This window comes from Alkalimonas amylolytica, assembly GCF_900107845.1.
Taxonomy (GTDB): Bacteria; Pseudomonadota; Gammaproteobacteria; order Enterobacterales; family Alteromonadaceae; genus Alkalimonas; species Alkalimonas amylolytica.
The window spans coordinates 304,156-361,826 of the sequence record NZ_FNRM01000004.1; the positions used below are offsets into that span (position 1 = coordinate 304,156).

Consider the following 57,671-nt stretch of genomic DNA (forward strand, 5'->3'; position numbering starts at 1 on the left):
AGGTTGGTCAGGTAAAGTAAAAATGCCCCCCAGAACACGGTAAAGTCCGCCCAGCCCAGCCCAATGCCTGCCACCGCCAGCGGCGGTACCAGTGCAACGGCGATTGCCACCCCGGCCAAACTTTTCGCCACTTCGGCCCGGGCATGCGCATAGGCACCGGCAATGCCTGAGACAACAGCAACGCCCAGATCCAGCAAGGTTGGGCTGATGCGGGCGGCAATCTCGCTGTTGATGGTATTCAACGGGATCAACCAGGTAGCGATGACTGCGCAGCTAATCGCTACCGCAGTCCCTACGCCTATGCTACGGGCACTGGTCAACATCAGGCCTTCGTCCTGTCGCAGCGTACCTAGTGCCATCGAAATAATTGGCCCCATCAATGGAGCCAGGATCATGGCGCCGATAATGACTGGCGTGGAGTTGGCAAAAAGGCCAAAAGTTGCCAACAAGGTGGCCAACACCATCAGCATCAAATACGACGGCGTAGCTTTGGCACTTTCCCTAAGCGCCAGGAATAAATCCTTAAATTCTTCGGTAGCAGCGTGATGGATCCAGGGCAATGGATAGGTGACCAACTCGGTTTTGGCTTTACCAGCTGGCAAGGGCTGGGTTTTAAACACTTCTTTCTGCTCAGGCAACTTATCTTCAACAGCCAGATAGCGGCCAGGCACCATGTTCAGACAGCGAGGTTCTACCCGTAACACCAGATCTTTGGTTTTTTCAATCAAGCCGTCGTGGGTATAGCTGATGGTTTTTGGGCTTTGAATGCGTAAACTGCTGGTTTTCAAGTGACCAACAAAAGAAGGGGTGCCTTTATTCCAGTAATCGCGTAAAAACAGCGCAGCAAATAAAAAGCGCAGCATTTCAAACACACTACGCGGTACCAGTACCAACGCATGCAGCATGCCATCGTTGGCGCTGGAGTCGGCGACCAACCGGCGCGACAGCACCGAGCTGCGGCCATGTTCCACCGCCACTATACCAAGGGCCGCAGTGTCTAATTCTTTGCCTTTGTGGGTAGTGAGTTTAAAAGCGCTGAAGGTGACCTGCCCCACTTTACTGAGCAAACGGAAAAAACGCTTTAACCGTAGCGCAAAACGCTCGGCCAAGGCCTCACCGGGGATAAGCGAAAAGGTATCGCCTACCACCACCGAGTTAAACACCGGTGTCTCGTTGCACAGCATCAAATCCAACGGCTCAGCCTCGCGGAAAATAGCATCCTCCAGCGCCGAGGTCATATCACCGCTGATGCCAAAACCATAACGGGCATGCCGCATCTCCGGGTGAGGCAGCAGGGCCAGCTGCCAACCGTTTTGCTGCGCCTGCTGCACCAGTTCACGCAAGGCTTCATCAGGCAAATAACACAGCAAACGTTGTTCCGCGCTAAACAAATGGCTGAGCTTACCTGACCAGAGCAGTAACTCGACTTGCTGGCCGTGCTCAGCCAGCAGCGGTAAAATGTGCTGACAGACAAACTGCTCATCCATCGGTTGGCACAACAGCACCAGTTGACGCGTGACCGGCTGCTCACTCATCATCGCTGCAACCATTGACGATCTCGGCAATGTCGGCCAGACGCTTCAGTACCATGGCGTTCAGAGTTTTCTTCGGATAATCACCTCGCCGCGTCTGTTCACCAGGCTCGATGCCGGTCAGCAAAAACAGCGCTTCATCGACATTCTTCACCACATAAATGTGAAACTCACCACGACTGACTGCCTGCCGCACTTCTTCGTTCAGCACCAAATTCAGTTGATTGCTGGCCGGGATCACCACGCCCTGGCCGCCGGTCAGGCCACGCAGCTGGCAAAGCCGGAAAAATCCTTCTATTTTTTCATTCACACCACCGATGGCCTGGACTTCACCATGCTGGTTGATGGAGCCGGTAACCGCCAGGCTTTGCTTGATTGGCACCTGGGTAATGGCCGAAATCAACGCACAAATCTCCGCCAATGACGCACTGTCACCATCAATATGGCCATAGGATTGCTCCATGGCAATGTTAGCCGAGAGGGTTAGCGGAAAATCACGGGCATAGCGCGCCCCTAAAAAGCCATTTAAAATCAATACACCTTTCGAGTGAATGGCTTTGCCAAGCTCTACTTCCCGTTCGATATCCACCACACCAGAGGCACCGGCAAACACCGTCGCGCTGATGCGGGCAGGGGTGCCGAACGTAGTATCGCCAATTTCCAGCACTGTCAAGCCATTGACCTTACCAACCGCCAGTCCGTCACTGTCGATCAAAATCTGTCCCTGCTGAATGTCTTCCAAAAAGCTTTCGCTGATGCGGCCGGTGCGATACTGCTTGCCAGCCAGAGCCTGACGAACATGCTCGGAGGTTACACTTTCACTGCCCGCCTGAGTCGCGTAATAACAAGCTTCTCGCACCAGTTCCAACACATCAGCAAAACGAGCCGACAACTTATGCTGATGCTCAGCCTGACGAAAACTAAATTGCAGCAAACGCTCAAAACCACACTCGGATAACTGCTCCAGCCCCAGCTCACGCATTTGCAGACGAATTTGCCGTACCATGTAATTCAGGGTTTGTTGCTGATACGGCAGGTAGTGCTCAAAATCGGCCAGCACTCGAAATAGCTCGTTAAATTCGTCATCCAACTCCTGGATCAGATAATACAAATCACGTGAGCCCATCAGGATCACTTTGACCTGCAATGGAATGGCTTTGGGGGTGATGATGGTAGAATTGGTCACCGCATGCTCACTGAGGGTATCAATCAGCAATTCGCTGCTTTTCAGCGCTTGCTTCAGTGCTTCCCACACTTGTGCCTGCGGCAGAAGTTTATCGGCATCCAGGATCAAATAGCCGCCATTGGCACGATGCAAAGCACCTGGGCGGATCATGCGATGATTGGTGTACAAAGAGCCGCCACTGGTGGCGTACTCAACCCTGCCAAATAAATTACCATAGGTTGGCAAAGGCTCAAATACCACAGGCGCACCATCCATAGCCGCATGATGCACCAGCACATTGGGCACAAATTCCTCGATAAACAAGGTACGAATATCCAGCTCTTCGGCTTTTTCCGGTTCGGTTTCTTCCGGCAACAGCTCCAGCACCAGCTTGACCAGGTGTGGCCGCATATCACGCAGATAACGCAGCACACCAAGCTCGGCCACGTAATGGTGTTCAAGCGCTTTAAACAAGGGTTTAAACACCTGCTCGATGGTGGCTTTTCGTAGCTCACGCAACTGCTCGGAGACATCCCGCTTCCACTGCGGCAGTTCTATCAACTGCTCGTTCAAAATGGTTTCCAGCTCACCGACCAGATCGTAAAAGTACTGCCGCTCTTCATCACTCAGCTTGTTAAATTCGCTATCATCCAGGGGTTTGCCATCAATCAGCGGCGCAAAAGTGACCGTACCGCTGTCTTCGTACAGCACCACTTTTTTCTCCAGCGCTTTTTGTTCGACTGCTTCTAAAGCCGCTTCGTAGCGGGTATCGAAGGTACGCTGAATGGCTTTTTTCTGCCGCTGATAGCCTGGGTTATCAAACGCTGCAGGAAAGGTATCCAGCACTTCATCCACCAGCTCTTCGATTCGCTTTACCAGCGCCCGGCCTTCACCAGGCAGCAGACGCAAGGTGGTTGGCATGCGTTCATCGTCAAAGTTTCTCAGGTAACACCATTCATCCGGTGTGGCTTTCTCAGCCGCTGCATGCTGCAAAATATCCTGCACCAGGGTAAAACGCCCCAGCGCAGGCTCGCCCATTACATAAAGGTTGTACCCTGGCATATCCATGCCAATGGCAAACTGCAAAGCAGCTTTCGCCCGCTCCTGGCCGATAAAGGCCGGAGTCAACTCAGTTTGTAAGATGCTGTGTTTAAGCCAGTCATTGCGCAGTTGCGGAGCCAGCTGATGCGGGGCGAGCGCCAGCGTATCGGGGGTTTGAGTCATGAAAATCCTTGCAATCCATGAGGTTCATGCGTGATGGCGTTATTATACGCACAGCGTCAAGATGGCGACCAGTGAATTTCTGGTCGCAGCGGTCTGTTCCTGGTGGATTAATCGAGTGGCACGCCTTCCCGGTTGAAACTCACCCCACCACAATTGGTACAGGCTAACAATTCCGATGGATGGTAATAATTGTGGCGCTCACCGCAGTTGTCGCAGCGATAGCACCCCATACCAACCCGCTCCCCCTGAAAATACACACCCTTATGACGAAAATCCTCCAGAATTTCCTGCCACTCTACCTGGCTACGATCGGTGATTTGCGCCAGCTCATACCACAGTGCTTCAGGCCACAAGGATGGCTGCTCATCCGCTTCTGCATCAGTATCCTGCCACTGGCGCTTTAAGGTTTCGACAAAAAGACGGGTTTCATGGGCCGTTAAATCTTTGCCGGCTTGAAAATAAGCGCGGATTTGCTTATTCAACTCCATCAGTTGATCGACCGACTCTTTCTCTGCACTGCTGACCATATCCGCCAACTGCGTTAACCAGGCCTGGTATTTCTTTTTCAGTTCCATCCGGACTCCTACTGACTGCATTTGTCTTTAGTATAGCAAAGACTTAGCACTCAGCTTTATCCCTGCTCACGCTCCAAAGCCTCACGCTGGCGCCGGGCTTCCTGCCGCTCGGCTTCACGCTGAAAGCGCTGCACCCTCGCTTCTTCGCGCTGAATACGCTGTTCAAGCATCTGTTCTACCTGAAACGACTCCTCCCAATAGCCACGCCGCACAAGACGGCGCACATCGCTGTCATGGCACAACACCGGATCTTTGACCCAGGCACTGTAAGTGACCCGCGCAAACAACAGTGCGGTATCTGGACAACGCTGGTAGCCGTTAGCCGTCATCTGCTGACGATAGTAGCTGTTAAGTACGAAGTGAAAAACAAACATTAGAACAAATGAAATTACAAAAGGAATTATAAAATATTTATTAGTAAAGCTTTTCTGCTTCTTGGTAAGCTCTTTCCCTCTAACCACTGTAGGCATCACATAAATTAGCATGGAAAGGAAAAGCAAAAGACATAAAACAATGCCCAAAAAATATCCGTGTGAAGAACTATGAATAATCAGCTGACGCTCGCTGTTAATCGCTTCAATCTGGCTTTTGATATTTTCAGGTTCCAGCCAAAACAGTACAACCAATATGGCTAAACACAGAGCAATGAGAAAAAAGCCTGCCACTGACTTTTTGAAAGGATTATTTAATTCCATAAGCGAGGGGTAAACCTGATAAGTTCATTAATTTTGCGTGTTGCCGCTTGGCTTAACTGGCGTCTGGCTGTCTGCGCCACTGATCTCATTACATAATAAACACCATCATAGAACTTATTGGATGCATTAAGCTTCACCTCTGCTTCTTTTACCTCCAGGTAGTGTGCTAATCGCTGAGTAATTTGGTAATGCTCGTCAATAGCAGTAAGCGTCCGCCCAATTGCTATAGCAACTACTACTCCTACTACCAAGGGGGCTACCGCAATCACACCGGCACTAAATACTCCAGCAACAAATGCACTTGCCAAATACCCCGCAGCACCTGCAATAGCGATTTTCACCAAATCGGTTGAAATCCCAGCCAGCCAATTGGTCCAGCGGTATTCGTCTTCAAACAACCATTGCAAGCTGTGCAACGATAACGAAAAAATCACCAAAACCAGAAAGCCGCTTTTTGCCGATTGCTTTAACCCTTCCTTGCCCACCGCCATCTTCACCAGCCCGGTATTGCTAGCAAGATAGCGAGTGCCTTTAATGACCTGACGGGTTCGGTTATTGCTGTTGTCATGAACCTTGCTTATTCACTTCAGCCTCACGCTGGCGCCGGGCTTCCTGCCGCTCAGCTTCACGCTGCTGACGCTGAGCCCTGACTTCTTCGCGCTGAATACGCTGCTCAAGCATCTGTTCTACCTGAAACGACTCCTCCCAATAGCCACGCCGCACAAGACGGCGCACATCGCTGTCATGGCACAACACCGGATCTTTGACCCAGGCACTGTAAGTGACCCGCGCAAACAACAGTGCGGTATCTGGACAACGCTGATAGCCAAGGGAGGACATATGGTGCCGATAATAACTATTGATGGCAAAGTGACCGACAAAAGTAAGAATAAATGCAACTACCATAGGAACATAAAATATTTTGGCGAAAATATTATGATGATTTTTAGTAACTTCTATTTTCCGAAACTCGAAAAAAGTTAAAGTAAATATGTATACACCGGCAATGAGAAGAAACAGAATTGCCCCAGGCATAAACCCTTCATAAGAGCTATGAATGATTAATTGCCGGCCACTGTCAAAGGCCTCCCATTGGTCATGTAGCGCCCTCATCAATAGCCATATGGTAACTAATGGCAAACACATAATGAAAATATTTGCAAAAAGCAGTATGCCAATCCTTTTGAGCATTCGACTTAATTCCATATTCTTGGTCTGATACCTGTAAGCTCTTGAATTCGTCTCATAGCGGCCCGACTCATCTGTCTTTTTTTGGCTTGTACAGTCGAGGAAATAAGATAATAAATACCATCGTAAATACGTTGCTTCACTGGTTCCATGTGCTTAACTTCTTGCTGTTCTAAGTAGTAAGCCAGCCTCGTTGTGAGATGCAACCGCCGGTCAAGCTCGTTCAATAAATAACCAGCTGTTAAAGCGGCAATTATGCCCAGACCAAGTGGCAAAATAGCCATCACTGCGCCTTTGGCTAGAACAATCGGAACCATCCCAACTAAATACCCCGCGGCACCTGCAATAGCGATTTTCACCAAATCGGTTGAAATACCAGCCAGCCAGTTGGTCCAGCGGTATTCGTCTTCAAACAACCATTGCAAGCTGTGCAGCGATAACGAAAAAATCACCGAAACCAGAAAGCCGCTTTTTGCCGATTGCTTTAAGCCTTCCTTGCCCACCGCCATCTTCACCAGCCCGGTATTGCTAGCAAGATAGCGAGTGCCTTTAATGACCTGACGGGCACGATGATTGCCTTTAAAAATAATGTACTGGCGGCCATTTTGGGTCACAGTCCGGTAGGTTGAGAAAAAACGGCCACCGCGCTGTAAATCGGTCGCCAACACAGCGAGAACCCGCGCATCGTTGGTAGCCGAACCAAAATCGCGGCCATACTGCGATAAGGCAGTGGCCAGCGCTAGCCCGGTGAGCTGTTCGAACAGCGCTGCACTTTGCGCTTCGGTTTTGCCTTCCTGGCGCTGCACCGTTAACCAGAAATCAGTGAGCTCCCGGGTATTCAGTACATAGATATCCACTTGATTCTCAGCAAGTTGCTGCTGCAGTTGTTGTTGACGCAACTGCTGGCTGGCATGGTGCTGGGCAATAAAGGCAGTCATAAGGCAACATCCTGTAAAGTAATTAACGGTGATTTGTTCAATTAATGTTTCATCAATTCTAGCATGTTAATCTTTTGAGTAAATATAAAATGTACCTATGGTCGGCAGTACTTTATTAGCCAAACCCTGACACAGACACCTAGCCCTACGCTACTGAAGATGGATTCAAGTTGTTGTAAGCCAGAGGCTGCGGTATCCTATAGCGAATTTTCCGCGCCCTCGAAAAGCTGTACTGATTGCAGCTGAGAGCCCTTCGTTGATGCTTAGTTTGGAAGACCTTAATGCACGAACAGTACAATCCGCAACAGATAGAAACTGCCTTGCAGCAGCAGTGGGACAACGACCAGGTTTTTAAAGTTGTTGAAGACGACAGTAAAGAAAAATTCTACTGTCTCTCCATGTTTCCTTATCCAAGCGGACGTCTGCATATGGGCCATGTCCGCAATTACACCATTGGTGATGTCATCAGCCGTTTTCAGCGCATGCAGGGCAAAAATGTGATGCAGCCGATGGGGTGGGATGCCTTTGGTTTACCGGCCGAAAATGCCGCCATCAACCACAAAACAGCCCCCGCCAAGTGGACCTACGAAAACATCGACTACATGCGCACCCAGTTAAAGCGCCTTGGCTTTGGTTACGACTGGTCACGCGAGCTGGCTACCTGCAAGCCCGAGTATTACCGCTGGGAGCAATGGTTCTTTACCAAGCTGTACGAAAAAGGCCTGGTATACAAGAAAATGTCGACGGTGAACTGGGATCCGATCGATCAGTGCGTCCTGGCCAATGAACAAGTGATTGACGGCCGCGGCTGGCGCTCTGGTGCCCTGGTCGAACAGCGCGAACTGGCGCAGTGGTTTATTAAAATCACCGATTACGCCGAAGAGTTGCTGGCCGACCTGGATCAACTGGACGAATGGCCAGAGCAAGTGCGTACCATGCAGAAAAACTGGATTGGCCGCTCGGAAGGGGTGGAAATCACCTTTGATGTAGCCGACTCCGATCAGCAGGTCTCGGTGTTCACTACCCGCCCTGATACGCTGTATGGTGTCACCTACATGGCAGTGGCAGCCCAACATCCGCTGGCGTTGCAGGCCGCAGCCACCAACCCGGTCCTGGCTGCCTTTATAGAGGAATGCAAAGGCGGCAAGGTGGCCGAAGCAGAGCTTGCCACCATGGAGAAAAAAGGCATGGCAACGGGCATCTACGCGGTGCATCCACTGACCGGCGCCAAGTTGCCTATTTGGGTGGCGAACTTTGTATTGATGGATTACGGCTCAGGTGCTGTCATGTCGGTACCGGCCCATGATCAGCGTGATTATGAGTTTGCCGGCAAATACCAGCTGCCTATTCAGCAGGTTATTGCTCCGCTGGATGACAGCACAGCACTGGATTTAACCAAAGCCGCTTATACTGAAAAAGGCAAACTGGTGAACTCAGCCGAGTTCAACGGTCTGGATTTTGCTGCTGCCTTTACCGCCATTGCCGATAAACTGGCATCACTTGGCCGAGGCGAGGTACGGGTGAACTACCGGCTGCGTGATTGGGGTGTATCCCGCCAGCGCTATTGGGGTACCCCTATCCCGATGTTAACTCTGGAAGATGGTTCTCAGGTGCCGGTGCCGGCTGAGCAATTGCCGGTACGATTGCCGGAAGATGTGGTGATGGATGGGGTGCAATCGCCGATCAAAGCCGACCCGGAGTGGGCCAAGACCAGTTATCAGGGCCAGCCAGCTTTTCATGAAACCGATACCTTCGATACCTTTATGGAATCGTCCTGGTACTATGCCCGCTACACCTGCCCGAACAACGATCAGGCCATGCTGGATCCGGCCAAAGCCAATTACTGGCTGCCGGTCGATCAGTACATTGGGGGCATTGAACACGCTATTTTGCACCTGCTGTATTCCCGTTTCTTCCATAAGCTATTGCGTGATGTGGGCCTGGTGCAATCGGATGAACCTTTCAAGCGCTTGCTATGCCAGGGCATGGTGCTGGCCGAAACCTTCTACCGTGAACACGACAATGGCAGCAAGAGCTGGTACTCGCCGCAGGACGTCAGCGTTGAGCGCGATGAAAAAGGTCGTATTTTGAGTGCTACCTTGAACAACGACGGTCTGCCAGTGCTGTCCGCTGGTATGAGCAAGATGTCGAAATCAAAAAATAACGGCATCGATCCGCAAAAGGTCATTGAGCAGTTCGGTGCCGATACCGTGCGGCTTTTTATGATGTTTACGGCGCCGCCCGAGCAAACGCTGGAGTGGTCAGACTCGGCCGTAGAAGGTGCCCATCGTTTCCTGAAACGAATTTATGCACTGGTGCAACAGTTTAGTCAGCATCAACCAAGCGCAGCTCTGGATAAGGCCGCCCTGAACAATGAGCAAAAAGTGCTGCGGCGCGAACTGCACAAAACCATTGCCAAAGTGACCGACGATCTGGCGCGGCGTTATACCTTCAATACCGCCATTGCCGCCATTATGGAGCTGAGCAACAAGTTGCAAAAAGCGCCGTTGGAAACCGAGCAGGATAAAGCCGTGATGCAAGAGGCGGTGCTGGCCTTGCTGCAAATGCTGAACCCGATCACGCCGCATCTTTGTCAATTCCTATGGCGTGAGCTTGGCCAGCAAACCGCGCTGGAAGACGGCAACTGGCCACACGTGGACAGTAGCGCCCTGGTTGAAGACGAAAAGCTGATAGTGGTGCAGGTCAATGGTAAGGTGCGCGCCAAACTGACGGTGGCAGCCGATGCCAGTCAGGAGCAGGTGCTGGAACAGGCCAAAGCCGATGACAATGTGCAGCGCTATCTGGAAGGTGTCAGCATTCGCAAGGCCATTTATGTACCAGGCAAACTGCTGAACCTGGTGGTGGCTTAAGTGACGGCTGCCAAGGCGCTACGACTACTGCTGTTCGTGGTGTTAGCCTGGCAACTGACCGGCTGTGGTTTTCAGCTGCGCGGCCAGTTGCCACTGCAGTTGTTTGATGGTGTTTATTTGCAGGCAGAGCGCCATTCCGAACTGGCGGCCATTTTGCGCCAGCGCCTGCAGAGCCACCAAATTGTATTGCTGAACCAACCCGAACAAGACAGCCCCAGCGTGTACTTACTGCACGATTCGCTGGAGCGTCGTACCTTATCCCTCTTTCCAAACGGGCAAGTAGCGGAATACGAGCTGATTTATCAGGTCCGCTACAGCATCCAGACACCGGGCACGAAAGCGCAGGTGTTCGAGTTTGAATTGTTCCGTGATTATCAGGACGATCCGAACCGGGCACTGGCCAAAGCACGCGAACTGGAGCTGATGCTGGCAGAGCTACGCGAGCAAGCCGCCCAGCGGATCCTGCGCCAGTTAGGGCGTATCAGCGCATGAATAAGCTGTATGCCAGTCAGCTGTCGCAGCACCTGCAACAGCAGCTGGTAGGTTGTTACCTGGTGTTTGGTGAGGAGCCTCTGCAAAAGCAGGATGGCCTGGATCAAATTCGTACCAAAGCACGACAGCAAGGCTTTGACGAGCGCCAGCAGTTTCGGCTGGAAGCCCAGTTTGACTGGGAGCCTGTATTTAGCGCCATGCAAAGCCTGTCCTTGTTCAGCAACCGTCAAATCATCGAGCTGGATCTGCAAAACCAGAAACTAACAGCGGCTACCGGCAAAGAATTAAAGCAACTCTTTGAGCTGCTGCACCCGGATGTCTTACTTATTTTGCATGGCGAACGCAGCCCGGCGGAAATCAGCAAACTGAGTTGGGTAAAAAATCTGCCCAAAGACACCGTGCTGCTCAGTATTTATCCGCTGGATGATCAGCAATTCCAGAAATGGTTGCAACAGCAGTTACGACAATCCGGTATCCAACTCAGCCCGGATGCCAGCCAGCTGTTTTTGCATCACTGCAGTGGCAACTTGCTGGCGGCCCGCCAGAATATCGATAAGCTGTTGCTGACCTTTGGTCCATGCAGTCTTGATGAACCTGCCCTAGCTGATTTTTTAGCCGATCAATCCAGTTTTTCTGTTTTCCAGCTCAGCGATGCCTTACTGGCCGGCCAGCAACAACAGGCTTTTCACCGCTTGCAGCGACTGCTGGGCCAGGATGAAGAACCCACCCTGCTGTGCTGGCAACTGCATCGTGAAGTACAAAACCTGCTGCAGCTGCAGCAAGGCAGTATGGTTGAGCGGGCCGGGCTTTTTAAGCAACTGGGGATCTGGCCCAAGCGACAGCCGCTCTATCAGCAAGCACTGCAGCGCCTGCCTCTGAACTGGCTGCATTACATTCTGCAAGAGCTGGCCAGTTTCGATCGTCAGTTTAAAGGTGGTCAGCTTACTCAGTTGCCACTGGCATTAACGCACCTGTGCAGCCTCTTTCTGGCCCCAGTGCCAAAAGCATTCTCCTTGCAGCGCCATGAACAACACTAAACCGATACTAGGGATCTTTGGCGGAACCTTCGATCCTATTCACTACGGTCATCTGCGCTGTGCTTTGCATGTGCAGCAGGCTTGTCACCTGGAGCAAGTTCGGCTAATGCCTTGTCATTTGCCAGCGCATCGAGCCAGCCCTGGCGTCAGTGCTGAGCAACGTGCCGACATGGTCCGGCTAGCCATTGCCGATTACCCGCAATTGGCACTGGAACTGCTGGAGCTGCAGCAGCACCGCCCTTCGTACAGTGCGATTAGTCTGGCGCAGTTAGCCTTGCAGTACCCCGAGCATCAGCTGGCTTTTATTCTGGGTATGGATGCCTTTAACCAGTTCACTCGCTGGCATCGCTGGCAGCAGATTTTACAGCTGGCCGATCTGATTGTCTGCCAGCGGCCGGAGTATCAAACGCTTTCTGCTGAAAGCCAGGCGCTTTTGTTGCACCGTCAGGTGCAGCAAGCCGTCGATTTGCAGCAGCCGGGTAAAGGGCGGATCCTGGTGCTGGACAACCCACTGCACCCCATCTCGGCTACCGAGCTAAGGCACAGCTTGCCAGAGCTAAATGCCTGCCCGGCCTGGTTACCTCCAGCCGTATGGAACTATATTCGTTTGCACAAACTCTATAGCTAAAGATAGCGCGAAAGATATGACATAAAGAGTCGGCTAAAGAGGGTACAACCCGCGTTAAAAAGTGATAAAATTTAGTTTTTAGCCCGTGATAAAGGAAAACAGGTGCAAAGTAGCGAATTACTCAGTTTTGTGCAGCAGAAAGTCGAAGATATGAAAGGCCGCGATATCGTCATTTTGGATGTGCGTGGCAAGTCCAGCATTACCGATTTTATGGTCATTTGCTCTGGCACCTCCAACCGTCATACCAAGTCCATTGCCGATCATGTGGCGCAGGAAAGTAAGCAAGCTGGCATCAGCATTATGGGCATTGAAGGTGACAAAGCCGGCGAGTGGGTACTGCTCGATCTGGGCGATGTGGTGGTGCATGTGATGCTGGACGATACCCGCAGTTTTTACCAGCTGGAAAAGCTCTGGAGCGCATGAAACTCTTGCTGATAGCTGTGGGCAGCAAGATGCCAGCCTGGGTTCAAAGCGGTTATGAGGAGTACGCCCGCCGTTTTCCGCGGGATTTGCCATTAGAGCTGATTGAGATCCCGGCGCAAAAGCGCGGCAAAAATGCCGACATCAAACGTATTTTGCAGCAGGAAGGGGAAAAAATGCTGGCAGCCGTCCCGAAAGGAGCACGCATCGTCACGCTGGAAGTGACCGGCAAGCCTTGGGACAGCCCAAACCTGGCCAATCAACTGACACAATGGCAACTGGATGGGCGCGATGTTTGCCTGCTGGTTGGCGGCCCGGAAGGACTTGCTCCCGAGTGCATAGCCGCCAGTGAAGCCAAATGGTCGCTATCGGCCCTGACTCTGCCCCACCCGCTGGTGCGGGTGGTGCTGGCAGAATCGCTGTACCGTGCCTGGAGTATTTGCACCAATCACCCTTACCATCGCGAGTAGCTATGCGACGTCAACGAGAAGCCATCCAGGATCATGCCGCCGAAGCGCAATTATTTAAGCGTCGCGCCCTGGTTGCTTTTAGTCTGGTGGTACTGCTCTTTGTAATCATCCTGTTCAATATGTATCACTTGCAGGTGCGCTCTTACCACGAATATCAAACCCGTTCAGAGGGCAATCGCATCAAGGTGGTGCCGGTAGCTCCCAATCGCGGCTTGATTTATGATCGCAACGGCATTCTGTTGGCAGAAAACACCCCGGTGCACTCGCTGGAAATTATTCCGGAACAAGTTGCCGATTTAACCAAAACCCTGGCCGAGCTGGCCGAACTGATTGAGATCACGCCAGAGCAACAACAAAGTTTTTTGCAGGATGTGCAACGTCAGCGCCGCTTTAACAGCATTGCTTTAAAAGAGCAACTGACCGAACAAGAAGTAGCTATTTTGGCGGTGAATCAGCATCGATTTCCTGGCGTTACTTTAGAAGCTCGCCTCAGCCGCACCTACCCTTTCGGCGATCTATTTACCCACTCGATAGGCTATATTGGCCGTATCAACAGCAATGATTTACAACGCTTGCGTGAGCAGGAGTTGGCTGCCAACTATGCTGCCAGCCGCGATATCGGCAAAATAGGCCTGGAGCGGTATTACGAGCTATTGCTGCATGGCACTGTGGGTTATCAGGAGGTTGAAGTCAATAACCGCGGCCGGGTCATTCGAACTTTGCGCTCGGATCCGGCCATCTCAGGTAAAGATTTGATTTTAAGTCTGGATGTTGGTTTGCAACTCACCGCGCAACAAGCGCTGGAAGGCTTACGCGGTGCTGTAGTGGCACTGGACCCTCGCACCGGAGCCATATTGGCTTTTTACAGCAACCCCGGCTACGACCCCAACTTATTTGTGCATGGAATCAGCAGCGCCAACTACAATGCCCTGCTAAATTCATTTGATCGCCCATTGATCAACCGCGTCACTCAAGGTATTTATCCCCCCGCATCGACTATTAAACCGCATATGGCGTTAATCGGTTTGGATCAGGGCATCATCACGCCTAGCAGCCGCATTTGGGATCCCGGCTATTATCAGTTGCCGAACTATTCACGTCGCTTTCGTAATTGGCGCCGGCATGGCCAAGGCTGGGTCAATGTATACGGTGCCATCATCCAAAGTAATGACACCTACTTTTACGATATGGCCGTCCGGTTAGGTATTGATACGATTTCCGATTCGATGAAGCAATTTGGTTTTGGCCAGCGCACCGGTATTGATATCCACGAAGAGTCCGCAGCTATTATGCCATCACGTGGTTGGAAGCGTGCCCGCTTTAATCAGCCCTGGTTTCCCGGTGATACAGTGTCCTTGGGTATAGGCCAGAGCTACTGGACCACCACCCCACTGCAGTTAGCCACCAGTACCGCAATTCTGGTCAATCGCGGTGACAGTGTGGTGCCCACTTTATTGCAGGGCACCCGTTTTCAAGGCGAATTTGAAGCCAAATCCTATCAACGTCAACCGGCGGTTCGTATCCAAGATCCACACCATTGGCAAGTGATCCTGGATGCGATGGAGCAAACGGTAAATACGCGTGAGGGGACAGCCTTTCGGGCTTTTCAGGGAACAAGTTATAGCTCTGGCGGAAAGACAGGAACCGCCCAGATTGTGAGCATTGCCCAAGATGCGAAATACGATGCTGATGCCTTGCAGGAGCAGCATCGGGACAATGCTATGTATGTTGGCTATGCGCCGGCAGTCGATCCCACCATAGTGGTGGCCATTGTGGTAGAAAATACCGGCGGTGGTGGCAGTACCGCGGCTCCTGTCGCCCGCCAACTGTTTGATTATTATTTCAGCGCCGGGGTGAATCAGTGAATGATGTAATCAGTGAATCTCAACGGCCGCGCGGCCTGGCTATCTTTCACATCGACACCCCACTATTGCTGGGCTTACTGGCCTTGATGGGCTTTGGTCTGGTGGTGTTGTACAGCGCCAGTGGTCAAAGTCAGGCCATGATGCAGGCACAACTGATCCGGCTTGGCCTGGCTTTTGCTGTCATGGTGGTGTTTGCGCAAATCAGTCCGCTCACGTATAAACGCTGGGGCTTGCCGGTGTTTCTGCTGGGCTTGCTGATGCTGGTGGCGGTCTTGTTGTTCGGCGAGATCGGTAAAGGCGCTCAACGCTGGCTCAACCTGGGCTTTGTCCGCTTTCAACCCTCAGAATTGATGAAACTAGCCGTACCTTTGGCCATTGCCTGGTTTATCTCCAATCACAATTTACCCCCTAAGCTGTGGCGTTTGCTGCTCGGTTTTGTCATGTGCGTAATCCCTACCCTGCTGATTGCCAAACAACCCGATCTTGGCACCGCCTTGCTGATTGCCACTTCAGGCATCATGGTGTTGTTTCTGGCCGGCATGAGCTGGCGGCTGATTGTCTTTATCGGGGCCTTGGTGTCGGCCTTTTTGCCCGTGATGTGGTTTTTTGTCATGCACGATTATCAAAAGCGCCGGGTACTGACCTTTTTAAACCCAGAAACCGACCCACTCGGAGCCGGCTATCACATCATTCAATCGAAAATTGCCATAGGCTCTGGCGGGCTGCAAGGCAAAGGCTGGCTGCAGGGCACCCAGTCGCAGCTGGAGTTCTTACCCGAGCGGCATACTGATTTTATTTTTTCCGTCTTAAGTGAGGAGTTTGGCCTGGTTGGCGTGGTCCTGCTGGTCAGCTTGTACTTGTTTATTGTTGCGCGCTGCATGCTGATTGCAACCCGGGCGCAGGACAATTTCTCCAAACTGGTGGCCGGCAGCTTGACCATGACCTTTTTCGTTTATGTCTTTGTAAATATTGGCATGGTATCCGGCTTGCTGCCCGTGGTAGGCGTCCCCTTACCACTGGTTAGTTTTGGCGGTACTTCCATGGTTACCTTGCTGGCCGCTTTTGGTATTCTGATGTCCATAGCTACCCACAAGCGCATTCTGGCTTCTTCGTAAACAGGAGTTTTCGTGATGTACTTACGCTGTCTGACGCTCTCCTTAACTATCCTAACTATCACCGCCTGCAGCCATAAACCGAGCCCGGCCCATGATCCTGATAGGGTGTCGCCAAATGCCGGACGTTACCAGTTTGAGCAGGACCACAAACCTGAACGTTTACCCACCTTACTGGAAATGATTGATCCCGAGCCCAGCATCCAGCCGCTTAGCCGGGGCGGCAATCATGCCTACCGGATTTTTGGCGTGGATTATCGGCCCAAAACCGATTTAACAGAGTACAAAGCCACCGGTATCGCCTCCTGGTACGGCATGAAGTTTCATGGACATAAAACCGCCAATGGCGAGGTCTATGACATGTATAGCATGAGTGCGGCTCACAAAACCTTGCCACTACCGTCCTATGTGCTGGTTACCAATTTAGTCAACCAGAAAAGTGCAATTGTCCGGGTCAATGATCGCGGGCCTTTTCATCAAGATCGCATTATTGATTTATCCTATGCAGCTGCACACAAAATAGGCATGCTGCAACAGGGTACAGCGCCGGTTCAGGTAGAGCTGATAGCATCGCCTGCTATGGTAAGGCAAGGTACGGATGCCGAAGTGTTGATAGCAGCTGCCCGCCCCAGGCTGGCCGAGTCGGTCATTGCCAATACGACGGCCCCGCAACCAGCAGCGTCTTGTTACATTCAAGTCTTTGCCAGCCAAAACGACCAAAGGGCGACAGAACTTGGTAAGCAGCTGGAGCAGCAGCTGGCATTTACCACCAAAATCAGTCACCATAACGGCGTTTACCGCTTACTGGTTGGCCCCATTGCCGATCGCCAGCAGGCGCAAGACTGGTTGCAACAGCTGCGGGCTGAGCTTTACCCTTCGGCCTACTTTACCGACAGCCAGGCGTGCAGCTAGCTGAATAACTATCGTTCTATTGCTGAGAAAAGAAAGGTGCTATGAAAACTGTTACTCGTTGTTTTGCGTTTGTGGTTGCGCTGCTATTCAGCCAGGCTGAAGCGGTATCTGTGGTGCCGTCACCGCCGGAGGTGAACGCCAAAGGCCATATATTAGTCGACTTTGATACCGGCAAGGTGTTGTCCGAACACAATGCTGATATGCTGCTATCCCCGGCTAGCCTGACCAAAATGATGACGGCTTACATCATAGGGACTGAACTGAAAAGCGGCAATATCAGCGAAACCGATAAGGTCACCATCAGTGAACAGGCCTGGGCTCGCAATTTTCCGGGCTCGTCTTTGATGTTTATAGAAGTAGGCACTCAGGTATCCGTCGCCGATTTGAACCGTGGCATTATGGTGCAATCCGGCAATGATGCCTGTGTCGCCATGGCTGAGCATATTGCCGGCAGCGAAAGTGCTTTTGTCGATCTGATGAATGCCCATGCCGATCGTCTTGGTATGCGTAGCACCACCTTTGGCAACAGTCATGGCCTGCAGCACCCGGATCAGCGCACCACACCGCGTGATATGGCCATTTTATCCAAAGCACTGATCCGCGATGTACCCGATATGTATGCGCTGTACTCCGAGCGTGAATTTACCTACAACAACATTCGCCAGTACAACCGCAACTCGCTGCTGTGGGATCGCAACCTGGCAGTGGATGGCATCAAAACCGGCTTTACCTCCGAAGCAGGCTTCAGCCTGATTACCTCAGCAACCCGTGATGATATGCGGCTGATCTCCGTAGTCATGGGCACACCGAGCGAGCAAATCCGGGCCCAGGAAAACCGTAAATTACTGAACTACGGTTTCCGTTTCTTTGAAACCATCACACCTTTCCCGGTAGGTGAAGTGTTCGCCGAGCCACGGGTTTGGCAAGGTGAAGCGGATAGTGTACGCCTTGGGCTCAGCCAACAAAGTCTGATTACCATTCCTCGTGGCCAGCAGCGTAACCTGAAAACAGAGGTTCAACTGGAGCAGCGACTGGTTGCCCCATTAGAGCGTGGTCAGGTGGTTGGGCGTTTGCAGCTGAGTTTGAATGGAGAAGTCGTTGCCGAGTACCCACTGGTCACACTCGAGCCTGTCGAACGTGGAGGCTTTTTTAAACGCTTGCTGGACTACTTGCGAATGTTGTTCATCTAGCCTTTGTCTGGACGACTTCAGCCTCCCCCTGTTACAACCCGGCGAAATGCAGTAAAATAGCCGGGTTGTTTGATCTGGAGGCTTGGCATGGTAACCCCTGTAAAAAATACCAACTTTGATGCACTGCTTGATTTTCCCTGCACCGTCAACTTTAAAGTGATGGGTGTCGCGCATGAGCGCCTGGTCGATGACATCATTGGTGTACTGCAACAACATGCCGAAGCCGCCGATTATAGCCCCAGCATTTTACCCAGCGCCAAAGGCAATTATCATTCAGTGCGCGTGGCGGTTCGGGTCGTTGATAAAGATCACATTGAGTTACTGTATACCGAATTAAGTAAACTGGAACTGGTGCGCTACGTACTCTAATGACTGCAGCCACTCATACGCTGATCATTCGCCAACTTGGAATTCAGCCGTACCTGCCTATATGGCAGGCCATGCAAGCTTTTACCGATGCGCGCAATGAGCACAGCCAGGACGAACTTTGGTTGTTGCAACATGAGCCGGTATTTACTCAGGGACAGGCGGGCAAAGCAGAGCATATTCTGGCCACTGGGGATATCCCTGTGGTGCAGGTTGATCGGGGCGGCCAGGTCACTTACCATGGCCCGGGTCAGCAGATGGTTTATGTACTGCTGGATCTGAAGCGCCGCAAAATCGGCGTGCGCGAGCTGGTCACCCTGCTGGAGCAAGTGCTGATTGATACCTTGGCCAGCTTGAGTATTCAGGCTTATGCCAAGCCGGATGCGCCAGGTGTGTATGTAGACAACAAAAAAATTGCCTCGCTTGGGCTGCGTATCCGAAAAGGCTGCAGCTTCCATGGCCTGGCACTGAATGTCGATATGGATTTATCGCCATTTTCCCGGATTAATCCCTGCGGCTATGCCGGCATGGAAATGATTCAATGCCGCGATTTTGCCCCGGTTAGCCTTGGCACTATTGAGCAACAACTGATTCAGCAGTTCAGCCAGAAACTTGGTTGCCATGAACTGCATTACCATACAGGATTGGACAGGCAGCATGACTAAAACCGCACGTATGCAACCCGGTGTTAAACTCCGCGACGCCGACAAGATGGCTCTGATCCCGGTCAAGGTGTTACCAACCGAGCGTGACCAGATGCTGCGTAAACCGGACTGGCTGAAAATCAAACTGCCAAAAAGCTCCGAACGCATCGATGAGATCAAAGGCGCCATGCGCAAACATGGGCTGCATTCGGTCTGTGAAGAAGCCGCCTGCCCGAATCTGCCGGAATGCTTTAACCATGGTACCGCCACCTTTATGATTTTAGGGGCCATTTGCACCCGTCGTTGCCCGTTTTGTGACGTTGCGCATGGCCGGCCACTGCCGCCCAGTGCCGAAGAGCCGGAAAAGCTGGCTCTTACCATCCGGGATATGAAGTTGAAGTATGTGGTAATCACATCGGTCGACCGAGATGATTTGCGTGATGGCGGTGCTCAGCATTTTGCCGACTGCATCCGTGAAATTCGCCGCTACAGCCCAAATATTAAAATTGAAGTGTTGGTACCGGATTTCCGTGGCCGGATGGACACCGCCTTGGATATCCTTACTCAGACTCCACCGGATGTGTTTAATCACAACCTGGAAACGGCTCCCCGTTTGTACAAACTGGCGCGGCCAGGTGCCGATTACAAATGGTCGCTGCAGCTGTTAAAGCGTTTTAAAGCGGCGCACCCGCATATCTCTACCAAGTCAGGCTTAATGGTAGGCCTTGGTGAAACCACTGAAGAACTGATTGAGGTGCTCAAAGATCTGCGGGCACACGATGTGGATATGCTGACTGTGGGTCAGTACCTGCAGCCGAGCAAACATCACCTGCCGGTGGCACGCTATGTACCCCCAGCAGAGTTTGATGAGATCAAGCGTATCGCTTATGAGTTGGGCTTTAAACATGCTGCCTGTGGGCCTTTTGTCCGCTCCAGCTATCATGCCGACCGCCAGGCAGCCGGCGAAGAAATCGTCAGCAGCTTTAGCCCGGCTTAATCAGTCTTGCTCAGCAGCTTTCCGCTGCTGCTTGACCAGATACATAGCCTGATCTGCTTGCTGGATCAGGCTTTGCATATCAACGCCACCAGGTTGCCAGTGCGCCATGCCAATGCTGGGACCATTGTATTGCAAGGTTACTCCCGATAAATTAAAGGTACCGCTGGTGGTTTCCATCAGCTTGGCATGCAAACGGCTACTTGCCAGCTCGACATCGTCGTCGGCAGCCAAGCAAGCCACGACAATAAATTCATCACCGCCATAGCGAGCCACCAGATCACCTTCCCGCATTACGGCTTGCAGGCGTTTGGCCAACGCCACCAAAAAAGCATCCCCCACCTGATGGCCATAATCGTCATTGATCCGTTTGAACTTATCCAGATCAATAAAGGCCAGGAGCATCTGACCGCCATGGCGTTTTTTTTGCGCCATGGCGCGTTGCAAACTTTCATGCAGATAGCGGCGGTTCGCCAAAGCAGTGAGCGGATCATGCAAGGCATGCACACTAAGCTCTTTGTTCATTTGCTCTAAGCAGCTTTGATCGTACAGGCGTGTTGCCAATAACGAAAGATAATAGCTGCAGCTATGCAGTAATGTACTTTCCGGCAACTCATCCTGATTGCTCAGCAGCAGAATACCACCCTCCAGCTCATCATGATTTACCGCTGTAATGCAGGCGACAGGACCACTGGGTTTTAACCCCAGGATATCCCGCATTGCATTGATGGCCTCATTGCTGCCATCACAGAGCCAGAGCAATTGCCTTTGCTGCACCGCTTTCTGGCTGTAACAGCGGATCAGGTAATAGACAGCGTCATGCTGCTCCATAGTAAGTTTTGGCGTCGCCAGCAGCTCTGGCTGACCGATATGTTGACGGAACGGCAACACCAACGGCCACTCAGGCAGCTGCTGGAGTAGCACGGTGGCTTTTTTCAACACTTCATTCAGTGATGAAGCCAATAAACACAAATCACCCAACTCAGCCAACAGCGACATGCCGTGTAAACGATGTTCAGCTTCTTGTGCTCGTCTGGACTGAAGCGACAGTTGTCGCTCCCGCTCCAGTTGCCAGGCAATCAGCTGAGCAAACAACTGTAAAATTTTGCTGTGTTTATCTTCTACCTCGGTTGGTATTGCACTGGCTCCGCAGAGCGTACCGAACAACTCACCATCACTTAAATACACCGGCACACTGACATAGGTTTGCAGACCAAGATCACGGGCTGCATCTGAGTCGCCCCATATTGCAGGCACATCCTGCGTCACAAAACGTTGTTGCAAAATAGCCCGGCGACACAGCGTATCCTCCCAGGGAACTTTCAATCCTTCCGGCAAGGTGAGAGATGCTGCATTCACCGCATAGAGAATTTGCTGGTAACCCGCAGTTTGATCCACTTTGGTCAGGTAGGTGGAGTCAAGGCCAGTCATTTCCTGCAACAAAGCAAGTAAAGGCCGGGTCAGGCTCTCCAGATCCGATGCCGTCGTGACCGACTGCGCCAATTGTTCGAGGTAGAGGTTCATACTGCCACTATCGACTTTAGAACAAGCACTTACAATACAGATACCAAGAGTGTAATTCAGGCTTGGCTTGTTTGCCAATTCTGGCTTGAAAACAGATGTCAAAGACTGCTAAACCGGCTATGCTTAAAGTAGCTGAATCAGCAAAGAGACTACTATGAACAACCGCCGCTTTCACCGTATCCCATTTCATGGCCCAGCCAACCTGAAAGTTGCGGGTGAAAGCTATGCAACTGAGTTGCTGGACTTATCACTCAAAGGCGCTCTGGTGAGTAAACCCGATGATTTCCCGGCCCACACCCAATTCTTCGAGCTGCATGTGCCCTTGCAAGACAGTGTGCTGAATATTTCGATGCAAGTTCGGGTAGCCCATCAAACCGATGCCATTCTTGGCCTGCATTGTGAAAAGATCGATCTGGACAGCATCAGTCACTTAAAGCGGCTGGTGCAGCTGAATCTGGGCGATGATCAACTACTGGAACGGGAGCTGTCGGAGTTAAGTCACGCTGACTAAGCAGCCGGCTGGCATCCGGATAACCCAGTTGCTCTGCTAATTGCATTAAACGCCACCAGTCTGCTTCCAACCCATGGATCCGAGCCTTATAAGCCAGGTAATACTGTACCGGCATCAATAGCTCCGGCCGCTTTAATTGCTGCTTCACCAGCTGCACATAGTAGTCCGGTAAATCCAGTTGATAAAATTCCATACTATTGCTTTCAGCAATCAATCGATAGGCCTGATAAGGGCTATGCAGGCAGGTGTCCACTGGCGTCAGTTCCATGACATCTGGCAAGCGGCCCCAATGCTGTTGGTAGGCAGCGAGTTGCTGCTTGCCAATCAGAATATTCGGATAGATCTGGTCCGGCTGACAAACTTCGGCCGCAGCCGCGGCAGGCAGCGCGTATTCATCCATAAAACGGAAAATGTGTAAAAACTCATGCCGAAGCAACGATAGCTCGGCTCGCTCTGGCAACTGAATAATGCCATTGTTGTAGCTGGCTTTGCCACGTCCGGCCAGAATCAGCAGCTGCTGTGCCTGGTTATCACGGATATAGGGGATCAGCTGGTGATAATCACAGCCAATTCGGCTGTCGGAGTCTTCGCTGCAGGCCAGCTCGGTACTGCTGACCAGTTGCAAAGAGCGAAAGCAAACCGGCAGCGTCGCCAATTGGTTGTCCTGTTGCCACTCTGCTTGCAACTTCAGCCATTGATTAGCCGCAGCGGTATTAATCGCTATCGGTTGAATGGTCAATTGACAGCCTTGCTCAGGCTGCCAGCCAGGTTGATCGGTTAGGCCGGCTTGTTGCCAGTAAGGCCAGTTTGTTTTTTGCTGGTAGTGCAAATGCCAGAGCCCAAGCGCTGCTAAATCTACTCCCTGATGACTGATACGCTGTGCTTGTATCTGTTGCTCCAACCACTGCGCTGTGGCTAACTTGCCAGTCTGGCGTTGGCGCAACATCAGACTGGGAGTGGCAGCTTCATCTTGCCCTAGTATCCAGGCATGTTCAAACCAACGTAGCGCAGCGTCAAATTCTTGCCCGGCCAAACGGTGCTGCGCTAGCCGATGGGCTGCCCGCGCATCAGTCTGAGCAGCATCCATCAACGCTTGCTCGGGATTGGGTGGCGATGGCTGACAGCCCAACAAAAGACCAAGCGCAAAAAAGCCAGCAAGCTGGCTTTTGAATAAGCAATAGTTGGGTTTAGAAGACATTGTCTTCCATACTCAAAGGTTCATCACGTAACCTGGCCAGTTCCAACCGGGCATAGCGATGTTCAAGGAATTCAAATACATTGGTAGCCAGCGACAGCTTGAAGTTGTGCATAGCACGCTCAGTATCGCCTTGCATGCTGTGCCACTTGGCCAGATAAAAATAAGCTTCGCACAAACGCTCTGCCAACTGTTTCGGGTTTTGTAAATTGTCCGTCACACTGTAGAGCAAATCGGCTTCGCTGATAGTACCCAAAAAGAAATCTGCCAGTTGCGTGCCCCAGTTGGTTGCATCCAGTTCACTACGAAGTGTAACGAGCTTCGAGCGGGCCAGTTCAGGATCAAGCTCCGCATGCGCCAGGTAAATCCAGACAGCACGGTAGGGATCGCTCGGGTTACGTTGCTGAAACTCGGTAAAATCGTACAGCGATAAATCGATACGTCCAGCATAGTAAAGCGCCAGCGCCCGATTCAGATAAGCAAACTCATAACTTGGGTCCAGTTCCAGCACGGAGTCAAAGGCTTCATAGGCCTGATCAAAATTACCGGCCAGGGTGTAATGAATACCCATGAAGTTATAAGCACCAGCCAGATCCGGTTGCAGCCGCAGAGCCCGCATAAAATCAAAACGAGCCAACGAGGTCAAACCCACACTTTCAAACATCACACCACGATCGTAATGCAGCTGTGCCGATTGCTGTTCGGTCAGCTCAGCCCGATGCAAAATTTCCGTTAAACGGGCAATGGCTACTTCGGTACGTTGGGGAACAGCTAAGGGTTCGGGAGTCAACCAGTAGGCAGGGGCATGGCTGTGCTGGGTTGCACAGCCACTAAGTCCCAGCAGCAAGGCTGCTGCCAGGACACACAGGCGGATAGGCTTAGGCATCAGCAGATTCAGCAGGAGCATCCTGCTTGCTTTGTGCTTCTTTGATGCTCAGACGCACCCGTCCTTGCTTATCCACTTCCAGCACTTTGACTTTGACCTTCTGGCCCATGGTCAAATGATCCGATACCGTATTCACCCGCTCTTCCGCGATTTGTGAAATGTGTACCAGGCCATCTTTGCCAGGCAAGACATTGACAAAAGCACCAAAGTCAACGATACGGACCACTTCACCGTCGTAGATCCGGCCAACCTCCAACTCAGCAGTGATCAGCATGATCTTATCGATAGCGACCTGCGCCTGCTTGCTGTTGGTCGCAGCTACTTTCACGGTACCGTCGTCTTCAATTTCGATGGTACAGCCAGACTCTTCGGTGATTTGACGGATCACAGCACCACCTTTACCGATCACATCACGGATTTTTTCCGGATTGATGCTTAAGGTATAGATGCGTGGCGCGTGCTCAGACAGTTCTTCACGGTGCTCCGATATCGCCTGGTCCATCACTTGCAGAATATGCAAACGAGCGGCTTTGGCTTGCTTTAACGCAATCTGCATGATGTCACGGGTAATGCCATCAATTTTAATGTCCATCTGCAGTGCAGTGATACCTTCGGCAGTACCCGCTACTTTAAAGTCCATATCACCCAGGTGATCTTCGTCACCCAGAATATCGGACAGTACTACAAAGTTATCGCCTTCTTTCACCAGACCCATGGCAATACCAGCCACGGAAGCTTTGATCGGCACACCGGCATCCATCATCGCCAATGAAGAACCACAAACAGAAGCCATGGAGCTGGAACCATTCGATTCGGTGATTTCAGACACCAGACGCACTGTGTACGGGAAGTCTTCAAACGCAGGCATTACCGCTTGCACACCACGCTTAGCCAAACGGCCGTGACCGATTTCGCGACGCTTCGGTGAACCGACCATGCCGGTCTCGCCCACACAGTACGGAGGGAAGTTGTAATGCAGCATGAAGTAGTCTTTTTTCTCGCTCAGCAAGTCATCGACGTTCTGTGCATCACGGGCGGTACCCAACGTACAGGTGACCAGCGCCTGAGTTTCACCGCGGGTGAAGAGTGAAGAACCGTGGGTACGAGGCAGTACACCGGTCATCACGCTCAGGGCACGTACCATATCCGGCTCACGGCCATCGATGCGCGGCTCACCGGCGATAATGCGGCTGCGAACGGTTTTGCTTTCCAACTCGTGGAAGACATCACCGACTTCGTGCTCGTCCAGGCTTTCACCTTCGGCCAGCTCAGCGGTCAGCTTCTCAATCAGATCAGCTTTGATTTCTTTGATGCGGTCGTAACGCTTGGCTTTTTCAGTGATCTGATAAGCTTCACTCAGGGCGGCAGCGCAGTGGTTTTTTACGGCTTCAATCAACGGCTCGTTTTTAGCCGGAGCCTGCCAATCCCAAGCTGGCTTGCCAGCTTCGGCTTTCAGCTCATTGATGGCAGTGATAGCCACTTGCATTTGATCATGGCCGTAGACCACAGCGCCCAACATGATGTCTTCCGACAGCAGGTTGGCCTCGGACTCAACCATCAGCACCGCATTGGAAGTACCAGCGACCACCAGATCCAGCTTGCTTTCTTTCAGCTCTGCTTCGGATGGGTTCAGCACGTACTGGTCGTTGATGTAACCAACACGGGCGGCACCGATAGGGCCAGCAAACGGAATACCAGACAGCGCCAGCGCCGCGGAGGTACCAATCAAAGCGACGATATCCGGCTGGATCTCTGGCTGCACAGAGACCACAGTCGCAATCACCTGGACTTCGTTGGTGAAGCCTTCAGGGAACAGTGGACGGATTGGGCGGTCGATCAGGCGCGATGTCAGGGTTTCACCTTCAGACGGCCGGCCTTCACGCTTGAAGAAACCGCCAGGCACACGGCCGGCAGCGTACATTTTTTCTTGATAATTCACGGTCAGTGGGAAAAAGTCCTGACCTGGTTTCGGTTGTTTTTTACCAACTACAGTGACCAGTACGGTGGTATCACCAATGCTGGCCAAAACTGCAGCATCGGCCTGACGGGCGATAACGCCGGTTTCTAAAGTACAAGTGTGTTGGCCGAACGGGAAAGATTTAATGATGGGTGTCACGTGGGATTTTCCTTACAATTAACGCCTCATGGCGCATTCTATCTGTTTTCATTTCATTCCTGGCTAGTATACGCGTTCGGCGCGGGAAAAAGAAGCAGTGGGCCAAGGTTTCATCGGATTGACACAATTGGCAAGCCGTAAAAGCAATACGATGATTTTTGAGTACAGAGAGGATGATTCACCCAGCTTGACCTCGGAAGCTACCGCAGGTGCAGTAACCAGCCAAATATTGCGACAGATCCTTAGCCAATCCCAAGCTTGTCCATGCAGAACTGCCACACCTAGCATATGACGTAGAATACGAGAGTATTATTTTACAGGTTAGGTTGGGTGATGTTCGCTTGCTAAGGCTGTTTATCAGGCAGAAAAAAAGGGCTGAAATTCAGCCCTTTTTCTTTGCGTTGAATTAACGACGCAGGCCAAGACGCTTGATCAAGTCAGCGTAACGGCTTTGATCTTTGCCTTTTAAGTAGTCCAGCAATTTACGACGCTGGCTAACCATACGCAGCAGACCGCGGCGTGAGTGGAAATCGTGCTTGTGATCAGCAAAGTGGCTTTGCAGGTGGTTGATGTTTGCAGTCAGCAAAGCAACCTGTACTTCTGGTGAACCTGTGTCACCTTCTTTTTGTGCGTAATCCGCAACGATTTTTGCTTTTTCAGCAACAGTTAAAGCCATGGTGTACTCCAATTCTGAGTGAGTTAATGAATGTATTGTCGCCGATCACTCATTCAGCCAACAATAAAAAGCGGCCGCATTGTACCATGCCAGCGCTGCTTTACAAGTTTTTGTTGGTGCTCAGCAGTCGCCGGGGCTTTAGCTCGCCCTGCTCGCGTTTGCCAATGCCCAAAAATTGTTGCTCAGCGCTGTACAAGCGTACGGCTTCTGCATCGGCCTGGCTGCAGGCAAAGCTTTGACCATGGGCAATACGGCGCTGCTGATCAGCAGTAAGCTCTAAAGCTTCCAAACCATGCAAGGCTGCGTCCAGTGGCAGCAGCAGCTGATCCAACGCCGAGAAATCCCGACTTTGATGGCACGGCTCTGCCAGGGCTTCCAGCTTAGGTAGTGGCTGCATGGCTTCGGCCTGAAAAGGCCCCACCTGGGTACGGTGCAAAGCACTGACATAAGCGCCGCAGCCTAAGGCTTCGCCCAAATCATCAATCAGGGTGCGGATGTAGGTGCCTTTGCTGCAATGCACGATAAAATCAGCATCGGTCTGCTCGCTGCTTTGGCGCAGTGCCAGCAACTCAAAACGGAAGATGCTGATGGGCCGGGCTTCGCGCGGTACGGTAATGCCCTGACGGGCGTACTTGTACAGCGGCTGGCCCTGATACTTCAGCGCCGAGAACATCGTCGGCACCTGCAGGATATCGCCACGAAACGCTTGCATCGCCTGCTCCAGCTGCTGCAGGTTAAAGGCAACCGGTCGGGTGCTGACTACCTCGCCAGCGGCATCGCTGGTATCGGTCCGGATGCCAAAACGGGCACTGACCTGATAGGTTTTATCGGTATCCAGCAAGAACTGACTGAACTTGGTCGCTTCGCCAAAGCAGATTGGCAACAAGCCACTGGCCAGCGGATCCAGCGCACCGGTATGACCGGCTTTTTGCGCCTGATACAGCCAGCGGACCTTTTGCAAAATACCATTGCTGGTAAATTCCAGCGGCTTGTCTAAAAGCAGAATGCCGTTCACGGCACGGCGTTTGTGTTGCTGTGTCATTTAATCCTGCTTGTCGGACTCAGTACCGTTATCAGTGTCGTTATCTGACGCATCATCCGCGGAGCCGGCCGGGCGTTTGGCTTCATCGGCGCGACGGGCGGATTCTACCAAGGCAGTTAGACGAATGCCTTCGTCCAGCGTACTGTCGTAGTAAAACTGCACCTGCGGCACAATCCGGGTTTGGATCCGCTTGCCAATCAGGCCGCGGATAAAGCCTTTGGCATCGTTTAGGATCTTCAGGTTGTCTTTTACTTTGTCCTGCTCCAGGCCAAGAAAAGTGACGTAAATTTTGGCGTAGGATAAATCTCGCGATACATCCACCTGCGATACCGTAATCATATGGTGCAAGCGTGGATCTTTAATTTCGCGCTGCAGGATCACCGCCAGCTCTTTTTGCAGCTGTTGCGACAGCCGGTCGACACGGGAAAACTCTTTATGTGCCATCTTTTTTTCCTTTAGAAAAACAAACACCATCAGCAACCTTAGTCCCTGATGGTGTCTGATAAGCGGTCGGATTACAGCGTACGTTCGACCTGAACCACCTCAAAGACTTCGATTTGATCGCCTTCGCGGACATCGTTGTAGTTCTTCACACCGATACCACACTCGAAGCCATTACGGACTTCGTTGACGTCGTCTTTAAAGCGACGCAGTGACTCCAGCTCGCCTTCGTAGATCACCACGTTGTCACGCAGTACCCGGATAGGGGCATTGCGCTTGATCACGCCTTCACTAACGATACAGCCGGCAATAGCGCCGAACTTCGGTGAGCGGAATACATCACGTACCTGCGCCAAACCAATGATTTGCTGTTTGAATTCAGGGGCCAGCATACCGGTCATCGCCTGTTTCACTTCATCCAGCAGCTCGTAGATGATGCCGTAGTAACGCAGATCCAGGCCTTCGTCTTCGACAATACGGCGGGCTGACGCATCCGCACGGACGTTAAAGCCGATAATGATGGCTTGTGAAGCGGCTGCCAGGCTAACGTCGGTCTCGGTAATACCACCGACGCCACTGCCGATGATTTTGATCTTCACTTCATCCGTCGACAGCTTGCTGAGCGATTCAGTGATGGCCTCCACCGAGCCCTGTACATCAGCTTTCAGCACGATGTTCAGTTCGGACACATCGCCTTCTGCCATGTTGGCAAACATATTTTCCAGCTTGGCTTTTTGCTGACGCGCCAGTTTCACTTCGCGGAACTTGCCCTGACGGTACAAGGCAACTTCACGGGCTTTACGCTCGTCTTTCACAACGGTGACTTCATCACCTGCCTGCGGTACACCGGACAGGCCGAGGATTTCGACCGGAATGGACGGGCCAGCTTCGCTGACATTACGGCCATTCTCATCCCGCATAGCGCGGACTTTACCGTACTCGAAACCACAAAGCACCACATCGCCCTGGTTCAGCGTACCTTCCTGCACCAGGATGGACGCGACCGGACCGCGGCCTTTATCCAGACGGGACTCAATTACCACACCACGTGCCAGACCAGCGCGAACAGCGGTCAGCTCCTGAATTTCGGCCAAATCAAGCACCGCATCCAACAGTTGATCAATACCGGTACCTGCTTTGGCAGAGACTGGTACGAACTGGGTATCACCGCCCCACTCTTCCGAAATAACATCGTACTGCGACAGTTCATTGCGCACCCGATCCGGATCGGCTTCTGGCTTATCCATTTTGTTGATGGCAACAATCAAAGGCACACCGGCAGCCTTAGCATGCTGGATCGCTTCTTTGGTTTGCGGCATGACGCCATCATCGGCGGCAACCACCAGAATAACGATATCAGTTGCTTTGGCACCACGTGCCCGCATCGAGGTGAAAGCAGCGTGACCTGGGGTATCCAGGAAGGTCACCATACCGCGGTCGGTATCCACATGGTAAGCACCAATATGCTGGGTAATGCCACCGGCTTCGCCATCGGCGACTTTGGCTTTACGGATGTAATCCAGTAATGAGGTTTTACCATGGTCAACGTGGCCCATTACGGTTACCACCGGGGCACGAGGCTCCAGCTCACCGGTCTCGCCACGCTCAGACATCACCGCCTGTTCCAGCTCATTTTCTTTGGTCAGCACGAACTTGTGGCCCATTTCTTCACAGACAATGGCCGCCGTCTCCTGATCAATCACCTGATTGATGGTCGCCATAGCGCCCATTTTCATCATGGTTTTAATCACTTCCGTTGCTTTCACTGCCATTTTGGAGGCAAGTTCGGCTACCGTAATGGTTTCACCAATCCGCACTTCACGCTCGACTGGCTGGGCTGGCTTGTTAAAGCCATGCTGCATGCTGGACGGGGTTTTCTTTTTCTTACTGTGCTTGTTGGCACGGTTAAAAGCTTCACGATCGTTGCGATCATCTTTCTTCTTGCCTTTGGCCGGTGCCACTTTTTTGGCAGCCACCCCACGACGGCCGGCGCGCTCTTCACGGGCATCGACTTCGTCTTCGGCTTGTTTGGCAAATTCATTGCTGGTCAGGTGGTAATCGCCATCTTCAGTACCCTTGGCTTTTTCTTCCTGCTCCCAACGCTCACGATTCTCTTCGGCCAAACGCTTGGCCTCTTCCGCTTGCTTGCGCGCTTCTTCTTCCAGCTTCCGCAGTGCCTCAGCTTCTTGCTGCTGCTTTAAACGCTCAGCTTCTTTACGAGCTTCTTCACGGGCAGCACGACGGGCTGCTTCTTCCGGATCGTCTTTTTTCTGCTCATCTTTGCGCTTAGCCTCAGCGGCTTTACGCTCAGCCTCTTCTTTGGCGCGACGATCGGCTTCCGCTTTCGCTTTGCGCTGTGCTTCCTGACGCTCACGCTCAGCACGCTCGGCTTCTGCTTTGGCTTTTTCTTCAGCCAGCCGCGCTTCTTCCTGTGCTTTTATGGTGGCTTCATCCAGCATCGGCTTTTTGATGTAAGTTTTTTGCTTACGCACTTCTACCGTCACTTCACGGCTACGGCCGGCTCCAGCCTGAATGCTCAGCGTACTTTTTTCTTTCCGCTTTAACGTCAGCTTGGAAGGCGTCGCCGCCTCGGCACCATGCTGGCGGCTTAGATGCTGCAGCAAGGTACGTTTTTCGTCTTCAGTGACCATGGCACCAGCAGTCTTGCTGATCCCGGCGTCTGCAAATTGTTGTACTAAGCGATCAACAGTTGTGTTTACATCTGTGGCGAGCTTTTCTATGGTGACATCTGCCATATACGTTGTTACCTCCGTTGATCCATTAATTTTCTTCGCTGAACCAGACAATATTTCTGGCAGCCATAATCAGGGCAGCAGCCTGATCTTCCTTCATTTCGGCTAAATCCAGCAGGTCATCAACGCCCTGCTCGGCCAAATCATCCAATGTAACCACACCTTTGCTCGCGAGCACATAAGCGGTATGGGTATCCAAACCTTGCAGTGCCAGCAATTCTTCAGATGGCTTAGCACCTTCCAACGACTCTTCAGACGCCAGCGCCTGAGTGGTCAGGTAAGCTTTGGCACGGTTACGTAATTCTTCAACAATCTCTTCATCAAACCCATCGATGGACAAGAGTTCAGAGACCGGTACATAGGCGATCTCTTCCAGCGTAGAGAAACCTTCATCTACCAATACGGAAGCAAAGTCTTCATCAATTTCCAGCGTGCTGGTAAAGAGATCAATCACCTTACTGGCCTCTTCCTGATGCTTCTTCTGCATGTCTTCGACTGTCATCACGTTCAGTTCCCAACCTGTCAGTTGGCTGGCAAGACGGATATTCTGGCCATTTCGGCCGATGGCCATCGCCAGGTTGCCTTCTTCGACCGCGATATCCATCGAATGCGCTTCTTCATCAACGACGATGGAGGCGACTTCAGCTGGTGCCATGGCATTAATGACAAACTGGGCATCGTTGTCATCGTACAACACGATATCCACCCGCTCGCCGCCGAGCTCTCCCGATACAGCCTGCACACGTGAGCCACGCATACCAACACAGGCACCGACTGGGTCGATACGACGGTCATTGGTCTTCACCGCGATTTTTGCACGTGAACCTGGATCCCGGGCAGCGCCTCGCAGTTCAATCATTTCTTCACCGATTTCCGGTACTTCAATGCGGAATAATTCAATCAGCATTTCCGGGCGGGTACGGCTTAAGAACAGCTGAGCACCGCGCGCTTCCGGCTTTACTTCAAACAACAAGGCCCGCAGGCGATCGCCTGTCCGATAAGTTTCACGTGGCAACATATGCTCACGCGTCAGAATGGCCTCAGCATTGTTGCCAAGATCGACGATGATGTTATCGCGGTTGGCCTTTTTCACCACACCAGTGACCAGTTCACCGACCTGATCTAAATAAGCTTCCACCACCTGGGAGCGCTCGGCTTCCCGTACTTTTTGTACGATCACCTGCTTCGCCATCTGAGTAGTAATGCGATCGAACACGATGGACTCAATTTGCTCTTCCACGTAATCGCCAACATTCAGCTCCGGCTGCTCATACTGAGCTGCCGATAAAGTAATTTCCCGATAAGGATGCTCGATCGGCTGATCATCCGGTACCACTTCCCAACGACGGAAGGTATCAAAAGAACCGGTTTTACGATCAATACTGACGCGGACTTCAATATCGCCTTCGTTCTTCTTTTTAGTGGCGGCGGCCAGTGCGTATTCCAGTGCTTCGAAGATTTTCTCTCTTGGCACGGACTTTTCGTTTGAAACCGCATCAACAACCAATAAAATTTCTTTTGCCATTTTCTTGCTGCCTCTGTTGGACCTGTCTGCAATCAGAACACAGGTACAATATTTGCCTTTTCAACGTTATCCATCAGCAAACGAAACTGCTTGCCATCGATTTCTATCACCAACATATCCTGTTCAATTGCCTGCAAGATGCCTTTAAATTTACGACGCCCATCCTGAGGAATGGCCAGCTTGACATCGATTTTCTCACCTACGGCTCTGGCAAAATGCTCAGGCGTGAATAAGGGCCTGTCCAAACCAGGCGACGACACTTCCAGCATGTACTCATGTGAAATCGGATCTTCCACATCCAAAATGGCACCGACTTCGCGACTGATGTTGGCGCAGTGTTCAACGGTTACCCCATCCGGATGATCAATGTACAGGCGCACAGTGGAATGCTTGCCTGCACGCAACACTTCAATACCAAGCAATTCGAAACCAGCTGCCGACACCGTAGGTGCTAACAACTCGATTAACTGCTGTTCCTGCTTCGCCAAGAAAACCTCCAGAGCCACCGGCCGAAATCAATTTCGCGCCAGCTACAGGTGTTAAATAAAAAATGGGCGAAACGCCCATTCCACAAACTCAGTTTGCAGATATAAAAACGCCCCGAACAAGCGGGGCGAATTTACTATCCGTAAGCACTGATTTATCGCCAAAATCAATGCTGAATTAATCGTGGCGAGCATCACTACTGACGATCGCTCCACAGTTCGGTGACTGTGAATTGGTTAAGTTTAAATTATCAAAAATAGCAAACTTAACAATATTGGTTGCGGGAGCCGGATTTAGACCTTCGCCCCGCGGTTATAAAGAGGAGCCCGAGGGCGATTCAGTATAACCATGAATATCACAATATTGGTTGCGGGAGCCGGATTTGAACCGACGACCTTCGGGTTATGAGCCCGACGAGCTACCAGGCTGCTCCATCCCGCGTCCGTAATTGGCAACTATTATATAGCTGTGAGGTTAGTACCGCAAGGGCTAAGGCACTTTATGCCGGCTCTTACTGTTGCAATTTGGTGCCGAGAGCGGGACTTGAACCCGCACGTCCGAAGACACTACCCCCTCAAGATAGCGTGTCTACCAATTTCACCACCTCGGCAGATGTGTCCGGATTAATTACCGAACGGGATCTCGTTCTCAGTAGGCGATGTCGGTACGGACTCTGTCATAGGAACCGACAAATCCTGCCATGCATCCACCTGGCTGCTTTGACCCGCTGTGTAACGGCCAAGCACAATACTCAGAACAAAGAAAACGACAGCAAGAACTGTGGTGGTTTTGGTAAGAAAGTTACCTTTGCCAGCAGAGCCAAAAACTGTAGAGGAAGCACCGGCACCGAAAGCGGCACCCATGTCAGCGCCTTTACCGTGCTGGATCAGGATCAACCCGATCAACGATAAAGCTACCAACAAATACATTACCATAAAGACTTCAAACATAATTCGTTAACCCTTTGCACTTTGGCAAATGTGTAAAAATTCTTCAGCATTCAGGCTGGCACCACCGACCAAGCCACCATCGATATCCGGCTGGCCAAACAACTCTGTCGCATTCTTGCTGTTGACGCTACCACCATACAAAATTCTGACTGTCGCAGCAGCTTTGCTATCGTACTGAGCCAGCTGTTGACGAACTTCTGCATGGGCTTGCTGCGCCTGCTCCGGCGTTGCCGCTTCACCCGTGCCTATAGCCCACACTGGCTCGTAAGCAATCACCGATTTGGCGATGAATTCGGGATGCGAAGCATACACCGCAGCCAATTGTTTCGCAAGCACCTGCCCGGTTTTTTCTTGCTGGCGCTGCTGTAAATTTTCACCAATGCAATACACCGGTGTAAGGCCATGTGCGATGGCTTGCTGCATTTTTTCTGCCAGTACCAGATCGCTTTCAGCAAACAGGGTGCGACGCTCAGAATGCCCAACCAAGACGAAACGAACCCCAGCTTCTGTCAGTAGGCTCGCACTAAGCTCACCTGTATAGGCACCCGACGTATATTGACTTAGATTCTGCGCCCCTAACAAACATTGCTCAGTGCTTGCCAGAGTATGCAACAGGGTCGCTGGCGGACATACCAAGACATCCACGTTGACTAAATTGACGGTAGCAAGGGCCGCTGTCAGTTCCCGAGCCAAAGCATCACTGCCATTCATTTTCCAGTTGGCTGCCACCAGTGGCTTGCGCATTGTCATGCCTGTTCCTTGTTATTGCTGCGGCCAGATAGTACCCAATGCCAGCCGCTATCTCAAGTTAGTTGCAGTTTATCACCGTTAACTGGCGATTTTAACCGCATTGGCAATGACCTGAGCAAAAGCTTCGACTTCCGTGCGCACTTCACCTTCCACCATCACGCGGATCAGCGGCTCAGTGCCTGACTTGCGGATCAATACCCGGCCTTTGTTGCCAAGCTTGGCTTCGACATCGGCAATGGCCTGCTTGACGTTTTGCTTTTCCAGCGGTGCCGTGCCTTTTTCAAACTTCACATTGACCAGCACCTGCGGCAGTTTTGTCATGCCCTGGCTGATTTCAGCCAGGCTTTGCTGTTCCTGAATCATCGCGGTCATCACCTGCAAGGAGGCAATAATGCCATCGCCGGTACAGGTGTGATCCAGGTTCAGTACATGACCAGAATTTTCACCACCAATGCGCCAATCGTGCTCGCGCAGCAACTCCATCACGTAGCGGTCACCTACCTTGCTGCGCAAGAAAGGGATCTTCAGCTCAGCCAGTGCTAACTCAAGACCCATATTGCTCATCTGCGTGCCGACCACACCACCATGCAGACGCTTTTGCTTTTGCGCTGCGCGGGCAATGATGTAAACAATTTCATCGCCATCAATTACACGCCCAGAGTGATCGATCATCATCACCCGATCACCATCGCCATCGTAAGCAATACCCAGGTCGGCTTTCATCTCAACCACCTTCTCCTGCAAAGGCAAGGTATGCGTGGCACCGCAATCGGCATTGATATTAAGACCATCCGGGCTGGCACCGATTACCGTAACCTCGGCACCTAACTCCCGAAACACATTCGGGGCTATGTGGTAGGTGGCGCCATGGGCGCAATCCAATACCAAACGGAAGCCTTTTAATGACATATGGTTTGGTATGTGACTTTTACAAAACTCAATGTAGCGTCCGGCTGCATCGTCTACCCGCACCGCTTTACCCAACTGCTCGGATGGCACACAGAGCATGGGTTGCTCCAGCTCGTTTTCAATAGCCAACTCGACCTCATCCGGTAACTTGGTCCCATCGGCCGAGAAAAACTTAATGCCATTGTCGTAATAAGGGTTGTGCGAAGCACTTATCACGATACCGGCCTCGGCACGAAACGTACGGGTTAAATAGGCTACGGCAGGTGTGGGCATTGGTCCTAGCAAGCGCACATCAATACCTGCAGCAACCAGACCAGCTTCGAGTGCAGTTTCCAGTAAGTAACCGGAAATACGGGTATCTTTTCCAATCAATACCTTACGAGTACCGCTTTTTGACAGCACCCTACCAGCGGCCCAGCCTAATTTCATGGCAAATTCAGGGGTAATTGGAAAATCACCTACCTTGCCGCGCACTCCATCGGTACCAAAATACTTTCTGCTCATTCCTCTACTCCATGAAGGGTGGCATCCAGCACAGCCAACACATCTGCCGTCGCTTTTACGTCATGCACCCGGATTATATGGGCTCCTTTAATGGCGGCTATTGTGGCACAGGCCAGACTGCCTGCCAATCGCTCTGTCACCGGTAATCCCAACAAGTTGCCTACCATGGATTTGCGGGACATGCCCACCAATAAAGGCAGCTGAAATGCCTGCCATTGTTCCAGCTGTTGCAGCAATTGATAGTTCTGTGCCAACGTTTTGCCAAAACCAAAGCCAGGGTCTAACAACAACTGCTCACGCGCTATGCCAGCGCCAAGACAGGCGGCTACACGCTGCTGCATGAAATCCAACACTTCGGCAGTGACATCACGGTACTCCGGCTGTTGTTGCATGGTTTTGGGCTCACCCAGCATATGCATCAAACAAACCGGTACTCCAGCAGCTGCGGCTGCGGCCAAAGCCCCATCAGCGCGTAACGCATAGACATCATTAATCATATCGGCACCCGCCTGAACCGCCGCTGACATCACGGCCGCTTTGCTGGTATCGATGGAGACCACACAATCCAACCGGTTGCGGATGGCTTCAATCACCGGCAGCACCCGATCGAGCTCCTGTTGCAGTGGCACGGGCTCCGAACCGGGCCGGGTGGACTCACCGCCAATATCCAGAATAGCGGCTCCTTGTTGCAGCATTTGCTCGGCCTGATAAAGTGCACTATCCAGCCGTTCAAATTGGCCGCCATCGGAAAAAGAGTCTGGGGTTACATTTAAAATGCCCATCACTTTCGGACGGGCTAAATCCAGCGTGCGCTGACGCGGTAAGGTTAGTTGCATGGCAAAGTCTCAGGTTAGTCGGCCCAGAAAAAAACCCGGCAAGCCGGGTTTTTTCAATCATCGAACAATCAGTGCAGCTTGCCTTCGGATGGTTCTGCATTGGGGCCTACCGGCTCCTCTGCCCCCGAGTCATCACTGGAGCTGCCTTTATCGCCTTTGTCACGTGGTTCCCAGTTTTCCGGGTCACGAACTGGCCGGCGTTCCATCAAATCATCAATCTGGCGCGCATCAATGGTTTCATACTTCATCAACGCATCTTTCATGGAGTGAAGAATATCCATATTGTCTTTGATCAGATTGTAAGCACGCTGATAGTTACGGTCAATAAAACTGCGGATCTCGGCATCAATGGTTTTGACTGTTTCTTCTGACATGTGCTTGTTCTTGCTGACAGAGCGGCCCAAGAACACTTCACCATCTTCATCCGCATACAACAGTGGTCCCATCTTTTCTGAGAAACCCCACTGCGTGACCATTTTACGGGCCAGATCAGTGGCACGTTCAATATCATTAGAAGCACCAGTGGTGACCATTTCAGAACCGTAAATGACATCTTCGGCAATACGGCCACCAAACAGGGAGCTGATCATGCTTTCCAGCTGTTGCTTGCTGTAGCTGACCCGATCCCGCTCTGGCAGGTACATGGTGACGCCAAGAGCACGACCTCGAGGAATAATACTCACCTTGTACACGGGATCATGCTCAGGCACCAGACGACCGACAATGGCATGGCCAGCTTCATGGTAGGCAGTCATCTCTTTGTCTTTTTCAGTCATCACCATGGAACGACGCTCTGCGCCCATCATGATTTTGTCTTTGGCTTTCTCAAACTCGTCCATGGACACAGTCCGGCGGTTGCCACGGGCAGCAAACAAGGCCGCTTCGTTCACCAGATTGGCCAAATCAGCGCCGGAGAAACCTGGAGTACCACGGGCAATCACCGATGGATCCACATCTTCGCCCAACGGAACTTTACGCATATGGACTTTAAGGATCTGCTCACGGCCTTTCACATCCGGCAAGCCGACCACAACCTGACGGTCAAAACGGCCTGGGCGTAATAAAGCAGGGTCCAAGACATCTGGACGGTTGGTGGCGGCAATAACGATAATACCTTCGTTGCCATCAAAGCCATCCATCTCAACCAGCATCTGGTTCAAGGTTTGCTCACGTTCATCGTGACCACCACCTAAACCTGCACCACGCTGGCGACCGACCGCATCAATCTCATCAATAAAGATAATACACGGGGCAGCTTTTTTGGCCTGGTCGAACATATCCCGCACCCGGGACGCACCTACACCGACGAACATCTCAACGAAGTCTGAGCCGGAGATGGTAAAGAATGGCACCTTGGCTTCGCCGGCAATGGCCTTAGCCAACAATGTTTTACCAGTACCAGGAGGACCTACCATCAAAATACCGGTTGGAATTTTGCCACCCAGCTTTTGGAAGCGGGACGGGTCGCGCAGGTAATCCACCAACTCGCTCACTTCTTCTTTGGCTTCATCGCAACCTGCCACATCGACAAAGGTGGTTTTGATTTGATCTTCACCCATGAGTTTGGCTTTGCTTTTACCAAAGGACATAGCACCTTTGCCGCCGCCGCCCTGCATCTGGCGCATAAAGAAAATCCAGACCCCAATCAACAGCAGCATTGGGAACCATGAGATGAAGATGGTTGCCAGCCAACTGCCTTCTTCCGGCGGCTTACCAACAATACGCACGTCATGCTTGAACAAATCATCAATTAACTTGCTGTCGTAGCCACCAGGGATCACGGTCTCAAAACGATCGCCGTTGCGGCTGACGCCACTGATGACGCCGGAGCGTTCGATCTGGACTTCGCGGATCTGACGCTGCTCAACCTGTTTTAGAAACTGATCGTAACTGGTCATTCGCTCAGAACTGTCACCAGGACCAAAGCTATTAAAAATCGACATCAAAACGACGGCGATCACCAGCCAGACGATAAGATTTTTAGCCATATCACTCAAGGTTGTAACCTCTTACTTGCCGTTAAATTTAATCAGGCCACTACTGCGACTTGAAACCTGTTGCCACTATGTAGGCTTCACGGGAGCGGGAGCGCGATGAGTCCGGCTTTCGTGATTTTACTGTGGTAAAGGCCTGACGGACTGCTTTTAAGTAATCCTCAAAACCTTCACCATGAAATACTTTGACCACAAAACTGCCGTTTTGCTTCAACACCTGATGACACATATCCAAAGCCAACTCTACCAGGTAAATAGCTCTGGCCTGATCGGTTGCCAGATTGCCACTCATATTGGGTGCCATATCTGATAATACCACATCTACGTTACGACCTTCGATCCGGCTCAGTAATGCTTGTAATACTGCATCTTCCCGGAAGTCACCTTGCAAAAAGGACACCCCAAGTAAAGGGTCCATAGGAAGTATATCACAAGCTATCACCCGACCCGAGGGTGTTACCAGTTTTGCCGCCATTTGCGACCAACTGCCCGGAGCAGATCCTAAGTCTACCACGGTCATGCCGGGCTTGATTAGCTTATCCTGCTGTTGAATTTCTTCCAGTTTAAAAGCGGCCCGGGATCGTAGCCCCTGTTTCTGTGCTTTTTGCACAAAATGATCATCAAAATGCTCTTTCAACCAGCGGGTTGAGCTGGCTGAGCGCTTTTTTCGCGTCATCTTACTACTCTGAAATGGCTATGACCTCTAGATGGCGTTACAATAGCATGAATTCAAGATTAAATTGTGGAAATCGTATCAAGATGGCACTGAGCAATAAACAAAAACAGTTTTTAAAATCCAAAGCACACGACTTAAAACCCGTGGTATTGCTGGGTGGCAACGGTCTGACCGAAGGTGTTCTAGCCGAAGTGGAGCAAGCTCTGGAGCATCATGAGCTGATCAAAGTCAAAGTACCGGGTGAAGACCGCGAGCAAAAAGTACTGGTGATGGATGCCATTGTGCGGGAAACCAAAGCCGACAAAGTGCAGGTGATTGGTAAAACTCTGGTGCTGTTCCGGCCGGCAAAAGAGCCAAAAATTCAGCTGCCCAAGGCCTGAATGCTCTTCTCGCTAAGAAAACCAGCTCGCGTCAAAATTGCGCGGGCTTCCTCGTGGTCAGCGACAACAGCTCGCTGATAATCGGCTGGCTTTGGCACATCGGTTGCTTTGGTAAATTGCCAGCGGAACAGCGGATGCTCCGGTAGCATCACGATGCCAAATTTCAACTGATGCTGAAAGCACCAACTTGAGTTGTCCTGTAGCTTTGAAAATACATCCGCCGGACAAGCCTGCCATTGGGTTCCATCCAATGACATCGCCCATGGACTACTTGCAAAAGACAGTGCCATTTGCCGTAATTGCTTGATGTAATCTTCAACCGTTAAGTTGGTCCAGGTCCCCCAAGCAGTCAACCAGATGGTGTTGTCTTCTTTGACCAGTTCAAACTTACCTTTTCCAGAGCGCATCAAACAACCTCACAACCTCTTAGCTGGCTATTTTAATCGATCCTGATTGGTTAGCAGGTCAGACCCGCGACCTTCTTGCGACTAAAGCGCAAAAAAAAGCGGCCGAAGCCGCTTTTCATAGGTGCGTAGCTCAATCAAAGGTATTGAACAGCGGTGATTTCAAACTCAACCATGCCTTTTGGTGTGTTGATGGTCACCACATCATCCTGCTCTTTACCAATCAAACCACGGGCTATCGGCGAGTTGACCGATATCAGGTTCTTTTTAATATCAGCTTCATCATCACCGACAATGCGGTAGCTGACTTCTTCCTCAGTATCGAGGTTGAGAATCGTGACCGTAGCACCAAAAATCACCTTGCCATTGTTCGGCATGCTGCTGACATCGATGATCTGGGCATTGCCCAGTTTGCCTTCGATATCCTGAATACGGCCTTCACAAAAGCTTTGAGCTTCCCGGGCGGCATGATACTCGGCATTCTCTTTCAAATCGCCATGTTCACGCGCATCGGCGATGGCCTGAATAATCTGTGGTCGCTTAACCGATTTTAGTTCATTCAATTCAGCGCGCAGCATTTCTGCGCCCTGAACCGTCATTGGTATTTTCATCCGTTTACTCTCTTATGCAGCTCCTGCACCGACGCCACCCGCTCAAAAGCGCTGGCAGCACTGGCTTTGCACGTTGCAAAAGCAGCATTTAATGTCGTTGTATAGTTGGCTTTATGCTGCAGGGCACCCCGACGCAACACTTTAGAATCTTCAATTGCCTGACGGCCTTCGGTGGTATTCACAATGTAACTGTACTCACCGTTTTTGATTCTATCCAGAATATGTGGCCGGCCTTCCAACACCTTGTTCACCACACGGCATTCAACACCAGCTTGCTGCAAAGTTGCAGCGGTGCCTTTGGTCGCGTCCAGTTCAAAGCCTAATTCCAGCATACGTCTGGCCAGCTCTATTACACGCACTTTATCGCTGTTACGCACCGAAAGTAAAGCCCGACCACCGGTAGGGATCACGGTACCGCATCCCAATTCGGCTTTGGCAAAGGCTTCTTCGAAAGTATCGCCAACCCCCATCACCTCACCGGTAGAACGCATTTCCGGGCCAAGGATCGGATCCACGCCCGGGAACTTGTTAAAGGGGATCACCACTTCTTTTACCGAGAAATAAGGCGGAATCACTTCCTTCGTTACCCCTTGCTCAGCCAGACTGCGTCCAGCCATGCAGCGAGCACCTACTTTGGCTACCTGAATACCCGTTGCTTTGGAGACAAAAGGCACGGTCCGGGCAGCGCGAGGGTTCACCTCAATGAGGTAGACTTCCCCATCTTTCACCGCAAACTGGGTGTTCATCAAACCGACCACCCCAAGTTCCAGTGCCAATTTACGCACCTGCTCGCGCATCACATCCTGAATAGCCGCCGACAAACTGTGCGGTGGCAAAGTGCAGGCCGAGTCACCTGAATGCACGCCAGCTTGCTCGATATGCTCCATAATGCCGCCGATGACCACTTCCTTGCCATCGCAGATGGCATCGATATCTACTTCAATGGCATCATCCAGGAAGTTATCCAACAGGACCGGTGCTTCATTGGATACGCTCACCGCATCGGTCATGTAGCGTTTTAAATCGGTCTCATCGTAGACGATTTCCATCGCCCGACCGCCAAGCACATAGGAAGGACGTACCACCATTGGAAAACCAATATCACCAGCTTTTAACAGTGCTTCTTCCAGACTGGTGACGGTAGCATTTTTCGGCTGTTTTAAACCCAGGCGGTCCACCGCTTGCTGGAAACGCTCACGATCCTCAGCCCTGTCAATGGCATCCGGCGAAGTACCAATGATAGGCACGCCTGCTGCTTCGAGCGCCCGTGCCAGTTTCAATGGGGTTTGCCCACCGTACTGTACGATCACGCCTTTGGGCTGCTCTTTGGCGACTATTTCCAATACATCTTCCAGCGTGATAGGCTCAAAATACAACCGATCAGAGGTATCGTAGTCGGTAGACACGGTTTCCGGGTTGCAGTTGACCATAATGGTTTCATAACCATCGTCACGCAGCGCTAAGGCTGCATGCACACAGCAATAGTCAAATTCAATACCCTGACCAATCCGGTTCGGACCGCCACCCAAAATCATGATTTTATCGCGATTGGATGGCGCTGCTTCACACTCTTCATCGTAAGTGCTGTACATGTAGGCCGTGTTGGAGGCAAATTCGGCCGCACAGGTATCCACCCGCTTGTACACCGGATGCAGGCCAAACCCATGGCGTTTCTTGCGCACTTCGTTTTCACTCACGCCCAGCAAATCGGCAATACGCTGATCAGAGAAGCCTTTGCGCTTATAGCGACGTAAGCTCACTTCATCCAGGCCGGAGAAACCAGCATCGTGGATCGCCTGCTCTTCTTGCACCAAATCCTCAATTTGCACCAGGAACCAGGGATCCACTTTGGTCAGTTCAAAGATTTCCTGCTGACTCATACCAAAACGAAACGCATCGGCGATGTACCAAATACGATGCGCACCTGGCTCCTTCAGTTCACGGATCAGCCGCTCTTTGGCGTCGGGTGCGGTGAGATCTTGCATCGGATCCAAGCCCGAAACACCAATTTCAAGGCCGCGCAATGCTTTTTGCATCGACTCTTGTTGATTGCGACCTATAGCCATCACTTCACCGACCGATTTCATCTGAGTGGTCAGGCGGTCATTGGCACCGGCGAACTTTTCAAAATTAAAGCGAGGTACCTTGGTCACCACGTAATCAATGCTTGGCTCAAATGAAGCTGGCGTAATACCACCGGTGATTTCATTGGCCAGTTCATCCAGGGTATAGCCGACCGCCAGTTTGGCAGCCACCTTAGCAATGGGGAAACCTGTCGCTTTGGACGCCAGGGCCGATGAACGCGATACCCGTGGGTTCATTTCGATAATGACCATGCGGCCATCTTCCGGGTTGATACCAAACTGCACATTGGAACCGCCGGTTTCCACGCCGATTTCCCGCAATACTGCCAGCGAGGCATTTCGCATCAACTGGTATTCTTTATCGGTCAGGGTTTGCGCTGGTGCAACTGTGATGGAATCACCGGTATGCACGCCCATTGGATCGAAGTTTTCAATCGAGCAGACGATGATGCAGTTGTCGTTTTTATCCCGCACCACCTCCATCTCGTACTCTTTCCAGCCAATCAGGGACTCATCAATCAACAACTCTTTGGTCGGTGATAAATCCAGGCCACGGGTACAGATTTCTTCAAATTCTTCACGGTTATAAGCGATTCCGCCACCTGAGCCACCCATGGTAAAAGACGGGCGGATAATGCACGGAAAACCGATGTCTTCCAGCACGGCATAAGCTTCTTCCATCGAGTGGGCCATACCTGCACGCGGACATTCCAGACCGATGGAGCGCATGGCTTTGTCAAAACGGCTGCGATCTTCGGCTTTATCAATTGCATCGGCAGTGGCGCCAATCATTTCGACATTGTATTTCTTTAATACTCCATGGCGCTCCAGATCCAGTGCACAGTTCAGCGCCGTCTGGCCACCCATGGTAGGTAATACAGCGCAAGGCCGTTCTTTTTCAATGATCTTTTCTACCACCTGCCAATGGATAGGTTCGATGTAGGTGGCATCGGCCATTTCAGGATCGGTCATAATGGTGGCCGGGTTCGAGTTCACCAACACCACCCGGAAGCCTTCTTCACGCAAGGCTTTACAGGCCTGGGCACCGGAGTAGTCAAATTCACAGGCCTGGCCAATCACGATTGGGCCGGCGCCAAGGATAAGAATGCTTTTTAAATCAGTACGTTTTGGCATAATTTACTCTGTCTTTCCTCGCTAGCCTGAATTAATGCTGACGCTGACGCATCAGATCGATAAAGTGATCGAACAGCTCGGCCGCATCGTGTGGCCCCGGGCTTGCTTCCGGGTGGCCCTGAAAACTAAAGGCCGGCTTGTCGGTACGGTGAATGCCCTGCAAGCTGCCATCAAACAAGGACTTGTGCGTTGCCCTCAGGTTCGAAGGCAAGCCCTCTTCTTCTACCGCAAAGCCGTGGTTCTGCGCCGTAATCATCACTTTTTTAGTGTCGAGGTTTTGCACCGGATGGTTGCCACCGTGGTGGCCAAACTTCATCTTGGTCGTTTTGGCGCCACTGGCCAACGCCAACAATTGGTGCCCCAGGCAGATACCAAACACCGGGATATCGGTTGCCAACAACGCTTTGATCGCGGTGATGGCGTAATCACACGGAGCCGGATCGCCCGGGCCATTGGATAAGAAAATGCCATCCGGACTCAGTGCCAGCACGTCGCTGGCGGAGGTTTGTGCCGGCACCACAGTCAGTTTGCAACCACGGTCGACCAACATGCGCAAAATATTGCGTTTGACACCATAATCATAAGCGACCACATGGAACGGCGTTTTTTCCGGGCTGACAAAGCCTTTGCCAAGTTGCCAACTGCCTTCGCTCCATAGGTACGGCTCGGAAACGGTGACTTCTTTGGCCAAATCCATGCCTTTTAATCCAGGGAACGCTTTGGCCTGTGCCAGTGCTTTGTCGGCATCCAGCTCAGTGCCTGCCATTAAACAGCCATTTAAAGCGCCTTTCTCACGCAGAATGCGGGTAAGCTTACGGGTATCGATATCGGCGATGCCCAGAATACCACGTTGCTTTAAATAGTCGGAGAGCGAAGCCTGATTGCGGAAGTTGCTGGCCACCAGCGGGAGGTCTCGAATGATCAGGCCTTTGGCCCAGATCCGGCTGGATTCTTCATCTTCATCATTGGTGCCGGTGTTGCCAATGTGCGGGTTGGTCAGAGTGACCATTTGTTCAGCATAGGAGGGGTCGGTTAAGATCTCCTGATACCCGGTCATCGAGGTATTGAATACCACCTCTCCGACTGAAACTCCTTCGGCACCGATGGCCGTACCATGAAATACAGTGCCATCTTCTAAAACCAGCAAGGCAGACGTCGTCAAAATAACCTCCAAACAGCAAAAAACGGGCTTAAACTTGCTCGTTCAACACCCGTTTTTAATCCAAAGCAACTAGCGGCTCAAGGCTGAATAAATACATTAAAAAAATGAATATAAATTCAACCTTGAGGAACTCTCAATTCGCCCAGGCAAATTCTCGGTATTTTATGCCAACTTGGCGAATTCGTCTAATGCTTTTTTGAAGTTCAGAGGAAATCATCCCTTTTGCGTTTTTTTTACCACTAAACAGCAAAACCCTAATTCAAATCGGTCAATCCAAGCACTTGTTGCATGGAATAAAGTCCGGGCTGTTTGTTTTGCAACCACATGGCAGCCCTGATGGCACCTTGGGCGAAGGTGGTTCTACTGCTCGCTTTGTGCGTTATTTCTAATCTTTCGCCTAAATCAGCAAAAAGAGCGGTGTGATCGCCAATTATGTCACCACCTCGTACGGTGGCAAAACCTATGGTCTTGTGCTCTCGCTCACCAGTCATACCTTCCCGGCCATAGACAGCACAGTCGGCTAAATCTCGCCCAAGCGTTTTGGCAATACTGGCACCAATCGCCATAGCTGTACCGGACGGCGCATCTTTTTTATAACGATGATGCGCCTCGATGATCTCGATATCGGCCGTCTGCCCCATCACTTTGGCGGCTGTTTGCACCAGGTGCAGTAATAAATTTACGCCAACACTCATGTTGGGGGCCCAGACGATGGGGATCTGCAGGCTGGCTTGCTGCAGCTCTTGATACTGCGCATCGGTCAGGCCAGTGACACCAATCACCATGGCTTTTTTGGCCGCCACCGCCAAAGCCAGATGCTCCAGCATTGGCTCCGGCATGGTGAAATCCACCCACACATCAGCCTTGGCTAAAGCTTCAGCCGAAGTAGCCTGCAGCGGCACATTCAATTTACCGCAGGCCGCCACTTCCCCTGCATCCAGACCAAGCCAATTGGAGCCGGCACGCACTGTGGCCGCACCCAGCGTTAGTCGCTGCTCCTGACAAACCTGCACCAGGGCCCGCCCCATCCGGCCATTGGCACCAAAAACTCCGACTTTTGACATCACTTTGTATTCCGCTGACTAAATAAGGGGGTATTAGAACAGAACTGAACCCTGCTGAAAAGCAAGGCAAGCGTTCAGTCTGTTCGCCATCAAGATGCTGCATGCTCTTTTTTTAAAAGCAATCCTGCAGCTTATTGACGTCCAATTGGCTTCATGCAACTAATAAGGATTCTGCTCATAACGATGGTGATCCTGTCCATGCTGACTGCATCTGCTTTGAACTTCCATCTCACCTTGCCTGGACTGGCCGTTCGGCAAGCAACTGAAGCAGATCAAGAGTTTTTGTTGGCTCTGTATGCGGCCACCAGGCAAGATCTCCAGCAACTACAACTACCACCAGCACAGGCTGAGCACCTGATCACCATGCAGTATCAAGCACAATATTCGGGCTACCGCCAACAGTATCCTAAGGCCTGTTCTTTGATCATTGAATACGCAAACTGTGGCATTGGCAGAATCTTGCTTGATACAGCCAACACTAATATCCGTTTGATAGATATTGCTTTATTGCCTGATCACCGACGGCAAGGCTATGCTCGGGCATGCATCCGGGCACTGCAAGATTTCGCTGTTCAACGAAACAAACCAGTGCAACTATCGGTGTATCAAGACAATATCGCCGCTCATACCTTATATCTGGAGCTTGGGTTCAGCCCTATCCAATCCAGCCCCCCCTTCCTGTCATTATGTTGGCTTCCTACTGCTACAGGCGGGTTGTAATCCCATCAAGGCGGCCCCGTATTTATTGATTATCAATTCCCATTACAGGATCAGTCACAATTTGACCATAATACAGATATCAGAAAAAAGTCATCGTTTCGTCAGGCATATCAACCCTGTAATCACTATAAGTTGTATGGGGCTACAGACCAGCTAACCTGAAGCACGTACCCACACCTTGATAGCTCCTATTCACCTCAGGTGAGCACTTAACGCTTAGACTTAATCATTGGAGAATGATAAATGGCAGATCCCTTTCTTGGAGAAATCCGTATGTTTGCCGGCACCTATGCCCCTCAAGGCTGGGCTTTTTGCGCAGGCCAGGAGCTTCCGATCAGCAGCAATTCCGCGCTTTACTCAATTTTAGGTACCACCTATGGTGGCAATGGCACAACATCATTCAGACTGCCTAACCTGCAAGGGCGAGTGCCACTCTGTGCAGGCCAAAGCCCTGGCTCGAGTCATTATCAAGCCGGTCAAACCGGAGGCCAGGAGCAGCAAACCCTAACACAGGCGCAAATGCCGCCTCATACACACACCATCGATCTGGATGCAAGCGCCTCTTTAACACTGGCCCAACAAGCATCCAGTGAAGCTGCCAATGCCAGTACGCCGGGTGAGACGGTGGTACCGGCCAAAATCATGTCTGGCTTTAATGCGACCAATGCTTACAGCAGCTCACCCAACACCACTTTAAAGCCAATGACCGGTAACGCCACTGTCGAGCTGAAAGGCAGCAGTGGCAGCGCCGGCGGAGGAGCACCTGTTAGCCTGATGCAACCTTATACGGCGGTTAGTTTTATTATTGCTCTGCAAGGTATTTATCCAAGCCGTGGCTAGCCAAAAGGTGGCTCCTGGCAGAGGCGTCACCTTAATGCTTTAGTGGTTCATGATGAACGATTGTTCAGTAAAAAGGATTCCGTGCTATGCGAGCATTCGACAAACACCTGATTAGCCTGCTTCTGTTATGTTCATCTCTGCTGTTTTCAACGGCGGTAAGTGCCAGTGAATGTACCATCACATCCTCGACCTCAGATATCTCTGAAGTCATTACTGCAGACGCTAGCGATCATGCTATCGGGCAAAGCTTTACCACTTGTAAAGATGGCCGTATTAAAGAACTGCGACTTCTCAGTTTTTCTGATGGTTCAACGTATCAAGGTGCAGGTCGTAATGAACTGACTATCACCCTTTATCGTGGCGATGGCCTAGCCGGTGACCTGCTGGGAACGTTCACTTTTGAAACGACATTGCTGCATCAAGCCGTGGCCCTGAATGATTATTCCATTATACCAATGAGCGATGGCAATTTTGTCCTGAACAACGGGGACGTCTATACCTTTTATTTTGCCGGTGGCGGCACCAACACCTTTTATACTTATGTGAATGATGCGAACAATGCTGTACCTGCACCTTATCCAGGCGGTTCGCTTTACTACGAGGGAACCCAGTTTCTGGATCGCGATCTGATGTTCCAACTGGTGATGGAGGATGTGCCCGTTGCCAATGACCCACCCACCGATATCCTGCTTAGCAATAGCAGTGTCAACCAAAGCGCTGGTGTCAATGCGGTGGTAGGTAACCTAAGCTCAGTTGATCCCGATGATGGCGATACTCATACCTACAGCCTGGTAGCCGGTGCTGGCGATAGCAACAACGGCAGCTTTAACATCAATGGCGACCAACTACGAGCCAACAATGCATCCAGCCTGGCGGCGGGTAATTACAGCGTGCGAACTCGCACTACCGACAGTGCTGCTAATACCTTTGAAAAAGTCTTCACCATCACGGTACTGGATGATGTTCCTCCTGCTGTGAACTCGGTGGCTGTGCCTCCTTTCGACATCTACAGCACAGGACACTCACTGGACTTCACCCTCAATGCCTCTGAAGCCCTTACGGTAAATACGATGGGCGGGACGCCCCGCATCGCTCTGGATATCGGCGGTACCAGCCGCTTCGCCAGCTACCTGAGTGGCAGCGGCACCACTGCTGTGGTATTTCGCTATGTCGTGCAAGCAGGTGATAACGATCTGGATGGCATTGAAGTAAGCACTTTACAGCTCAATGGTGGCACCATTCGGGACAGCGCAGGCAACAATCTGAATGTAATCCTGAACAATGTGGGTAATACTACGGGCATTTTGGTGGATACTATGCCTCCTTCCATCACAGCCATAGGCAATCAAACGGTCGGTGTCGGCCAATCCACCGCTGCGCTGGGCTTTACCATAGCCGATAACCTGACAGCTACCGGCAGCCTGTCCGTTAACCGGGCATCCTCCAATACCATTGCTGCACCGCTAGCGAATGTGGTATTGGGAGGTAGCGGAGCCAATCGCACTGTCACCATCACAGGGGCTGATACCGGTACGTCCACCATCACCATTACCGTAACCGATGCTGCCGGTAACAGTGCTCAGCAAGCCTTTCAGGTGGAAGTCACGCCCCCCAGCTACACCGTCAATTTTGTCGACTGGGATGCCACTGTGCTGAAAACCGAAACCGTCAGTCATGGCAGCAGCGCCACCGCCCCAGCCAATCCAAGCCGGACTGGCCACAGCTTTACCGGCTGGAGTCCCGGCGATTTCAGCAATATCACGACCGATACCACCATCACCGCGCAGTACAGCATCAATAGCTATACCCTGACCTTTGATTCCGCTGGCGGCAATGCGGTCGCCGCCATTACGCAGGAATTTAGCAGTGCCATCACGCCACCAGCCGACCCCAGCCGTACCGGCCATACGTTCACCGGCTGGAACCCGGCCATTCCTGCGAGCATGCCGGCAGAAAATCAGACCCTGACGGCACAATGGAGCCCGCACAACTACATCGTTAGTTTTCTCGACTGGAATGGCTTTGTCCTCAATAGCCAGAATGTCAGTCATGGCAACAGCGCAATCCCACCTGCAGCCCCCAGTAGGACCGGCTACAGCTTTACCGGCTGGAGTCCAAGTGACTTGAGCAACATCACGGCCAGTACAAACTTTACAGCCCAGTACAGCATCAACAGCTATACGCTGACCTTTGATTCGGCCGGCGGCAGCGCGGTCGCCGCCATCACCCAAAACTTTGGCAGTGCCATCACGCCACCAGCCAACCCCAGCCGTGCTGGCCATACGTTCACCGGCTGGAACCCGGCCATTCCTGCGAGCATGCCGGCAGAAAATCAGACCCTGACGGCACAATGGGCCCCAGAAAGCTACACCGTCAACTTTGTCGACTGGAATGCGACGGTGCTGAAAACCGAAACGGTGAGTCATGGCAACGGGGCAACTGCACCGGCCAACCCCAGTCGACCCGGTTATACGTTTACCGGCTGGAGCCCCAGCGATTTTAGCGCCATCACCGCAGATACAACCATCACGGCGCAATACAATGAGGCCAGCTATACCTTAACATTCGACAGCGCTGGAGGCTCTGCTGTTGCAGCAATGACCGCCAACGCTGGTACTGCCATCAACCCACCGGAACCGCCAACCCGTGAAGGTTTTGCATTTGCCGGTTGGCAGCCAGAGCTGCCTGCCATCATGCCTACTGAGGATGTAGCGTTTACGGCACAATGGACGATCCGCGACTTCACGGTTTCAGTCAGCCTGAGCGGGGACGGCAGTGTCACCCCAGCCAGCCAACAGGTTAATTTTGGCAACAGCACCAGCTTCGAGCTTAGTGTGGCAGAGGATAAATTTGTGCAGATTGACAGCAACTGTGCTGCCAGCCGCTCAGGCAATCAGGTTGTTACGGCGGCAATCAAAACCGACTGCAGCATCAGCCTGACGATCCACTCAGCCATGACGCTCGAGATAGCAGACAGCAGCCCGGCAGCCAGCCAGGAGGCGCGCCGTTTCCGCCTGATTAATGGCGCAGGTGAGCAGACACTAAGCGCTTTGCAACATACCCGCAGTGGCGCCACCGTATGGTTGGATCTAGCCGATGCTGAGACCTTGCTTACCTTGCTGGATGATGGCGGCTATTTGTTTAGTGCTGAACGCACCGGGCGTTATAGCTTTGAATTTACCGACTCCGTCTCTGGCGAACAGTTGATTGTCAGCTTTGATGTGCTGCCTTTTATTGCTTTTACTGCCGCCAGTCAGCCGGTGCAAAAGGATGTTTCGGCTCAACTTAGTATTTGGCTAAGTGATGAACCGATTGACTACCCAGTGCAGGTGCAGGTTCAGGCTAGTCAGGCCAATGTGGCTGGCTCATTTGAGCTCAATGCGACTGATAACCTGCGCCGGGCATACAGTGTCACCGCAACTGCAAGCGGTGCAAGCAGTGTCACGCTGCAAAGCAATGATCTTAAACAGGCTTTGTTAGGTTCACCGCACAACCATCAATTGCTGGTACAAGCCGAGCCTCCACCTTTGGCGCTGCAAGCAACAGTCATGCAGGATGGTATTGAAGGCCTTGTTGTACAACGCGGTGGAGGCATTATCGAGCTGCGAGCAACAGAGCTTTCCGGTATAGCAGCCGACTTTAACTGGCAAAGTCTGGGACTTACTATCACTCAAAACGGAGCCTCGGCCCATTTCGATCCAGCCGCGCTCTCGACCGGCCGCCACTACCTGCAACTCAGTGCTGAAGCAGGTGACCGTAAGGGGGAACTGGAACTAGCACTGAATGTGATTGCTGAATGCCCGGTGGCCGATTGCAGCAACAGCGGTGTGAGCGGCATACCGGCCAGTCAGAACCAATACAGCAATCAGCCTAACCGTTTGCCGTTGTGCCCGCAAGACATTAGCAACAGTCGGGTGGCTCAGTGTGAGGACCAGGGCCAAGCAGCACTCTTCGTCGAAGTACCGGCGCTGTTCCAACTAACGCTTGGCTTGTACAGTGAGCTTGAATCCTGGCAAAGCGGTCAGTTTGGCCTGGCACTCAGTGAAGGCAGCTTAGATGACATCGGTTATCGTCAGCTGGGCTTTATTGTCAATCTGGATTTGGTAGGACTGCAAAGCCCAGGTGAGTCCGTTCCAATAGCCATTCCCATGCCTGCCGGTCAGAGTATTCCAGTCAACGCCGTCTGGCGGAAGTTGGTCAATGGGCTATGGCAGAATTTTGTCGAAGATGAAGCCAACCATATCGACAGTGCACCACGTAATGTACTCGGCAACTGCCCCGGAGTATCATCCGATAGCTGGCGGGCTGGGTTAAACGAAGGCGATGCCTGCATCCGGCTAACCATTGAAGATGGCGGACCCAATGACGATGATGGTCGGGCCAACAGTGTCATTCGAGATCCGGGCGTACTGGCACAGCAACAAATGGCCACGCTTTCCTTTGACAGTGCAGGTGGCAGTGAAATCACCAAGATTACAGCTCTAGTAGGCAGCTCACTGGCAGAACCGGAGGCACCATGGCGTAAAGGGTACACCTTTACCGGCTGGCAGCCAGCCTTCCCGGCCACCATGCCAGAGAGCGATGTGCAGCTTACAGCACAATGGCAAATCAACCAGTATGTGATCCGCTTTGATGTGGATGGGGGCCAGGCCATCCCAGATCTGGTACTGGACTTTGGCGCTTCTATAAGCGCCCCTGCACCCACACGCCCTGGCTACACCTTCAGTGGCTGGTCACCGGCACTACCCACCACTATGCCAGCACAAGATTTGCAGGTGAAAGCCCAGTGGCAGCCAAGCAGTGTCACTGTGACCTCAAGTGGCGGTAGTACGAGTTTACTAAGCGCCATACTGCTGCTGATGTTTGTGGTGATGCGCCGCTGTTTCCGGTTCAATCGCCTGAAAAGTAGTCTGAAAATCTTTACTGCCAGCCTGTTACTGCTACCCATGGTAGCACTCAGTCAGAACTGGTATCTCGGCGCGCAGCTCGGTGAGGCCAGAAGCCACAGCTCTGGTAACCTGGCTAGCGCAGCGGAGCGCAAACTTAATACGGCAGGTGTCTCAGGCATTGTCAGGCTCCAGTCGAACTCAGACACAGCCTATCGTCTGTTTGCTGGCTATCGATTCAGTCACTGGCTGGCAGCAGAGTTCGGCTGGCTGGATTTAGGCGAGGCGGTATTGCACTATGATGGCCTGCCGGTGAATCAACCGCAAGCCACGTTAAAAGCACAACCGCAACGCGGCCGGGGCGCCGAACTCAGCCTGGTTGGCCACTTTACTTTGGGTCAGCACTGGCAGCCTTATGCCCGGCTGGCGTTGTTTGATAACCGCAGCCGCTATCAATTTGAAGGGACAGCTGCCCAGTCGCCTGAACGCCGCAGCCGCATTCGTCTGGGCGCCGAACTGGGGATGGGTTATCAACTTAGCTCACAACTGCAACTCAGCGCAGCGGCTGCGCACTACGATACCGAAAACTTCAGTACTCGGATGCTAAGCCTGGGCCTGCGCTATTCATTCTAAGCGCAAGCCCAGGGTAATACTGGTATGAGATTTACAGAGCACTTTGCAAAATAACACGGGACACTTCTGGCGTAATATCCCCATGCTCGCCGAGCTTGACCATCTTATGCTGCACCAATCGCTCCACCATGGTATCGATGGCACTGGCATCGATACCATAATCAGCTAACCGGGTCGGCACCCCCATTTGCTCGAAGAAAGCCCGGGTATGGCTGATAGCCTCGTCAATCAGACGTTCTTCATCCTGGTGGACCAGCTGCCAGACCCGCTTGCCATATTGCAGCAGCTTGTCACGCTTTTGCCGGCGTTGCTGCTGCATCAAAGCAGGCAGCACAATGGCCAGTGTTTGTGCATGATCCAAGCCATGCAAAGCTGTGATTTCGTGGCCAATCATATGGGTCGCCCAATCTTGCGGTACCCCTACCCCAATCAGGCCATTCAACGCCATGGTTGCTGCCCACATCACATTGGCACGTACAGCGTAATCCTCCGGCCGCTCCAGGGCCTGCGGTCCCTGTTCAATCAAAGTTTGTAGCAAACCTTCAGCAAAGCGATCCTGCACCGGTGCGTTCGCAGGGTACGTCAGGTACTGCTCCATCACATGGACAAAGGCATCGACCACACCATTAGCGACCTGGCGGGGCGGCAGACTAAAGGTGGTAGTCGGATCTAAGATGGCAAATTGTGGATACACCAGTGGGCTGGAAAAGGCCATTTTCTCCTGGGTGCTGTAACGGGTGACTACTGAATTGCCATTGCTCTCAGAGCCAGTTGCTGGCAGGGTTAATACGCACCCCAAAGGAATGGCTGCATTGACTTTGGCTTTACCACAAAGCAGATCCCAGGCATCACCCTGATAACAAGCCGCAGCGGCAATAAACTTGCTGCCATCAATGACACTACCACCACCAACCGCCAAAATAAAATCCAGCTGCTCACTCTTAAGCAGATCCCTGGCTTGTAACAGCGTATCAAAAGACGGATTCGGCTCGATGCCGGCAAATTCAAACCAAACTTTGCCGTCCAGAGCGGCGACCACCTGATCGTAGACGCCATTTTTTTTGATGGAACCACCGCCATAGGTCAGCAATACCCTGGCTCCATCTGGGATTAGCGCTGCCAGCCCGGCGATCTGTTGCTCGCCAAACACAATGCGAGTTGGATTATGAAAGGTAAAATTTTGCATAAAGACTCCTGAACAAGTTCGCTGACAGCTACGTATCAAAACAGCAACAGTATCACTTTTTAGCGTACAACCGTTGAATTTAGCGACAGACTGCTGCTGTTTTGTCCAGCCAAGTACAGGTTTGCTAAACCCTGTTACAAAAAGACAGTAGGGCTTAGCGTCAAAACTTAGTATAGTAGTGTGAACCAAGTTTCAATTTAAGGAAGTCAAGATGTTGGCATTGGTCTGGCTTATTATTGCCATCGCATTTGGCATGGTAGAACTAATGACAGGCACCTTCGTCATTTTAGCCATTTCGATGGGTGCCTTTTCTGCCGCTATCAGCAGCTGGCTATTTGCTCTGAGCTTTACCCAGTCGCTGTTTGTATTTGCTTTTGGCTGCCTGATGTTTTTACCACTATCGCTCTGGCTGCGTAAAAAGGGTTTGGGTACTTCCAAGGCTGTCAATATGGCAGAACCAGGTTACAAGCAAAGCGTGGTGTTAGAGCTACATGGCGACAAGCTGGTCGCGAAGATGAGTGGCAGTTTTTACCCGGTAAAAGCAGAGACAGCCAGTGAGGACACCAGTTGGCTTCGGGCTGGTCAGGAAGTCAAAGTCTGCCGTATTGATGGCATTACTTTACTGGTAGCACCTCAAGATTAAATCATAATCACTACAAGGAGTTTGCAATGGACTTAGCGTTAATTTTATTACTCGGGGTGGCAGGTTTTGCCATCATTTTAATCCTCAACAACATCTTTATCGTGCGTAACAGCGAGTGCATGGTGATTGAGCGTCTGGGCACCTACAACCGTACCTTGCAATCCGGCATCCAGATTACCGTGCCTTTTATTGAAAAGCCGCGTCCTATTATCATGCTGCGTAACCTGAAATTCGTTGAAACACCCCGCATTGATTTGCGTGAAGCGGTACTGGATTTCCCTGGCCAAAGTGTGATCACCAAAGACAACGTGACGGTAACCATCAATGGGGTGCTGTACTTCCGTATTATGGATCCGGTCAGAGCTGTGTACGAAGTTGAAAACATCATTCAGGCTGTCGAAGTATTGGCCAAAACCTCGCTGCGGGCCGAAATCGGCCGGATGGAGCTGGACTCTATTTTCGAGTCGCGTGAAGAAATCAACGAGCGGCTGCGCCTGGTGCTGGATGATGCCGGTAATGGCTGGGGCATCAAAGTAGTTCGGGTAGAGCTGCTGGATATTGCTCCACCGGTTGACGTTGAAGAAGCAATGCGTAAGCAAATGACGGCAGAGCGCCAGCGCCGTGCCACTGTGACGGAAGCCGAAGGTGAAAAGCAAGCCGCTATTGCCCGGGCGCAAGGTGAGCGGGAAGCCGCTATTTTAAGTGCGCAAGGTGAAAAAGAAGCCGCTATTCTACGTGCACAAGGTCAGCGTAAAGCCATTGAGGAAGTATTATCCTCCGGTGATGGCCGGCTGAGCTCGGATACGGTTATTGGTTATCTGCTCGGCCGTGAATACCTGCAGACCCTGCCCAATATTGCCAAAGAAGGGGATCGCATCTTCTTGCCCATTGAGACCAGCAACGTGCTCGGCTCCGTCGGTGCCATTCAAGAATTGCTGAGTGGTAAAAAGTTCTAACGGTTGTATCCAGATGCTATCGGGCCGCAATTGCGGCCCGTTTTTTTGACTTGTGTTTAGCCTCGGCGACGCAAACGAATCAGCATCAAACCAGAGACCAACAACAACATGGTGGCCGGAGCGGATACCTGGAAGTTCACGGTTTGCCCTGAAGCCAGTAAGGCATAAGCTTCCCGACCAAGCACCTGATGCGCACGGCTGGTTGGATGAATTTCATCCCAAAAAACATAGGTATGCGCATTGGCACAGCTAACTTCTGAAGCAATCCCCAAGAAGTTTCTACGGATGGACCGACACTCTCCCGTTGTATTTACAAAACCTTCCGAAGCAGGATCAGCTAAAATCCTGTCAAAAATACCAAATACATCCAGCATAAAAATATCTACCTGGTACTGCAGTGCCAGTCCCAGCAACATCGACTGCAACGCCTGATTCCACAGAGTGCTGACCTCCGTCCCTGAAAAACTGTTCGAGCCCGATCTAAATTCCGGAATGCTGCCCAAGTCAGGTAAATTAGGCACCAACAAAGTTGCTGCACCACCCAAAATCATCTCGGTCAGCATGGCCTGAAAGTTGCCCATGATGGAAGTAATCATCATCAGTGGGGCAGAGCTGCCCACCAGATCCCGCATATCATTGCCGCCAGCCCAAACCACATAAAGGGCGGCCGGGTCCATCACAGCACCGCCAAAACGGCTTTGGTAATTATCCCATTGCCAAAGCACCCCAGCAGAAAAACCTGTTGCATTGTTAATTCGAGCACCACCATAGGCAAAGTTATTGCCGCCGGCTGTCGAGCGTGACGTACTCAGCCCCAAGTCATCCGCCATAAACTCATGCCAAAGATCGCCATTGGAAAAACGTCCATTCGGACCGT

At 51.8% G+C, this 57,671-nt stretch carries 50 protein-coding genes and 2 tRNA genes (2 of these 52 only partly in view); 20 read left to right on the top strand and 32 right to left on the bottom strand.

Annotated features, from left to right (window positions below; all coding sequences use genetic code 11):
• From BLW37_RS10230 to BLW37_RS10260, 7 genes are all read right to left on the bottom strand, one after another.
• A protein-coding gene (locus tag BLW37_RS10230; RefSeq protein WP_245785694.1) for a TIGR00341 family protein crosses the window boundary here: on the bottom strand, window positions 1–1,538 show its 5' portion. Its footprint begins 364 nt before the window's first position; 1,538 of the gene's 1,902 nt are visible here — the first part of the coding sequence; its start codon is at window positions 1,536–1,538; its stop codon lies beyond the left edge, outside the window.
• A complete protein-coding gene (locus tag BLW37_RS10235) occupies window positions 1,528–3,921 on the bottom strand; it encodes a Lon protease family protein (RefSeq protein ID WP_091342477.1) in 2,394 nt (797 codons plus the stop codon). The genes BLW37_RS10230 and BLW37_RS10235 overlap by 11 nt, the downstream gene beginning before the upstream one ends.
• Window positions 3,922–4,028: 107 nt before the next feature.
• Window positions 4,029–4,496 (bottom strand): zinc ribbon-containing protein, encoded by a 468-nt coding sequence (locus BLW37_RS10240; RefSeq protein ID WP_091342479.1) that lies wholly within the window; start codon window positions 4,494–4,496, stop codon window positions 4,029–4,031.
• Between the two features lie 56 nt (window positions 4,497–4,552).
• Window positions 4,553–5,191, bottom strand: a complete 639-nt coding sequence (locus BLW37_RS10245; protein WP_091342480.1) for a hypothetical protein — start codon at window positions 5,189–5,191, stop codon at window positions 4,553–4,555.
• Window positions 5,182–5,682, bottom strand: coding sequence for a hypothetical protein (locus BLW37_RS10250; protein WP_091342483.1), 501 nt, complete (start codon window positions 5,680–5,682; stop codon window positions 5,182–5,184). The genes BLW37_RS10245 and BLW37_RS10250 overlap by 10 nt, the downstream gene beginning before the upstream one ends.
• Before the next feature lie 73 nt (window positions 5,683–5,755).
• Window positions 5,756–6,097: a hypothetical protein gene (locus tag BLW37_RS18610; RefSeq protein WP_139243698.1), complete on the bottom strand. Its 342-nt coding sequence runs from the start codon at window positions 6,095–6,097 to the stop codon at window positions 5,756–5,758.
• Window positions 6,098–6,387: 290 nt separating this feature from the next.
• Window positions 6,388–7,317: a hypothetical protein gene (locus tag BLW37_RS10260; RefSeq protein ID WP_091342487.1), complete on the bottom strand. Its 930-nt coding sequence runs from the start codon at window positions 7,315–7,317 to the stop codon at window positions 6,388–6,390.
• Window positions 7,318–7,598: 281 nt separating this feature from the next.
• Here BLW37_RS10260 and leuS point away from each other — a divergent pair, with 281 nt between their 5' ends.
• The 13 genes from leuS (at window position 7,599) to lipA (ending at window position 20,320) form a co-directional block, all read left to right on the top strand.
• Window positions 7,599–10,187, top strand: coding sequence for a leucine--tRNA ligase (leuS, locus tag BLW37_RS10265; protein ID WP_091342489.1), 2,589 nt, complete (start codon window positions 7,599–7,601; stop codon window positions 10,185–10,187).
• Window positions 10,188–10,679 carry an LPS-assembly lipoprotein LptE gene (locus BLW37_RS10270; RefSeq protein WP_245785695.1) on the top strand — a complete coding sequence of 164 codons (492 nt, stop codon included), beginning with the start codon at window positions 10,188–10,190 and terminating at the stop codon, window positions 10,677–10,679.
• Complete coding sequence (gene holA / locus BLW37_RS10275; protein ID WP_091342491.1) at window positions 10,676–11,716, top strand: DNA polymerase III subunit delta; 1,041 nt, start codon at window positions 10,676–10,678, stop codon at window positions 11,714–11,716. Before BLW37_RS10270 ends, holA begins: the two co-directional genes overlap by 4 nt.
• Window positions 11,703–12,344, top strand: a complete 642-nt coding sequence (gene nadD, locus BLW37_RS10280) for a nicotinate-nucleotide adenylyltransferase (protein WP_091342493.1) — start codon at window positions 11,703–11,705, stop codon at window positions 12,342–12,344. Before holA ends, nadD begins: the two co-directional genes overlap by 14 nt.
• 102 nt (window positions 12,345–12,446) lie before the next feature.
• Complete coding sequence (gene rsfS / locus BLW37_RS10285) at window positions 12,447–12,767, top strand: ribosome silencing factor (RefSeq protein WP_091342494.1); 321 nt, start codon at window positions 12,447–12,449, stop codon at window positions 12,765–12,767.
• On the top strand, window positions 12,764–13,234 hold the full coding sequence (gene rlmH / locus BLW37_RS10290) for a 23S rRNA (pseudouridine(1915)-N(3))-methyltransferase RlmH (protein WP_091342497.1): 471 nt from the start codon (window positions 12,764–12,766) through the stop codon (window positions 13,232–13,234). The genes rsfS and rlmH overlap by 4 nt, the downstream gene beginning before the upstream one ends.
• 2 nt (window positions 13,235–13,236) lie before the next feature.
• Window positions 13,237–15,099 carry a penicillin-binding protein 2 gene (gene mrdA / locus BLW37_RS10295; RefSeq protein WP_171907593.1) on the top strand — a complete coding sequence of 621 codons (1,863 nt, stop codon included), beginning with the start codon at window positions 13,237–13,239 and terminating at the stop codon, window positions 15,097–15,099.
• Window positions 15,096–16,214 carry a rod shape-determining protein RodA gene (gene rodA / locus BLW37_RS10300; RefSeq protein ID WP_245785696.1) on the top strand — a complete coding sequence of 373 codons (1,119 nt, stop codon included), beginning with the start codon at window positions 15,096–15,098 and terminating at the stop codon, window positions 16,212–16,214. Before mrdA ends, rodA begins: the two co-directional genes overlap by 4 nt.
• A gap of 15 nt (window positions 16,215–16,229) precedes the next feature.
• Window positions 16,230–17,123 (top strand): septal ring lytic transglycosylase RlpA family protein, encoded by an 894-nt coding sequence (locus BLW37_RS10305; protein ID WP_091342499.1) that lies wholly within the window; start codon window positions 16,230–16,232, stop codon window positions 17,121–17,123.
• 41 nt (window positions 17,124–17,164) lie between these two features.
• On the top strand, window positions 17,165–18,313 hold the full coding sequence (locus BLW37_RS10310) for a D-alanyl-D-alanine carboxypeptidase family protein (RefSeq protein WP_091342500.1): 1,149 nt from the start codon (window positions 17,165–17,167) through the stop codon (window positions 18,311–18,313).
• Between the two features lie 87 nt (window positions 18,314–18,400).
• Window positions 18,401–18,682: a DUF493 family protein YbeD gene (gene ybeD, locus BLW37_RS10315; protein WP_091342502.1), complete on the top strand. Its 282-nt coding sequence runs from the start codon at window positions 18,401–18,403 to the stop codon at window positions 18,680–18,682.
• Window positions 18,682–19,344: a lipoyl(octanoyl) transferase LipB gene (gene lipB / locus BLW37_RS10320; protein ID WP_091342504.1), complete on the top strand. Its 663-nt coding sequence runs from the start codon at window positions 18,682–18,684 to the stop codon at window positions 19,342–19,344. The genes ybeD and lipB overlap by 1 nt, the downstream gene beginning before the upstream one ends.
• Window positions 19,337–20,320: a lipoyl synthase gene (gene lipA, locus BLW37_RS10325; protein WP_091342505.1), complete on the top strand. Its 984-nt coding sequence runs from the start codon at window positions 19,337–19,339 to the stop codon at window positions 20,318–20,320. The genes lipB and lipA overlap by 8 nt, the downstream gene beginning before the upstream one ends.
• Here lipA and BLW37_RS10330 read toward each other — a convergent pair whose 3' ends face one another.
• Entirely contained in the window at window positions 20,321–21,841 is a 1,521-nt protein-coding gene (locus tag BLW37_RS10330) for a sensor domain-containing diguanylate cyclase (RefSeq protein ID WP_091342506.1), read from the bottom strand. It lies immediately after the preceding gene.
• Between the two features lie 154 nt (window positions 21,842–21,995).
• On the opposite strand from BLW37_RS10330, the gene BLW37_RS10335 reads away from it, so the two are divergent.
• Window positions 21,996–22,352 (top strand): PilZ domain-containing protein, encoded by a 357-nt coding sequence (locus tag BLW37_RS10335; protein ID WP_091342507.1) that lies wholly within the window; start codon window positions 21,996–21,998, stop codon window positions 22,350–22,352.
• On the opposite strand, the gene BLW37_RS10340 is transcribed toward BLW37_RS10335, so the two are convergent.
• The 17 genes from BLW37_RS10340 to rlmE form a co-directional block, all read right to left on the bottom strand.
• Entirely contained in the window at window positions 22,264–23,550 is a 1,287-nt protein-coding gene (locus tag BLW37_RS10340) for a hypothetical protein (RefSeq protein WP_091342509.1), read from the bottom strand. The two genes, BLW37_RS10335 and BLW37_RS10340, sit on opposite strands and share 89 nt — an antisense overlap.
• Window positions 23,540–24,454 (bottom strand): lipoprotein NlpI, encoded by a 915-nt coding sequence (gene nlpI, locus BLW37_RS10345; RefSeq protein WP_245785697.1) that lies wholly within the window; start codon window positions 24,452–24,454, stop codon window positions 23,540–23,542. The genes BLW37_RS10340 and nlpI overlap by 11 nt, the downstream gene beginning before the upstream one ends.
• Window positions 24,426–26,549 carry a polyribonucleotide nucleotidyltransferase gene (pnp, locus tag BLW37_RS10350; RefSeq protein ID WP_091342510.1) on the bottom strand — a complete coding sequence of 708 codons (2,124 nt, stop codon included), beginning with the start codon at window positions 26,547–26,549 and terminating at the stop codon, window positions 24,426–24,428. The genes nlpI and pnp overlap by 29 nt, the downstream gene beginning before the upstream one ends.
• Window positions 26,550–26,955: 406 nt before the next feature.
• Window positions 26,956–27,225 carry a 30S ribosomal protein S15 gene (rpsO, locus tag BLW37_RS10355; RefSeq protein WP_091342512.1) on the bottom strand — a complete coding sequence of 90 codons (270 nt, stop codon included), beginning with the start codon at window positions 27,223–27,225 and terminating at the stop codon, window positions 26,956–26,958.
• Window positions 27,226–27,325: 100 nt separating this feature from the next.
• The gene (gene truB / locus BLW37_RS10360) at window positions 27,326–28,267 is read right to left on the bottom strand and encodes a tRNA pseudouridine(55) synthase TruB (RefSeq protein ID WP_091342513.1); all 942 of its coding nucleotides are present in this window, start codon (window positions 28,265–28,267) and stop codon (window positions 27,326–27,328) included.
• Window positions 28,268–28,711, bottom strand: a complete 444-nt coding sequence (rbfA, locus tag BLW37_RS10365; RefSeq protein WP_091342515.1) for a 30S ribosome-binding factor RbfA — start codon at window positions 28,709–28,711, stop codon at window positions 28,268–28,270. It lies immediately after the preceding gene.
• Between the two features lie 71 nt (window positions 28,712–28,782).
• Complete coding sequence (infB, locus tag BLW37_RS10370) at window positions 28,783–31,464, bottom strand: translation initiation factor IF-2 (RefSeq protein WP_091342516.1); 2,682 nt, start codon at window positions 31,462–31,464, stop codon at window positions 28,783–28,785.
• Between the two features lie 25 nt (window positions 31,465–31,489).
• Complete coding sequence (gene nusA / locus BLW37_RS10375; protein WP_091342518.1) at window positions 31,490–32,986, bottom strand: transcription termination factor NusA; 1,497 nt, start codon at window positions 32,984–32,986, stop codon at window positions 31,490–31,492.
• A gap of 32 nt (window positions 32,987–33,018) precedes the next feature.
• Window positions 33,019–33,474 carry a ribosome maturation factor RimP gene (rimP, locus tag BLW37_RS10380; RefSeq protein ID WP_091342520.1) on the bottom strand — a complete coding sequence of 152 codons (456 nt, stop codon included), beginning with the start codon at window positions 33,472–33,474 and terminating at the stop codon, window positions 33,019–33,021.
• Between the two features lie 362 nt (window positions 33,475–33,836).
• Window positions 33,837–33,913, bottom strand: a tRNA-Met gene (locus BLW37_RS10385).
• Window positions 33,914–33,997: 84 nt separating this feature from the next.
• A tRNA-Leu gene (locus BLW37_RS10390) sits at window positions 33,998–34,082 on the bottom strand.
• 13 nt (window positions 34,083–34,095) lie between these two features.
• Window positions 34,096–34,422, bottom strand: coding sequence for a preprotein translocase subunit SecG (gene secG / locus BLW37_RS10395; protein ID WP_091342521.1), 327 nt, complete (start codon window positions 34,420–34,422; stop codon window positions 34,096–34,098).
• A 6-nt stretch (window positions 34,423–34,428) separates the two neighbouring features.
• Window positions 34,429–35,172, bottom strand: a complete 744-nt coding sequence (tpiA, locus tag BLW37_RS10400; protein WP_091342523.1) for a triose-phosphate isomerase — start codon at window positions 35,170–35,172, stop codon at window positions 34,429–34,431.
• Window positions 35,173–35,250: 78 nt separating this feature from the next.
• Window positions 35,251–36,585: a phosphoglucosamine mutase gene (gene glmM, locus BLW37_RS10405; protein ID WP_091342525.1), complete on the bottom strand. Its 1,335-nt coding sequence runs from the start codon at window positions 36,583–36,585 to the stop codon at window positions 35,251–35,253.
• Window positions 36,582–37,421, bottom strand: coding sequence for a dihydropteroate synthase (folP, locus tag BLW37_RS10410; RefSeq protein ID WP_091342527.1), 840 nt, complete (start codon window positions 37,419–37,421; stop codon window positions 36,582–36,584). Before folP ends, glmM begins: the two co-directional genes overlap by 4 nt.
• A gap of 68 nt (window positions 37,422–37,489) precedes the next feature.
• Complete coding sequence (gene ftsH / locus BLW37_RS10415) at window positions 37,490–39,418, bottom strand: ATP-dependent zinc metalloprotease FtsH (RefSeq protein ID WP_091342529.1); 1,929 nt, start codon at window positions 39,416–39,418, stop codon at window positions 37,490–37,492.
• Between the two features lie 40 nt (window positions 39,419–39,458).
• Window positions 39,459–40,091, bottom strand: coding sequence for a 23S rRNA (uridine(2552)-2'-O)-methyltransferase RlmE (gene rlmE, locus BLW37_RS10420; protein ID WP_091342531.1), 633 nt, complete (start codon window positions 40,089–40,091; stop codon window positions 39,459–39,461).
• 83 nt (window positions 40,092–40,174) lie between these two features.
• On the opposite strand from rlmE, the gene yhbY reads away from it, so the two are divergent.
• Window positions 40,175–40,471 carry a ribosome assembly RNA-binding protein YhbY gene (yhbY, locus tag BLW37_RS10425; RefSeq protein WP_091342534.1) on the top strand — a complete coding sequence of 99 codons (297 nt, stop codon included), beginning with the start codon at window positions 40,175–40,177 and terminating at the stop codon, window positions 40,469–40,471.
• Here the strand turns inward: yhbY and BLW37_RS10430 are convergent.
• The 5 genes from BLW37_RS10430 to dapB all read right to left on the bottom strand — a co-directional run bounded on the left by BLW37_RS10430 (window position 40,453) and on the right by dapB (window position 46,930).
• Window positions 40,453–40,878, bottom strand: a complete 426-nt coding sequence (locus BLW37_RS10430) for a hypothetical protein (protein WP_091342536.1) — start codon at window positions 40,876–40,878, stop codon at window positions 40,453–40,455. The two genes, yhbY and BLW37_RS10430, sit on opposite strands and share 19 nt — an antisense overlap.
• A 134-nt stretch (window positions 40,879–41,012) precedes the next feature.
• Window positions 41,013–41,486, bottom strand: a complete 474-nt coding sequence (gene greA, locus BLW37_RS10435; RefSeq protein ID WP_091342538.1) for a transcription elongation factor GreA — start codon at window positions 41,484–41,486, stop codon at window positions 41,013–41,015.
• Complete coding sequence (carB, locus tag BLW37_RS10440; RefSeq protein ID WP_091342540.1) at window positions 41,483–44,704, bottom strand: carbamoyl-phosphate synthase large subunit; 3,222 nt, start codon at window positions 44,702–44,704, stop codon at window positions 41,483–41,485. Before carB ends, greA begins: the two co-directional genes overlap by 4 nt.
• A gap of 31 nt (window positions 44,705–44,735) precedes the next feature.
• Window positions 44,736–45,866 (bottom strand): glutamine-hydrolyzing carbamoyl-phosphate synthase small subunit, encoded by a 1,131-nt coding sequence (gene carA / locus BLW37_RS10445; protein WP_091342613.1) that lies wholly within the window; start codon window positions 45,864–45,866, stop codon window positions 44,736–44,738.
• 254 nt (window positions 45,867–46,120) lie between these two features.
• Window positions 46,121–46,930 (bottom strand): 4-hydroxy-tetrahydrodipicolinate reductase, encoded by an 810-nt coding sequence (gene dapB / locus BLW37_RS10450; RefSeq protein WP_091342543.1) that lies wholly within the window; start codon window positions 46,928–46,930, stop codon window positions 46,121–46,123.
• Between the two features lie 198 nt (window positions 46,931–47,128).
• Here dapB and BLW37_RS10455 point away from each other — a divergent pair, with 198 nt between their 5' ends.
• From BLW37_RS10455 to BLW37_RS10465, 3 genes are all read left to right on the top strand, one after another.
• Window positions 47,129–47,650: a GNAT family N-acetyltransferase gene (locus tag BLW37_RS10455; RefSeq protein ID WP_171907594.1), complete on the top strand. Its 522-nt coding sequence runs from the start codon at window positions 47,129–47,131 to the stop codon at window positions 47,648–47,650.
• A 243-nt stretch (window positions 47,651–47,893) separates the two neighbouring features.
• Entirely contained in the window at window positions 47,894–48,490 is a 597-nt protein-coding gene (locus tag BLW37_RS10460; RefSeq protein WP_091342547.1) for a phage tail protein, read from the top strand.
• Window positions 48,491–48,576: 86 nt separating this feature from the next.
• Window positions 48,577–54,009 carry an InlB B-repeat-containing protein gene (locus BLW37_RS10465; protein ID WP_091342549.1) on the top strand — a complete coding sequence of 1,811 codons (5,433 nt, stop codon included), beginning with the start codon at window positions 48,577–48,579 and terminating at the stop codon, window positions 54,007–54,009.
• Window positions 54,010–54,040: 31 nt separating this feature from the next.
• On the opposite strand, the gene BLW37_RS10470 is transcribed toward BLW37_RS10465, so the two are convergent.
• Window positions 54,041–55,195 carry an iron-containing alcohol dehydrogenase gene (locus tag BLW37_RS10470; RefSeq protein ID WP_091342552.1) on the bottom strand — a complete coding sequence of 385 codons (1,155 nt, stop codon included), beginning with the start codon at window positions 55,193–55,195 and terminating at the stop codon, window positions 54,041–54,043.
• 211 nt (window positions 55,196–55,406) lie between these two features.
• Between BLW37_RS10470 and BLW37_RS10475 the strand changes: the two genes are divergently transcribed.
• The gene (locus tag BLW37_RS10475; RefSeq protein WP_091342554.1) at window positions 55,407–55,838 is read left to right on the top strand and encodes an NfeD family protein; all 432 of its coding nucleotides are present in this window, start codon (window positions 55,407–55,409) and stop codon (window positions 55,836–55,838) included.
• A gap of 26 nt (window positions 55,839–55,864) precedes the next feature.
• The gene (locus BLW37_RS10480) at window positions 55,865–56,794 is read left to right on the top strand and encodes an SPFH domain-containing protein (protein WP_091342556.1); all 930 of its coding nucleotides are present in this window, start codon (window positions 55,865–55,867) and stop codon (window positions 56,792–56,794) included.
• A 56-nt stretch (window positions 56,795–56,850) separates the two neighbouring features.
• Here the strand turns inward: BLW37_RS10480 and BLW37_RS10485 are convergent, their stop codons facing one another.
• Window positions 56,851–57,671: the 3' portion of an SGNH/GDSL hydrolase family protein gene (locus BLW37_RS10485; protein ID WP_171907595.1), read on the bottom strand. It continues 94 nt past the right edge of the window; the window shows 821 of its 915 coding nt (coding positions 95–915); the start codon falls outside the window, past its right edge; it ends in the stop codon at window positions 56,851–56,853.

Bases quoted from the DNA above. Each gene is read 5' to 3' on its own strand.
- rlmH (WP_091342497.1), top strand. From the start codon at position 12,764: ATGAAACTCTTGCTGATAGCTGTGGGCAGCAAGATGCCAGCCTGGGTT.
- BLW37_RS10305 (WP_091342499.1), top strand. From the start codon at position 16,230: ATGTACTTACGCTGTCTGACGCTCTCCTTAACTATCCTAACTATCACC.
- carB (WP_091342540.1), bottom strand. From the start codon at position 44,704: ATGCCAAAACGTACTGATTTAAAAAGCATTCTTATCCTTGGCGCCGGC.
- BLW37_RS10460 (WP_091342547.1), top strand. From the start codon at position 47,894: ATGGCAGATCCCTTTCTTGGAGAAATCCGTATGTTTGCCGGCACCTAT.
- holA (WP_091342491.1), top strand. From the start codon at position 10,676: ATGAATAAGCTGTATGCCAGTCAGCTGTCGCAGCACCTGCAACAGCAG.
- lipA (WP_091342505.1), top strand. From the start codon at position 19,337: ATGACTAAAACCGCACGTATGCAACCCGGTGTTAAACTCCGCGACGCC.
- tpiA (WP_091342523.1), bottom strand. From the start codon at position 35,172: ATGACAATGCGCAAGCCACTGGTGGCAGCCAACTGGAAAATGAATGGC.
- nusA (WP_091342518.1), bottom strand. From the start codon at position 32,986: ATGGCAAAAGAAATTTTATTGGTTGTTGATGCGGTTTCAAACGAAAAG.
- nadD (WP_091342493.1), top strand. From the start codon at position 11,703: ATGAACAACACTAAACCGATACTAGGGATCTTTGGCGGAACCTTCGAT.
- BLW37_RS10335 (WP_091342507.1), top strand. From the start codon at position 21,996: ATGAACAACCGCCGCTTTCACCGTATCCCATTTCATGGCCCAGCCAAC.
- BLW37_RS10250 (WP_091342483.1), bottom strand. From the start codon at position 5,682: ATGGCGGTGGGCAAGGAAGGGTTAAAGCAATCGGCAAAAAGCGGCTTT.
- glmM (WP_091342525.1), bottom strand. From the start codon at position 36,585: ATGAGCAGAAAGTATTTTGGTACCGATGGAGTGCGCGGCAAGGTAGGT.
- folP (WP_091342527.1), bottom strand. From the start codon at position 37,421: ATGCAACTAACCTTACCGCGTCAGCGCACGCTGGATTTAGCCCGTCCG.
- dapB (WP_091342543.1), bottom strand. From the start codon at position 46,930: ATGTCAAAAGTCGGAGTTTTTGGTGCCAATGGCCGGATGGGGCGGGCC.
- BLW37_RS10340 (WP_091342509.1), bottom strand. From the start codon at position 23,550: ATGTCTTCTAAACCCAACTATTGCTTATTCAAAAGCCAGCTTGCTGGC.
- BLW37_RS10245 (WP_091342480.1), bottom strand. From the start codon at position 5,191: ATGGAATTAAATAATCCTTTCAAAAAGTCAGTGGCAGGCTTTTTTCTC.
- ybeD (WP_091342502.1), top strand. From the start codon at position 18,401: ATGGTAACCCCTGTAAAAAATACCAACTTTGATGCACTGCTTGATTTT.
- BLW37_RS10310 (WP_091342500.1), top strand. From the start codon at position 17,165: ATGAAAACTGTTACTCGTTGTTTTGCGTTTGTGGTTGCGCTGCTATTC.
- BLW37_RS10235 (WP_091342477.1), bottom strand. From the start codon at position 3,921: ATGACTCAAACCCCCGATACGCTGGCGCTCGCCCCGCATCAGCTGGCT.
- rpsO (WP_091342512.1), bottom strand. From the start codon at position 27,225: ATGGCTTTAACTGTTGCTGAAAAAGCAAAAATCGTTGCGGATTACGCA.
- BLW37_RS10430 (WP_091342536.1), bottom strand. From the start codon at position 40,878: ATGCGCTCTGGAAAAGGTAAGTTTGAACTGGTCAAAGAAGACAACACC.
- nlpI (WP_245785697.1), bottom strand. From the start codon at position 24,454: ATGCTCCTGCTGAATCTGCTGATGCCTAAGCCTATCCGCCTGTGTGTC.
- leuS (WP_091342489.1), top strand. From the start codon at position 7,599: ATGCACGAACAGTACAATCCGCAACAGATAGAAACTGCCTTGCAGCAG.
- BLW37_RS10260 (WP_091342487.1), bottom strand. From the start codon at position 7,317: ATGACTGCCTTTATTGCCCAGCACCATGCCAGCCAGCAGTTGCGTCAA.
- BLW37_RS10475 (WP_091342554.1), top strand. From the start codon at position 55,407: ATGTTGGCATTGGTCTGGCTTATTATTGCCATCGCATTTGGCATGGTA.
- infB (WP_091342516.1), bottom strand. From the start codon at position 31,464: ATGGCAGATGTCACCATAGAAAAGCTCGCCACAGATGTAAACACAACT.
- secG (WP_091342521.1), bottom strand. From the start codon at position 34,422: ATGTTTGAAGTCTTTATGGTAATGTATTTGTTGGTAGCTTTATCGTTG.
- BLW37_RS10240 (WP_091342479.1), bottom strand. From the start codon at position 4,496: ATGGAACTGAAAAAGAAATACCAGGCCTGGTTAACGCAGTTGGCGGAT.
- truB (WP_091342513.1), bottom strand. From the start codon at position 28,267: ATGACACAGCAACACAAACGCCGTGCCGTGAACGGCATTCTGCTTTTA.
- BLW37_RS10465 (WP_091342549.1), top strand. From the start codon at position 48,577: ATGCGAGCATTCGACAAACACCTGATTAGCCTGCTTCTGTTATGTTCA.
- greA (WP_091342538.1), bottom strand. From the start codon at position 41,486: ATGAAAATACCAATGACGGTTCAGGGCGCAGAAATGCTGCGCGCTGAA.
- BLW37_RS10480 (WP_091342556.1), top strand. From the start codon at position 55,865: ATGGACTTAGCGTTAATTTTATTACTCGGGGTGGCAGGTTTTGCCATC.
- BLW37_RS10455 (WP_171907594.1), top strand. From the start codon at position 47,129: ATGCTGACTGCATCTGCTTTGAACTTCCATCTCACCTTGCCTGGACTG.
- yhbY (WP_091342534.1), top strand. From the start codon at position 40,175: ATGGCACTGAGCAATAAACAAAAACAGTTTTTAAAATCCAAAGCACAC.
- lipB (WP_091342504.1), top strand. From the start codon at position 18,682: ATGACTGCAGCCACTCATACGCTGATCATTCGCCAACTTGGAATTCAG.
- BLW37_RS10330 (WP_091342506.1), bottom strand. From the start codon at position 21,841: ATGAACCTCTACCTCGAACAATTGGCGCAGTCGGTCACGACGGCATCG.
- BLW37_RS18610 (WP_139243698.1), bottom strand. From the start codon at position 6,097: ATGGTAGTTGCATTTATTCTTACTTTTGTCGGTCACTTTGCCATCAAT.
- BLW37_RS10470 (WP_091342552.1), bottom strand. From the start codon at position 55,195: ATGCAAAATTTTACCTTTCATAATCCAACTCGCATTGTGTTTGGCGAG.
- mrdA (WP_171907593.1), top strand. From the start codon at position 13,237: ATGCGACGTCAACGAGAAGCCATCCAGGATCATGCCGCCGAAGCGCAA.
- rlmE (WP_091342531.1), bottom strand. From the start codon at position 40,091: ATGACGCGAAAAAAGCGCTCAGCCAGCTCAACCCGCTGGTTGAAAGAG.
- rbfA (WP_091342515.1), bottom strand. From the start codon at position 28,711: ATGGCACATAAAGAGTTTTCCCGTGTCGACCGGCTGTCGCAACAGCTG.